Origin of the sequence: Desulfovibrio fairfieldensis (assembly GCF_001553605.1) — a bacterium.
Lineage (GTDB): Bacteria > Desulfobacterota > Desulfovibrionia > Desulfovibrionales > Desulfovibrionaceae > Desulfovibrio > Desulfovibrio fairfieldensis.
Genome location: NZ_CP014229.1, coordinates 2,261,963 through 2,319,633, shown reverse-complemented (window position 1 = coordinate 2,319,633; position 57,671 = coordinate 2,261,963). Strand labels below are relative to the sequence as shown.

The window sequence follows — 57,671 nt, the reverse complement described above, 5'->3', positions numbered from 1 at the left end:
CTTGCGGCGGATCGAACCCGCCGGGAAGCATCTCGCGGCAAGGATTTGCCTGCAACTCCTTGCGGGCGGTTCAGCTTTGAAAAAGTTGAATTGCTCCAGAGCAGATCAACATTGAAATGCTCTATAAAACCCTTGTGGAAAGGCGGGGAACCGCCTGCCGCAAGTGTTATGCTGTTGCGGGACCAGCCCGGAGGACAGTGCGGCACGGGAAAGACGGACGGATAGCTGCCGATTGCTCCGAAGGTTGCGCGTTATTTAATCCTTGCCCGCGCTGCCCGCGGGCAGCAAGGTATCTTTGGGAGGTACGCGATGAAGGCTCTGATCGAATATATTGCCAAGTCTCTGGTGGATCATCCCGAAGAAGTGCAGGTCAGCGAAGTGGAAGGCGAGCAGACGTCGGTGCTGGAGCTCAAGGTTTCCAAGGAAGACTTGGGCAAGGTCATCGGCAAGCAGGGGCGCACGGCCCGCGCCATGCGCACTATTTTGAGCGCGGCATCCACCAAGTCGAAGAAACGTACGGTTCTGGAAATTCTGGAGTAGCTTCGGCTTCCATGGCGGATATGCTGATTCATATGGGCACGCTGGCGCGGCCCCACGGTATTAAAGGGGAGATCTGCATCGACTGGCATGCGGACTCCCCCTTGCTTTTGGACGCGCCGCTCTGGCTTCAGGCCGGGGATGAGCCGCCCCGGCTCGTCCGTGCCCTGTCCTGCCGCCGGCACAAGGGCCGCCCTATGCTTCTTCTGGAAGGCGTGACGGACCGTACGGCGGCTGAAGCCCTGCGCGGACAGAAAATTCTGGTGTCGCGCGGCAGCCTGCCTCCGCCGGACGAGGATGAGGCCTATCTGGAAGATCTGCTGGGCTGCGAGGTGCTCTTGCCCGATGGCCGCCGTCTGGGACGCCTCGACCATGTGGAATATCCGGCGGACCAGGAAATCTGGGCTATCGTCACGGAACAAGACCAGGAAATTCTTTTTCCGGCCCAGCCCTGTTTTATTGTTGGTTTTGACCTGGACGCCCGCACCGTGACCATTGATCCGCCCGAAGGTTTGTTGGAAATTTACCTCGGAAGCGCCACGGAATGATTTTTTGCCCTCTTCGTTGCTGCCGGCCTTGCGGCATTCAAGATTTTTTGTTCGCTGGCAAGGAAGCAAGTGGTCCGGCGCGGGCGCATAGTATGCCTATGTAACCAAGCCGGACCGTGCGGCCTGACGCCGCCAGCGGCAAAAAGGGTTGAATGCCGTTATGCCTGAACTGCCCGAAGTGGAAACAGTAGCCCGCACCCTGCGCCCCCAGGTACAGGAGTGCCTGATTGAGGGGGCGGAAGTTCTGCGGTCCGGCAGCCTGCATCCCTTGAGCCTGCCCTTGGCCACTTTGGCGGGCCGTCGTATCGCGGACGTGGGCCGCAGGGGCAAACTGCTGCTGGTGCATCTGGCCCCGCCGGAGAGCGGGCGCACTCCGGAAGAGACCGCCCCGGATCTGCTGGCCGTGCATTTGCGTATGACAGGCCGTCTGATGGTGTACGCGCCGGGCACGCCGCCCGGTTCCCATACCCGTTGTGTCTTTGATCTGCGCACTCCGGACGGCGACCGGCGCCGCCTCTTTTTCGACGACACGCGGGCTTTCGGCCTGGTGCTGGCCGCCACGCCGGAGATTTTGCAGGCCTGGGATTTCTGGCGGGAGCTGGGACCCGAGCCGCTGGAGATCGGCGAGCGGGAGTTCGCGGCCCTGCTGCGAAGCCGGGGCGCGGCGCTCAAGGCTGTGTTGCTGGACCAGAAGGTCATTGCGGGCATCGGCAACATCTACGCCGACGAATCCCTCTTTCAGGCGGGCCTGGACCCGCGCCGCAAGGCTTCCAGCTTGAGCCCGGCTCAGAGCCGTTGCCTGCTGGCGGCCCTCAAGGACGTGCTGCGCCGCTCCATCGCCCAGTGCGGCAGCTCCATCCGTGATTACCGCGACGCCAACGGCGACGTGGGCGCATTTCAGAACAGTTTCGCGGTCTATGGCCGGGGCGGCGCGGCCTGCGTCCGTTGCGGCCGCCCGCTGCAAAAGATCCGCGTGGCGGGCCGCGCCACCGTCTGTTGTCCGCACTGCCAGAAGTAAATCCGGTCAGCCCCGCGCCAGATCACGGCCCAGCTCAAAAGCCTTTTGGCAGTCCAGAGGGAACTGTGTTTCCCTTTGGAGCGCCTTTTCCTGTTCGGAAAAGCATTCCACCATATACTTGCTGTAGTCGCTGAACTGATAGGTGTCGTTGATGTAGAGCACGGCGGGCCTGGAGAAACTTCGTTCAATAAAGAATTCCGTGCTCCCCAGCTTTTCCGGGTAGTGCTGCTCCAGCATAACCTCGCGCGTCACATTCATGGTGTAGATGCAGGCCGTGGCCGGTTTTTTGAGAGCCAGTGAGGAATAGTCGCGGTCATAGGCAATGCAGGGAAACAGCAGGCGTTCCAGAAAAGAGCGCATCATGCCGGTTATATTGTGAAAATAGACGGGGGAACCGAAAATGATCCCGTCCGCCTCACGGCATTTTTCCAGCACCGGCGTCAGGCCGTCGCGCACGGCGCAACGGCCATAGTGCTTCCCTCCCTTGCGTTTGCATTGAAAACAACTCACGCAACCCGTATAACTATAGTCGTAAAGGTGGATCATTTCCGTCCGGACGTTTTCTGCGGCCGCCGAAGCCGCGCCGTCCAGGGCGCTTTGCAGTATGGTGGCGGTATTCCATTTTTTTCTGGGGCTGCCGTTGACGGCGTAGATGCGCATGTCTTTCTCCTTACGCGTTGTGGTTGTGCGGGCTTCTGTGCCTGAATATCCTGAAGCGGACGGGAAAAAGCAAGTACGCAGTTTTTTCTTACTTGGTTGCAACTGCTGCTTGCCAACAGCAAGACGGCAGCAGAGGCGGAGGGATTGTATGGGGGAACCCGAAAACGTCGGTTACGACATAACGTTGCCCGCAGCCAATATTTATGAAGTGCGGTGCCCTATTCTGCGCGCCCTGGAAGTCATCGGCGGCAAGTGGAAATTGCCGTTGCTCTGGCATCTGGCCGATGGGGCCGTGCGTTTCAATGCCCTGCATCGCGAGGTGAGAGGCATCACCCATATGATGTTGAGCAAATGTCTCAAGGAACTGGAGGGGGACGGCCTGCTGCGCCGGAGCGAGTGCGGCGGTAAAGTCCGACATGTGGAGTATGCCTTGACCGAGCGGGGCAGGCGATTGCTTCCGGCCCTGCGGGAGTTGTACCGCTGGGGAGAAGAGCAATTGTCACAGGACGGCGGCGGGCGGACGGGAGATGCCGGGCAATCCTAAAGTATTTTGAGTGGTACATGCTTTAGGGCCTGTTAACGCTATGCCTTTTTGCCCTCCTGCCGCGTCAGATTTCACCTGCTTTTTCGGTCGAGTACCAGAAGAGTACACTCCCTCAAAGCAGGTTTATCTTCCTTGCAGGCGAACAAAAATTCTATAGTGTTAACAGACCCTAGAGCAAGTTCACTTTGAAATTGCTCTGGCGGCTGCATATGCAGACGCCCGCCACGAGCATCAGCCGTTGGCGGCGATGCCGTCTTACGGATGACGACAGCAGAGATAGGCGTAAGCGCAATTTATTGGCGCGGTTGCCTCGTCCGTTAGCGAGTCTTCGAGCTTTACGGGCGAGGACAGCAGAGCTAAGCGCCGGAGACCGACCCGAAGGGCGGCCCGCTGGGCCATGGCCGTAGGCACGCGAAGCGCGCCGTACGGACATCGAGAGCAGGGCGAGCGGCTTAAAAATTTTGAGAATGTCAATTCTCAAAGGTAATCTGTTCTAGACCTCAGGCTCAACCCCCAGGGCGGACGGCGCGTACGCGCATCGGCCCGGTCCACGGCCAGCTGACGCGGATCTGCCCGGATTCGCCGGTATGAAGCAGGGGAATGCCGTGCCGTGCCAGCCAGGCCCGCAGGCGCGAGCCCGGATAGTTGTAACGATTCTGAAAACCACAGGAAGCCAGCACCAGTTCCGGTTGCACGGCCTTGTAAAAGGCGGCCAGAAAACTGCGGTCCGAACCGTGGTGCGGGGCCAGCAGCACCTGGGCGCGCAGATCCCGGCCCGAGGCAAGCAGACGGCGCAGGCTGCGACGCTCGGCGTCGCCGGTGAACAGGGCCAGCCCTTGGCCGTGACGGGTCAGGCGCAGAATCAGGGATGCCTCGTTGCCGGTCCAGGCGGTGGCCTCCTTTTCGTCGGCGGCACGCGGCGGGTGCAGCACTTCCAGACGCAGGCCCAGAGCCGGATCGCCCACAATCAGCACATCTCCTTCCGCCAGAATGCGGCCCGCCAGGCTTTGCCGCAGTTCCCGCCACATGGGCCCGTGCTGCCCGGCGGCCTCGCGCCCGTTATGGAACAGGGCCGCCACCTGAAAATCTTCCAGCAGATAAAAAAGACCGCCCAGATGGTCCAGGTCCGGATGGCTGCTGACGACGGCGCTCAACCGGGGCGCGTCGTTGTATGCCAGCACCGGCCCCACCAGGGCTTTGCCGGGGTCAAAGCGGGGCGAGGCGCTGCCGCCGCCGTCCAGAAGCAGGCGCAGATGGCCCGGAGCGCGCAAGGCCAGGGCCTGCCCCTGGCCCACATCCAGCACGTCCAGCCGGGTGTCGCCGGAAAAGCGGCCTTCCAGGCGCAGCAATGGCCCCACGCAGAGCAGGGCCAGACCTGCCAGCAGCAGGCGGCGGGCCGCCTCTTTCCCTGAGGGTGATGCTTTGCCCCGTCCGGCCAGGCAGGCCAGAGCCGCCAGCAGGGCGGCAAAAGCGGGCAGGGCCGTCCAGTGCGGCCGCAGCAGGACGGGATTGTGCAGCAGGCCCAGGGCATTGAGGCCCGCCAGCCCGTCTGTCAGCCACTGGCAGGGCAGGGCGGCCAGATCCAGAACCAGCCGCGCGGTCCCGTCCAGGCCCGCGCCCGCCAGAAGCAGGCCCAGAGCCGCACCGGGCAGCACCACAAGACCGGCCACGGGCAGCCAGAGCACATTGAGCGGGAACCAGAAGCCCGCATTGCCGAACAGCAGGAGGTTCAGCGGCAGCAACGCTATCTGGATCAGCAGGGAAATCAGCAGAATGCGCGCAAGCCAGCGGCCGAGCCCGTGTATGGCCCGACGCCGGGGGGATTCGGCTTTATGCGCGGACGGCGGCAGTACGCGGCGCAGCCAGGGCAGGGCAAGGCCGATGACCGCCACGCACAGGGCCGAGAGCTGCAGGCCCGTGTCCAGTATGCTCAGCGGCGCGACCAGGCAGATACAGAGCAGGGCGGCGCAGAGCACGTCGAGGGTGGTGCGCGCCCGGCCCCGCGCCAGCCAGAAGGCCAGGATGAAAAGCATGCACACGGCCCGCAGCAGGGAGGCCGGAGCGTTGCCCAGCCAGAGATAGGCCAGGGCGGGCGGACAGGCCGCGGCCACGGCCAGGACCACGCGCGGCTGCCGGAGATACAGGGACGGACGAAGGCGGACGGCGGCCAGCACGCAGAGCAGGCCCAGCAGCCCGGCCACGGCCAGATGCTGGCCGGAAAGCGCCAGACTGTGCGCCAGGGTGGCGGCGGCGAAATTGTCCAGGGTGTTTTGCGTCAGATATCGGCGGTCCCCGAACAGCAGAGCCGGCAGGATGGCCTTGCCCTGCGGCAGTTCCGGGGTCGCGGCATCCGCCGTCAGGATTTTTGCCTGATGTTCCGTCTGTCCCTCAGGCAGGAGCGCGCTTAAAAACGCATGTCGCAGTTCCTCGCGCCAGCGGGCCGCCGGCGTGCCCCGGCCGGAGGCTTTTGGTTCGCCGCGTTCACCCCGGCTCCAGAGCCGCCAATATACGTTTCGCGCGGCCCACCATATTTCCCGGTCGGCGAGGCCCACGTCGGCAAAGCCATGCATGGGACGCGGGCGGCGGTTCAGACAGATTTCCTGTCCGGCCAGGGGGCGGAAAAGGGGGGCTTCCCAGGTCCAGGCCACAAGGCCCGGCAGAACAGCGGTGGTGGAACTTCCGGCGGGGTGGACCCGCTCCAGCAACAGGCGCAGACGTTGATCCGGCAGGTCCTGTACGTCCCGCACCCGGCCGCAGAACCGCGCCGGGGCTTTGTCCGCATCCGCCGCCAGCCGGACGGGAGCCGCGTCGGCTGCCGGGTCCGGCGGCGCAAGCTGCCAGCGGGCCACGGCCAGACCGCCCAGAACCAGAGTCACAGCCAGGGTCAGCCGGGCACCGCGCCAAAGGCGTTTGTCCGCCAGGGCCAGCAGCAGGGCGCAACACAGGGCGGGCAAGGGCCAGACCGCCGCCGCCACGCCCGCGATCCAGAAGCCGAGATAGACTTGCCAGAGCAGTGGCGCTTGCAGGGGCGGGTGGCGCATGGCGCTCCTCGGCCTTTCGCGGGTGGATTACGTCTTGTTGAAACAGCGGGCGTTGAGGGCTGAGCCTAGGCCAGTTCGCGGGCCAGATCCCGTTCCTCCGCACGCCGTTTGAGCGTATCACGATGGTCGTGCAACTTCTTGCCCCGGCCCAGGGCGATTTCCAGCTTGACCTTGCCGCGTTTGAGATAGACGCGCACCGGCACCACGGTCAGGCCCTTCTGGGCCACCAGGCCCGCCAGCTTGGCGATCTCACGGGCGTGCAGCAGCAGGCGGCGCGGCCGGTCCGGCTCCTGCGGGGCGTAGCCGGCGTTGGCGTAGGGGGCCACATGCAAAGAGAGCAGCCATGCTTCGCCGCGTTTGAATTCAACATAGCTGTCGATGAAGTTTACCTTACCGGCGCGGATGCTTTTGACTTCCGGGCCGGTCAGAGCGATGCCGGCCTCCAGAAACTCGGAAAGTTCGTAGAGATGACGGGCCTTTTTGTTGACGGCAATGGTGGAAGGCGGTGTTTTCTGGCTCATGGCTGACTGTGGCTCGAAAGGCTTGTGGTGTGGAAGGCCAGCTCCGGTCCCAGAGACTGGTGGAGCTTTTCACGCACCATACGCTTGGAGGCCATGACGTCGGTGCTCATCAGAACGCTGTGGGCCAGCTCCACGCAGGTTTCGGCATTGAGCTGGCGGATCATATGTTTCATACCCGGCACAAAACGCGGCGCTGCGGACACCGCATCCACGCCCATGCCCAGCAACAGGGCCAGGCCGCAGGGGTCCGAGGCCAGTTCACCGCAGACCGAAACGCCGATGCCCTCGCGGTGGGCCGCGTCTATGACCCGCTTGAGCGAGCGCACTACCGCCGGGTGCAGGGGCTCGTGCAGATAGCTCACATGGCGGTTGTTGCGGTCAATGGCCATCAGGTAGTGGATCAGATCGTTGGTGCCGATGCTGAAAAAATCGCATTCCCGGGCCAGGGCGTCGCAGACCAGCACCGCCGCCGGGGTTTCCACCATGATGCCCAGAGGCAGGTCCGGCGCGTGGGCCAGGTTCTGGGCCTGCAATTCCTGGCGCAGTTCCTGCAAAATGCGGCGCACGCCCTGCACTTCGGCCAGGCCGGAAATCATGGGCAGCAGCAAAGCCACGTTGCCTGTCACCCCGGCCCGCAGCAGGGCCCGCAACTGGGTGCGGAAAATGCCCTGATGCCGCAGGCAGAAGCGGATGCCCCGCAGGCCCAGAGCCGGATTGGGTTCCTTGAGGGCCGCCTGGGAACGCAACATCTTGTCCGCGCCCGCGTCCAGCGTGCGGAAGACCACCCGGCTCGGCGCGGCTTTGGCCGTCACGGCGGCGTATTCTTTGAACAATTCCTCTTCCGTGGGCAGATCGCCCCTGAGATAGGCGAATTCCGTGCGGTACAGGCCCACGCCGTCGGCTCCGCACTCGGCCAGGGAATCCAACTCTTCCGGACTTTCCAGGTTGGCCTGCACATCCACGCGCACGCCGTCGCACATCTCGGCGGGCCAGTGGGCCGTGAGCCGGGTATGGCTTTCCCAGGCCGTGTATTCGTCACGGCGGGCCGTGTAGAGGGCCAGATCCCCCTCGTCGGGACCAAAGAGCACGCAGCCGCCCAGGCCGTCCACAATAATCCTGTCGTCCTCATGCGCCGTGTCCAGCAGGCCGGTCACGCCGACCAGGGCCGGAATGTGCAGGCCGCGCGACAGGATGGCCGTGTGCGAGGTGGGCCCCCCCTCGGCGGTCAGAATGCCCAGCACGCCGTTCAGATCAAGTTCCATGACGTCGGCGGGCGAGAGATCCTCTGCGGCCAGCAGGCTGGGGCCGTTGCCGCCGCGCCGGGGCTTCGCGCCCGCCAGACATTCGCGCAGGCGCAGACCCACGGCCCGGATGTCCTGGGCGCGGTCGCGCAGATAGGGATCGTCCATGCCCCGGAACAGGGTGCAGAGCTCTTCCACCGTATGGTCCAGCGCCCAGGAGGCGCAGATCTGCTTGTGCTCGATGCGCGCCAGAGCGGCGTCCAGCAGCTTGGGGTCGCGGGCCAGTTCCATCTGGGCCGCGATGACGTCCCGGTATTCGGCCAGCTCCTCGGGCACGCCGCGCATGGTCGTTTCCAGAGCGGCGCGCACGCTGGCCGCGGCACTGCGCAGGGCTTCCTGCTCTGTTGCGATTTCGTCCGGGCCGATGCGGCGCTTGTCGCTCGGGCGCGTGTCATGCATGAAGCGGATGGAGCCGATGGCTATGCCCGGGGAAACCGGGGTGCCGAATAAAACCGCGCGGGCCATGTCATTCCTGCAGGGTGGTTAAAAAACGGGCCAGGCCGTGAAGCGCTTCACGGGCGTCGTCGCCTTTGGCCAGGAGGATCAGTTCCGCATTGGCCGGCGGCGCCAGAGAAAGGATGTCCAGCATGCTTTTGGCGTCAACCTCGCCCGTTTCGCCGATGAGCTGGATGTCGGCCGCGTAACGCTGGGCTTCCTGGGCCAGGCGGGCGGCGGGCCGGGCGTGCAGGCCGCCGCGCAGATTGAGCGTGAGCCGCAGGGCGAGCCCGCGCGGGGTTTCTTCGATGACGTCTTCCATGCGTATACCTTGGAGCAGGGGTGTTCTGAAATCGGGGATAATTTCAAAACATACGCTGCCCGCAATCTGCGGCGGATATGCGCTCCCGCCTTGCTTTGCGTCAGTTTTCGCTGCCGCCGGAGCTTTTCAACAGTGTTAAGACTGAAAAGCTCCTGTCTCCCGTCGTTTCGACGAAAAGGGGCGCAAGCCCGTTTTCTTTCGGGCGGGATCATCTTACATGCTGATGAGCCCCTCGTCCATGAGAATGAGCGCGCCCAGAACGAGCGCCCAGAGCAGGATGCGCGGCAGGCGCATCCGCCCCACCAGCCAGGCCGCGCCCAGTATGGCGGCCGTGCCCGATCCGTAATGCAGCCAGGGAAAGGGGGCCTTGTGGGGGAGTGGGAGTTGCCAGACCACCAGGGCCACCACGACCGCATTGAGCATTTTGAGACGGTCCACCCAGTTAATGAGGTTCAGGCGCTTGAGCCGCGCCAGTACGGACATGCCGTGGCGCAGTCCGGCGAAAAAGGCCAGAATCCGGAAGAGCAGCAACAACGCCAGAAACAGCGCTGCCAGGGCGGCAGTAAGCCCGATCTGACCGGCCAGCAGCAGGCAGACGCTGACCAGCGCCCAGAGCGGCAACAGGGTGCCGCTGAAAAAAGAATCCCCCAGGGCGGAGAGGGTGGTCGCCAGGGTTTCGCGCACCACGCCCACGGCGCCTTCCGGCAGGGAACCACGGGCGATCTGCTCTTCCAGGGCAAGCACGATGCCCACATAAAGCGGGACCATGAAGACGTGGGTATTGCTGTGCCCGCCGTAACGGGCAAAGGCGCGGGCCCTGGCCGAGCTTTCCGGATAGAGCCGGTTGAAAGCCGGAGCCAGCACAAAGGCAAGGCCGATCTGCTGCATGCCTCTGGCGGTGACGGCCGCGTTGATGCAGCAGGTACGCGCAAGGCAATTGAGGACAACACGTCGGGGAAGCATGGCATCCCTCAGCTTCAATGTTGGTCTGCTTCAGGGCCTTTTACCATTGAAATCGTCGCCGCCATGCGCAAGGCTTTTCATCGCCTGACGGATTTTTCAGTGCTTCCCCGGAGCAATTTCACTGTGAAATTGCTCTGGCGGACGGGATCAGGGCGTACAATTCCTTGCCGTTCCAGCCGCGCACGGCGCTCTGAACCCGGCGGGCCACGTCACGGGCCTTGCCGCCACGTGCCAGCTCCGCGCGCAGCAGGCTTTCCACTTCCTCGCGCGGCGTGCGTTCCGTCACTTCGGGCGGGCCGATGATAACCGTGATCTCGCCCAGCAGTTCATCAGGCAGATCCATACTATTTTCCAGACGATTGAGTATAAATTCCTCATGAGTTTTGGTCAATTCACGGCAGACGGCCAGATCTCGCGGGCCCAGGATGCGGGCCGCCGTAGCCAGGCTTTCCTTGAGGCGGTCCTTGCGTTCGAAAAAGATCAACGAGCCGGGCACCTGGGCGTAGGCCGTGAGCAGGGCTTCGCGCCCGGCCGTATCGCGGGGCAGAAAACCCAGAAAAGTGTGGGGCAGGGGCGCGATACCGGCCGCGGACAGGGCGGCGGCCGGGGCGGAGGGCCCCGGCACCGGGGAAACCGGCAGACCTTCCTTGCGGCAGGCCCGCACCAGGCGGTAGCCGGGGTCGGCCAGCAGGGGGGTGCCCGCGTCGGAAATCAGGGCCAGATCGCGGCCTTCGCGCAGCAGGCGCAGCACTTCTTCCTGGCGCTCGGCCTCGTTGTGGTCGTAAAAACTCAGGAAGCGGCGGCCCTGAATGCCGCAGAGACGGCAGAGCTGGGCCGCCCGGCGGGTATCCTCGGCCAGGATCAGGTCCGCGTTTTCCAGAATTTCGCGGGCCCTGGGCGACAGGTCACCAGGGTTGCCAAGAGGCGTGGCTACTATCCAGAGACGGGGTGAAGTCAAAGGCATGGCGGTAATGCTCCGCGCTGAAGGTGTCGCCGTGGCGCAACAGGCAGACCACGTCAAAGCGGCAGGGTGCTTGCCAGGCGTCGTGCGCCGCCAGCCAGGCCTGCGCCGCGCGCGTGAGGACACGCTGTTTGGCCGGGGTCACGGCCGCTGCCGGGCCGCCGCGCTCGTCCGACCGCCGGGTTTTGACCTCCACAAAGACCAGAACGCCGCTTTCGCGGCAGACCATATCCAACTCCAGGCGGCCCTGCCGCCAGTTGCGGTCCAGCAGCTCAAAGCCCGCGCGCCGCAAAAGCGCGACCGCAACCTTTTCGCCGTCCCGTCCCAGGCGGATGTGGTCCGGCGCGTCCTTGCCCGGCGCGGGAGGCGTTCTCGGGCCGGTTTGCCGGGAAAAAAGCCATTTCAGCACAAGCTGCCCTGCAGCGGAGCGGCGGCCTGGGGCAACACTCCCCGGAACGTCAGGCGGTGCTGCGGGCAGGGGCCCAGACGGCGTAAGGCCGCATAGTGGGCCTTTGTGCCGTAGCCCTTGTGCTCCTCCAGGCCGTAGCCGGGCCAGCGGCGGCCCAGATGCAGCATGAGCCGGTCACGAAAGGTTTTAGCCAGGATGGAGGCGGCGGAAATGACGTCTTCGCTCTTGTCCCCGCCCACAACGGCTTGCTGAAGCGGCGGCGGGGCAGTGTGCCCGGTGCGCCAGAACAGAGTCAGCACCGCGTCGGGCAGAACCTTGTTGCCGTCGATGAGCAGGCGGCCGGGCGTAAGGCGAAGCACGCCCACGGCCCGGCTCATGGCCTCGAAGGTGGCCTGCAGAATATTGATGCGCTCGATGCGCCGGGGCCAGACCACGCCCAGCCCCCAGGCCAGAGCGCATTCCCTGATGCGCGGGGCCAGGATATCGCGCGCTTTGGCGCTCAACGCCTTTGAATCCGTAAGGCCGGGCAGCTCGTAAACAACGGGAAGGATGACGGCGGCGGCCACCACCGGCCCGGCCAGACAGCCGCGTCCGGCTTCGTCGATACCGGCCACGGGTCCGGACCGGCGGCCGAAAGGAATGTCTTCCGGGCCAAACAGGCCAGCCTGCGCGGCGTCTCCTTTCACGGCTGCCTCAATTTCGATGGTTGCGGTAGGGGCCATAGACAAAAAACCACGCTTTAGCCGACAGAATGGACGAAAATCCATTCTGTCGGCTAAAGCGAGCGTTTACGCTGTCGCCATCAGCCCGTGCATCGGCACCGGGCTGATGCGACGCCGCCGACGGCAAAAAGGCGCGAATTCCGATCAGAAGCGGCCGCGCGGCTTGATACGGGCCGCCTTGCCCTTGAGGGCGCGCAGATAGTAGAGGCGGCTGCGGCGCACGCGGCCCTGGCTGACCAGTTCCACATGGTCGATGAAGGGCGAGTTGATCGGGAAGATGCGTTCCACGCCCACGCCGTCGGAAACCTTGCGCACCGTGAAGCTGGCGTTGGTGGTGCCGCGCTTGATGCGGATCACGTTGCCCTGGAAGATCTGGATGCGCTCTTTTTCGCCTTCCACAATGCGCAGGTGCACTTTGACCGTGTCGCCGGAGCGGAACGCGGGCATATCCATGCGCATGTTTTCCTGTTCGATTTTCCTGATGATGTCCATCGTGAACTCCTTGCAAACCCGCGGGCGGATTGTTGCGTCGTTGCGAAGCGGCCCGCTGTGTGCGGCCCGTGGTTTCAGCAGTAGTCGCCTAAAATTCTGTCGGCCAGGATGGCGGCCGCGCTGCGCACCGAAAGATGATTGTAACCCAAAAAACGCAGAGGCCTCAATTGGCCGTCGCAGCGTTCCAGCACTTCCGGGGCCAGCCCCTGGGCCGTACCCAGGCAGAGCAACACCGGCCCTTCCCGGCACCAATCGCGTACCCGGCCGGGCGTCAGCGGCACGGGCGCGCGCTTATGCACGGGCCAGACGGCGGAACTGGCCACCAGTCTGGGGGGCGCGCCGGCATGCTCGCGCAATTGCGCCACAGCCGCGTCCAGCGAAACCGCCGGGCGCACCAGCTCCAAGGCTCGCGCCCTGTCCGGATTGCCCCGGCCGCCGGGACCTCGGGTCCAGTGCCGCAAAATATCCTCAAGCACCCGCAACTGATCCTCCAGCGGCGTGACCGCATAGAAGGGCCCCATGGCATAGCTGCGGGAAATTCGGGCTATATCGTGAATGTCCAGGTTTGTCAAAGAGGAAGCGCCGGAATTTTTTTCTCCGAGCAGGACCGGATAGTGCATGAGGCAGAAGGAAAGGTTGCGGCCGGGCCTTTCGCGCGGCTGGTCGGCCAGGACTCGGGCGTCCTCGCGGTCCAGGGGGGCGTCGTCCAGCATATCCGGGCGCGCCGCCAGGGTGGCGGCCAGAGAGGCCGCGCGCCGCCAGGCCGCGATGCGGGCATGGTCCCCGCTGAGCAGCACCTCGGGCACGGGCAGGCCCTCCAGCGTCTCGGGCCGGGTATAATGCGGATATTCCAGCAGGCCGTGGGAAAAACTCTCTTCCTCGCCGGACTCTTCCTTGCCCATGAAACCCGGCATCAGCCGGGCCACGGATTCGACGACGGCCAGGGCCGCCGTTTCTCCTCCGTTGAGCACGGCTTCACCCACACTCACCGGTTCCAGGGGGAAAAGTTCCAGCAGGCGGGCGTCCAGTCCCTCATAGCGGCCGCAGACCAGGGTGAGATCTTCTTCCAGGGCCAGTTCGCGCGCCAGAGCCTGGTTGAACGGGCGGCCGCACGGCGTCATGAGCAGCATCCGGCCGGGGCGTTCGATGGAACGCAGGGCCCGGGCCACGGGTTCGCCCTGCATGACCATGCCCGGGCCGCCGCCATAGGGTCTGTCGTCCACATGGCGGTGCTTATCAGTGCTGAAGGCGCGCGGGTCGTGAAAGCTGAACGTCACCACGCCGGTTTCACGGGCGCGGCCCATGAGGGCGGTGCTCAGAGGCGAATCAAAAAATTCGGGAAAGAGCGAAACCAGATGAAAGCGCGGCATGGCGGGCAGAGTGCCGCAAAAGGGCGCGGCTGGCAAGGCATGTTGACCGGATTGAGGCGTGCCGTAATACCTTGTGATAGCACGATTGTATAAATCGTATGATTTACGTTATTATGTAATATTCTTTATTTTTAGTAAAAAATTATTTTATATAATAACATGATCCGATATTTCGAGTGGGTTGACAAATGTAATTCTTCATATCATATAATCAGACAAATTGTTCTGAGGTAAAAGAACTCTGGTCACCAATCATTACCTGTGAGAGTTGGATAAATGATAAGCGATAAAAGTGTCTACCTTCGTGAGCTGCTTTATGTTTCCTATAGAGAAATGCCTTTACAGGGTGTATTAAAAACTATTTTTGATTTTCTTTCTGTTCATATGCCTGTTTCCTATTTTGGCATTTATAACTTTTTTTCAGGCGTGATAACAAGAATTGCGATATATCCGCAATATGAAAACCAATTTCTATCACCTGAGACTTTTCAAATTCCGGATGAACTTCTGAAGGCGGCCTATCAGGACACTGACAACTACGGAACCTGGAAATGCTGCCGGAGCTGCCAAACGAAGGGAGAACGCCCCTATGCCAAAATAGCAAAGATGCTCCATCCCATGGGCGGGACAAATATTTATATGCCGCTCGATTTTTGGATTAATTGTACTCAATTCCGATTCATCAGCGTGCACTGTACGAGCGAATGCTCCTATTCGCAGGATCAGGTGGATCTTTGCGAAGAGATCAGGGAGCCGTTGAGCGCCGCATTGAGGGAAATCCTTGACCGGGAGAAGGAAGCGCGCCCCCGCATGCACGGCGCGTTCCCCAGGCGGGATGAAAGCCAGGGCCAGGCGCAGGCCTTTCACAGCCTGGACGAACATATCGCGCAGTATATCCGCCAGGTCATCCAGTACACCAACGGGCGTATCAGCGGCAAAAACGGCGCGGCGTCCATCCTGGGGCTGCCGTCCACCACACTGTGGTCCAAAATGCGCAAACTCAAGATCAACAGCGGCCGTTTGTGATCTGTCCGGCGGTCAGCCAGCGCAGGCTGACCGCCGGAACGGGATATTCGGCGTCCCGTGCCAGGCAGAGCCAGTGGCCGGGGCAGGCCAGAACCCGCCAACGCAGATTTTGGCCGCGGAAACGCAGCAGGCCCGCGCGTCCTCCGTGCCGGCCGCTGCAAATCAGGGCCGGGTCATGGCTGAGCCCCATTCCCATCGCCTTGAGCACGGCTTCTTTAACGGCCCAGCGTCGCAACGCGTCGCGGGCCGTTTTTTTTGTCTCCCCGTCCGTAAAGGCACGCGCCGCCGGGGGCGGGCTGTCCAGCGCTTCGGCGTCCAGCCCCAGGCCCGGATGGCATCCGGGCGCATCCCGCCGGGCATCCTGTTCACAGGGGCCGCCCGGCCCGCGCTCCAAAGCGCAGAAGGCGGCCCGGCCGCTGTGGCTGAAGCTCACACGCCAGCCGGAGAGCAGCGGGCGGCCCGCCATATCTCTTTCCAGGCACAAATTCGGACGTAACGCGCCCACGCTCTGAAGGCCGCGCAGCAGCAGCAGGCGCGCCAGCAGGCGGGAGGCGCGCGCGGCCAGCGCGGGGCCGTCCGGGGCAAAGCGCCGGATATGGGCCATCTGTTCCGGCGCAAGCCGGGGAACCAGCGCCGTTTCCCAACGCAGGCACAGGCCGCGCAGCCCGGCAGGGGGCAAGCCGGGCAAAGCCGCGCCCAGAATCAGAACCAAGGCCTTCGGCACACCTGGCGGGGGGACTTTCCAGGCTTGCCGCGTTTGGCGCGCTTGGCGTTGAACCGGCGGGATATCGCGGGGCTGTCCGTCCATTATTTATTTACCCCACGCGGGCAGCCAGTGCGCCAGCCAGGCGGGCGCGCCTTCCTTCCAGAACCAGAAGGCCAGGCAGGCGGCCAGCAGAACAAGAACCGTCAGGGCCGCCGCCCGCAGCCGCCCCCGATATTTTTTGCGCAGCAATTGCGCGTGCAGGCTGTAGGGATCGTCCAGAGAGCGATGCACGCCGGGCGGCAGCTGGCCCACGGCCGTGAGAGCCGCGCCCACGGCGATGTTGATGGGCGCGCCGTTGTTGACGGCCCAGCCCGAGGCGTCCAGCAGGGGGCCCAGGCTGCGGCGGCGCAGCTTGAACCAGGCCAGGAGCATGGACGGCCCGGAAATGCAGACAAAAAGGATCAGCAGAGCCACAGGCCACCACCTGCCCAGGGAGAAGACGGAATTGGCGATGTAGGCGAAGGCCGCGCTGACCACACTGATGCCCACGCTGAAGGCCGCGAAGATGCCCGCGCCCTTGGCGAAATCAAAGCTCGTCTTGGGCGGCGCGCCGGAGGCCGCGGCCGAGGCGTCGGCCTTGATGTCCTTGTCCAGCGCGGTGACGGCCTTGCTGGATGCCTTGCTCAAGGCGTCGTCCTTGGCGGCCACCAGTTTTTGCAACTGGTCGGCCACCAGATTGCCGAAACGTATGTACGGGGCCCACATGGCTTCGCGCAGGCTGATGGGATTGCGCACCAGGCGGAGCACGCTGGTGTCCCAGTCCCGTCCCGCATTGTCCACGAATACGCCGTGGCGGCCCTCAATAAGGGTGGCGGTGCCGCCCGCCGTCAAGGCGGCGGCGATGACGCCGGTCTTTTCCTCGCCGTTGCTGTTCGTGCGGCGGCATTGGCTGTAGACCAGGCAGAGGTGGCTTTGCGAGGCCAGGCGCACGTGGGTGTCCAGGTCCGTCACCGGCACGCAGAGAAAGCAGGCGCGGCTGTCCAGATAGAGCGTGCCCGCCAGGAAGATGGCCCGCCGCTCCGGGTCGTAAAAATCCGCGAAGGACACAAAATTCATCAGCAGGGTATAGAGATGGATGTGCAGCAGGGTCAGTTTTTCCAGGTCACGCACCGCGGCCATGCGCGGCGCGGCCAGATCCCGCCGCACATATCCGGCAAAGGACTGCTCCACCTTGCCGTCGAGCAGGGCGTCCAGCTCGGCGGCGGAGAGTTTGTCCAGGGCCTCTTCCGGAGCCGTGGGCAGAAAAGCGCGTTGCAGGGGATCGTCCTCCCCGGCCAAAGCCAGGGGCGGCAGGCCGGGAAAATCCACGCGTTTGGCGTCGTCCGGCGGTCGCTCATAACCGGGCTTCCGGGTCAGCAATTCGGCATAGGGCGCGAAGCGCTCCTGAATGGCGCGCCAGTTCTTTTCACTCAGACTTGCGGCCGGGACGTCCGAAGCGGATGCTCCGGCCGAATCGGCCTCATCCGACGCTGGAACCGGACAGCCGCCCTTGCCCTCGCCGGACGGGGTTGTGTGGATCAGCGGGGCCAGCAGTTGGCGGAAAGCGCTCAGATCGTCATCCCAGGCCGGATTGACGCCGTGCGTCAGGGGCAGGGGCTGGTCCGGAGCCACCCGGGCCAGGGGCAGACGGGTCAGAGCTTCCAGTGAAAACAGGGCCTGGCCGCCCTCGTCCGAGGGCGTGAGTTCATTCTCTTCGTTGAGAGCCGCCAGGGCCTGCGGGGCAAAGGCCGCCATGCGGCAGCGATTGAAATAATCGTCGATTTTGGGACCCAGGCGCTGCAGCAGGGTCCAGGCGGCGGACGTGTCATGGCCCAGGGGCAGGGCCGCCTGATGCACGCTTTGCCGCCAGTCGCGGGCCGCGCTCAGCCGGTCCAGAAAAACTCCGGCCAGGGCGGAATCCAGGCCGGGACGGCCCGAATCGTCTCGCTTGCCGCCCACTATCGAGAGACCCAGGCGAATGAAACGGGCGGTCTGTTCGTCATCCTTATCCACGGAAAACGGCGGCACGATGCCGTCGCCGTTGAAAGCGTAGTCCGTGACGGCGGCCAGGGCCGCTCCGGCCTGCTCCGGGGAAATTTCCCCGGCCTCGGTCCGGCCGCTCTTTTCCTGCACCAGGCGGGCGGCGGCCAGCAGTTCCGCGCCCTGGGGCGTGTCGTCGCGCAGATTGTCCAGAGGCAGGCCGATGCCGGGCTGTGTGAGCCGGGCCGGATGTTTGACCCGCTCGCAGACCCAGGCCACAGCCTCCAGAATGTCCGCCGAGCGGATACGGCCGTCCTGGTCCGTATCCAGCAGAGACAGGGTGCGGGCGTCGAATTCCAGGCCGTGCGTGGGGCAGCTCAGGGCCATCCAGAGTTTGGGGTCCAGTTGATCCAGTTGCCGCCATTCCTCATCCGTGCTCAGAAGCACCTGATCCAGGCCGCCCATGCGGCGGAAGGAAAAGGTGGGGCCGGTGGACGCGGCGGAAGTGTCAGTCGTGTTCATGTGCGCTCCATATATAAAAGGGGCGTCCGCAACGCCCCTTTCCTGTTTCCGTGGTATTCCCGTAACGCCGCGCGGGAAACGGTCCGGCGTGCCCGGCCGCGCAAGGCGGCCGCCGGAGGTCCCGTTTACGGCTCTTGAGGGCGAATGGTGGCAGGAAAAAGAAAGGGAGTCAACAAACGTGCCCCTCTTCCACTGTCCGCGCCTGCGGCCCATGTTGACTTCCGATTGAGTTATGGTACCTCCTATAGAGCATTTCAGTTTGAAACGCCGCGCGCTTCACGCATGATCCGCGTACGTGCGTTGAAATTGTGTTTTTACCGCCGCCACAGGATATCGCCTCAACCGGATCTCCTCCCATCTTGAGCCGTTTCCGGCTTCCGCTTCCCCCTGTGGCGGACACGCAATCCGCCATAATTCCCGTGATACGGAGTCTCTATGAAAAATCGCAATGTTTTTTTTGCCCTTGCCCTGGCAATATTGCTGCTCGTGTTCGGTGTCTGGCTGCTGACCTTTTTCCGTTCCACGCTGGTGACCAAACGGCTGGCCGCGGAAGACGCGGGAACCTCGAAACAGAGCTTTGCCGCGCCGTCGGGCCAGCCGTTTTTCAATCCGCCGCGCCCTGAGGACGCGCCGGAAAGCATCCGGGCGGAAGTGATGCTCGGCTACAAGATCATGACTGAAACGAAAAAGTACGCCGGGGAATACGTCAACAATGATTTGTCCTGTTCCAGCTGCCACTTTGACGGCGGCAGAAGTCTGAACACCATTTCGCTGGTGGGTGTGGGCGCCACGTATCCGCGCTTCCGCAACCGCCAGGACTATACCGTGGATCTGGCCATGCGCGTGCAGGACTGTTTTCAGCGCAGCATGAACGGCGTGGCACCGGCCCTTGACAGCCAGGTCATGCAGTCTCTCCTGGTCTATATGCAGTGGATATCCAAGGATATTCCAATTTATGCCAAGCTGCCCTGGGCTCTGCCGAGCGATCTGGGCAATCCCCACAAGCCCGACGCGGCCAACGGCGACAAGGTCTATGCCGACGTCTGCGCCCGCTGCCACGGCGACGACGGCCAGGGCACGCCCATCGCGCCGCCGCTCTGGGGCGACGGCTCTTACAACGCCGGGGCGGGCATGCACCGCGTCAGCACGTTCTCCGTCTTCGCCTGGCGCTTCATGCCCAAAAATGCGCCGTCCCTGACCCAGGAGCAGGCCCTTGACGTGGCCGCCTTCGTCAACGGGAAACCCCGGCCCGAATTCGTGTCCACCGGTCCCGACAAGATCAAGCGGATCATCCCTCTGCCGGAGGGAAAGTGAGCCATGATCTTTCCCATCCTGCATATTCCCGGCCTCGGCGACGGCATGACCATCGCCCTTGACGCCGTCCTGCATGTGTTCATCAGCCACGGTCTGGCTATCGGCCTGGCGAGCATGCTTGTCCTGTTCCAGACGCTGACCTGGCTGGGCAAAGGCGCGTTCTGGGCGCAGATCAGCCGCAGCCTGCTCGGCCCGGTCGTGGTCATCACCACCTCCATCGGCGCGGTCACCGGCGTGGGCATCTGGTTCATCACCGGCGCCCTGGCCCCGGAGGGCATCGGCTCGCTGATTCACCTCTTTTTCTGGCCCTGGTTCATTGAATGGGGCGCGTTCACCACGGAAGTGGTGCTTCTGCTGATCTATTACTATCTCTGGGACCGTCTGGCCCAGGACAAGCCGGGCGTTCTGGCGGCTCTGGGCTGGGGCTACGTGGCCGTGGCCGTGAGTTCGGCCTTCCTGATCTCGGGCATTCTCGGCTTTATGCTCACGCCCGACGGCTGGCCCTGGGGGCAGACCTTCCGCGAGGCCTATTTCAATCCCACCTTTATCCCGCAATTCCTGCTGCGCGTGGCTGGCGGCCTGAGCCTGGGCTCGCTGTGTCTGCTGGGCTGGACGGCCTGGCGCTATAAAGGCCCCCGTGAGGACCGCAACCGGGCCTTGCGCCTGGCGGGCGCGGTCTTTCTCGGCGCGGCCCTGGTCACGGCCGTGTGCGCCTTTGTCTATTTTTCCAGAGTGCCGCAGACCTATCTCACCCACTGGAAGTTCGCGGTGGCCACCTCCTATTTGTCCCAGTTGCCGTATCTGCTGCCCGCGTTCAACGGTCTGGCCGCGCTCTGCATTCTGGCCACGGCCCTGGCCGCGCTGTTCCGGCAGCGCCGCTTGTGCGGGCTGCTCTGCATCCCCACAGTTATTCTCTGCGTGGGCCTGGTGATGGAGTTCGAGCGCATCCGTGAATTCGTGCGCGGTCCCTATCTGCTGCCGGGCTATATGTACGCCAACCAGATTCCCATGGCTGAAAATCTGGCCCTGGACGACAAGCATGAAGGCCTGTTGCCCCGCATGCACTGGATCAACGACGACGCCGGTCTGTCCCCGGAAAACAGGGCCGGTCGGGCGCTGTTCGCGGCCAACTGCGGCGTCTGCCATACCGAGGACGGCATCAACGGCATCCGTGAGCGCCTTGCCGGGCGTACGCTGGAAGGCATCAACGCCATCACCGGCATCACCCAGAATCTGGCGCCGTTCATGACGCCGTTCACCGGCTCCGAGCAGGAACGTCTACTTCTGGCCAACTACCTGTACTCATTGGCCAACCAAGATTCGCGCCTTCACGGGCAGAGCCCCAAGGAGAAGTAGACATGACCCAATGGAACGATCTTTTTCTCAGAATGCCCCTGCCGGAATCATGGCAGAACGGGCTGCTTTTCGTCAGTTTCGGCCTGCATCTGTTGTTCGTGCTGCTCATGCTCGGCACGGCGCTGCTCGGCCTGTTGTTTTTCCTGCAAAAATGTCTGACCGGAGAGGGCGGCGCACAGCTCTGGAACAAGCAGATCGTGCACACCCACCTGGGCCTCAAGAGTCTGGCCGTGGTGCTGGGCGTGGCTCCCTTGCTCATCGTCCAGGTACGCTATTCCCACGCCTTTTTCACGGCCACGGGCCTGTTTTCCTATGCCTGGCTGGCCATAATCCCGCTGCTGATCGTCGCTTTCCTGCTGATCGACGCCTTCGGGCACAAGATTGAGGTCAATACCTGGCTGGCGTTCATCTGCGGCGTTCTGGGCGTGGGCGCGTTGCTCACGGTACCGGCCGTTTTCACCGGAGCCTTGGCGCTGATGGAGCGGCAGGCCCTCTGGCCCGCCTTCGCGGCCGAGGGCTTCAGCCCGGACGGCGCGTTCGCGGCGCACTGGCTGTTGCGCTATCTGCACATCCTGGGGGCGGCGCTGGTTTTCGGCGCGGCCTTTCACCTTTTCTTTTCCACCAGAAAACACCCGGAAAAAGCGCCCCGTCTGCGCAACTGGCTGTTCGGGGCCACCCTGGCCCAGGTGGTCATCGGCCTCCCCCTGGTTTTCTCCGTGGCCGCGGATCTGAACTGGTCCATCCTCTGGGCCGTGACCGTGGGAGCGGCCGCCGCCATGCTGGCGCTCTGGGCCCTGCGGCCCGCCGCCGCGCCGTTGACGGCCGTGGGGCCGCGCAGTCTGCTGGTTCTTCTGCCGATGATCTTTGTCGCCATGCTGGTGGCCCGGCAGTTTCTGCAAGACCGGGTTCTGGCGCCGGGCCATGCCCAGGCCGTGGCGGTGCGCGAGGCGCGCTCCAAAGCCTTGGCTCCCTTCCGGCAACAGGCTCTGGCGGCCTTTACGGTCAAGCTGGAGACGGTCTATGACAACGGCGAAACCATCTATGACGGCGCTTGCCAGCCCTGCCACGGCACGGCCGGACACGGGGACGGCCCCGTTGCCGGCCGCCTGCTGGTACCGGCCGCGGATCTCGCCGCCATCCGGGCGGACCGGGAGTATATCTACGGCATTCTGAAAGACGGGACGCCCGGCTCGGCCATGCCCTATTTCCGGCTGTACGACAAGGAAAAGCTGGACAAGGTGCTGGACACGCTTTCCACGCGTTTTTCCATGTTCGCGGCCGCGCCGAAACCCGCGCATGAGCCTGACCTGGAGGCCCAGACGGTCTGGGAGGAAACCTGTTCCGTATGCCACGGCACGGACGGCGCGCCCACTCCCTTCGGCCGCACGTTACGGCCCGAGCCGCCGGATCTGCGCCGCTTCTCCCTGACGCCCGAACGGGCGTTGACCATCATTACGGAGGGCTATCCGGGAACCGTCATGCAGCCTTATCGGGCCCTGCCCGAAGAGGTGCGCCGGGATCTCGTCGCCATCGGTAATTCATTCCGTATCGTTCCCGACAGTAAATAGAAAAACGCCATAGAGACGCTCGAATCGCGCCCCTTGCTCCGGCCGCACGCCGGACAGGGGGCGCGTTGCGTTACGCGTGCCGGAATGCCCGGCACGTTGCGGATGGCGGCGCGGGATGCGTATGTCAGAGCATTTCACGTGGTAAATGCCCAGGTGTGGAGAAAGCTCAGCATGTGTCGCCAGAATTGCGCAGGCGCTCGGTGAATTTTTCGGCGGGCATGGGCCGGGCAAAGACATAGCCCTGTACCATATCGCAGTTGGTGTCCTTGAGAAAGTTCACCTGCTCCAGGGTTTCCACGCCTTCGGCCACGGTAGCCATCTGCAGCTCACCGGCCATGTGCACGATGTTCTGGATCACGACCTTGTCGCGGCCGTTGGATTTGAGCGAGCGGAAGAAGACGCCGTCCAGTTTGAGCACGTCCACGGGCAGATCCTTGAGAATGTTGAGTGAGGAATACCCGGCCCCGAAATCGTCGATGGCGCAGGAAAAGCCCGCCTGGCGCAGTTCCTGGACGGCGGTACGCAGCAGCTCCACGTTCTCGATGAAGATGCTTTCCGTGAATTCCAGCTCCAGCAGGCCGTCGGGGATGTCGTACCGCTTCTTGATGCCGATGTAGGTTTCCACAAAGTCCAAGGTATAGAACTGTACCCGTGAAACGTTCACGGCCAGGGGGCAGGGGGCCACGCCCGCATCCAGCCATTGCCGCAGCAGGCGGCAGACGGCTGTGAACACGTATTGATCCAGCTGGATGATAAAACGGTTTTTTTCAAACAGGGGGATGAATTCGGCGGGCGGGAGAAAACCGTGGTCCGGGCTCTGCCAGCGCACCAGCGCCTCCCCTCCGGCCAGCTCCAGGCTGTCCAGGCGGTATTTGGGCTGGATGTGGATCTGGAATTCCCCGTCGCGCAGGGCCCGGCCCATGCGCATTTCCAGTTCCTTTTCACGCAGTATCCTGACGCGCATGCCGGAATCATAGAAGTTCCACGGCTGCGCGCCCTTGGCCTTGATGGCCTTCAGGGCAATATTGGCGCGGTCCAGCAGATCGTTGATGCCGGTGGCCGCGTCGCCGTCCTCCGCGCAGCAGATGCCCGTGCGCAGTTCTATATGGTAGCTCCCGGCCTGGGAACGCGCGTATCCATTGAGCGCCCGCAGCAGCGCGTCACAATAGGCCGTCAGGTCCTGCTTTTTGTCGTAGGGAAGCAGAACCACGAAATGATCCCCGTTCACCCGCGCCGTAAGCGCGCCGGGGCGGGCCAGCTCGCCCAGGAGGAGAGCAAGGCGTTGCAGCAGCGCATCTCCGATATTGTAGCCCAGCACCTCGTTGACGACCTGGAAGTTCAGGATGTCAAGGGTCAGCACGGCGTAGTGCGGCGCGTCGGGGGCCTGCAACAGCGCGTCGCCGTCGATTTTGAATTTGGTGAAGTTCCGGATGCCGGTGAGCGTGTCCGTAAAGGCCAGGGCCCGGATTTCCCGCTGATAGCCGCGCTTGAGGCGGCGGTAGATGAAAAAGACCGCGAGCAATCCGGCGAAAAGCAGTCCGCAGAGCAACAGCGTCCTCAGGATGATGGCATTGGCCTCTTTCATTATCACCGCATTGGGGATGATCGAGACAAGGTACCAGCCTTCCATATCCGGCATAGGGACGTAGCAGAAGACGTTTTCGCCATCGGCGTCGTTGAACACGGCCACGCCGGTTTTGCCGTTCTTCAGGGAGTCGCGGAAGGCCTCAATGACCTCTGGGCGGTTGCCGTTTCCGTTGATAATGTCGAAGAGACTGGTAAAGGTTTTGTTGCTGGCCGGATGCAGCGACCGCATGATGATTTCGCCGCCGGGCAGGGTCACATAGGCGAAGCCCGTGTTGTTGTAGAATGAAAGCGCGTACGCCGCGTACAGGCTTTCCACGTTGTAGCCCTTGAACAGGTGGGCTTCGCGTCCGTCGGGGAACTTCACCGGCGTATAGATGGTGAGCGTGCGCCGCCCGGAGCCCCGGTTGCGGTATGGGGGAAGCATGCCGCCTTGTTTGTTCAGGCCCTGGACAAGCTTCCTTTCCTCGGGGGTGAGGGTGACGGCCAGCCCGGTATCCGTATAGCCCGTGCCGTCCTTGAAGATCAGGGCCGCGAGGCTGCCGGTGCCGGAGAGGTGGGTTTGCAGTTTGCCGATGATCCGCTGCTCGTCGGAGGACATGCCCTGTTCCAGATCCTGGGCCAGCATGCGCAGCAGCTCCAGATCCTTGACGGCGTTGCGCTGCAGGGCGTTGGCGGCCCGCGCGGTGCTTTCCATGACGTGTTTGACGGCGTTGTCCCACAGGGATTGCTGGACGAAGCTCATGAAGTTCAGCGACGCGGCGCAGAACAGCGTGAAAAGCAGCGCCAGGGCGACGGCGATAAAGATGTTCTGCTTTTTGGGGCTGATCACTCGGCACGCTCACGGTGGAGAGTCCGCATGGTTTCGGCCGTCGCCTCCCCGGCGTTGCCGCCGGACAGAAATACGTCCAGGCCAGCCTCCAGGCCGTTCTGGAGCGGCCATGCCAGGCGGATGTCTGATCTGAAGATGACATTTCCTTCGCGCAGACTGTCCGTCAGCGGCCTGACCGCCGCGTCAGCCGGGGGAGGAGCGTCGCGCAAAGGGCTGAGAAGGCCCTGCGCGTCGGCGTAGCGCCGGATGTTCTCGGGGCTGGTCAGATACTCCACCAATTGAACGGCCTGCGGACGATGCGGGCTTGACGCGCTGACGGCAAGCGGCGTGTCCAGACTCAGCACCGTCACGGGCGCGCTCTCTCCCAGCGGCAGGGGAAAGACCTTGAACCGGAACCCGAGCCGCGCTTGGGCGAGCCCCGGTGAAAGCCAGGTGCCGCCGATCATGAAGGGCCGCCCGCCGCTGCAAAACAGCCCGTTGAAACGGACAGAGCCGATTCCTCTGACGTCCTCCATGCAGATATAGCCCTTGTCCCGCAGCAGGGCCAGAAGGGCGAAGCCTTTGCCCACGGCCTGCTCCAGCCGATCCGGGGAGGCATTGAGCGCGGCGAGAAAGGCGGCGGCGTTTTCCCGTATGGGGCCGCCGGGCGGCGTCAGGCTCACGGCGGTCAGAACGGTTTTCAGAGCTTCCCTGTCGGCGCTGATGGGGGTAATGCCCTGGGCGCGGAAGGTTTCGCAGGCCGCCAGAAAGGCCTTGCCGTTCCGGGGCGTGCTCACGCCGTATCGGGCCAGGAGGTCCAGATTGGCGAACAGGCCGCGAGCGCCCAGGCTGGTTGTGGCGATATAGGGGCGGCCGCCCATTTGCATTTGCCCAAGCACTTCGGGGCGATAGGCCGTGAGCGCGGGCAGGCCGGACAGGTCCGCAAGCCGTCCCCGGCGTTGATAGGACCGCAGGCAGTCCGGCGGCAGCATGAAGACGTCGTCCGCCCTGTCGTCTTTTTTGAGGCGTTGATTGAGCAGCCGGGAATAGGCGTTGAGCGCTATGCCTTCATAGCTGACGAGCATGTCATTGTGCGCCGCGCTGTAGCCGTTCAGAATCTGTTCGATGCAGCTCTGATTTTCAGCGTCGTATTGAATTCCCAGAAAGGTGATCAGCGTTTTCCGCGGCAGGGCATCGTCATACTCCATATTTCTGTTGCCCACGTGAAACAGGAAGCCGGACAGGAAAAAAGTGTTCAGCGCGATAAGCAGCACAAGCGCGAGCCTGCGCGGGCCGGGCTTGTCATTGCCTGAAAGAAGGCCGCGTCCGCGCATTATTTTTTTCTCCGAAAGGCATTGCGGCCCGTATGCGTTGTGCCATGAATCATGATTTTTCAGAGTTACGAAAAAATAAGTAACGATTTTTCATAACTTTTACGATAAAGTGGACAAATTCCGATATGATGAAGATCAGCCTTGCTTTTACGATAAAATGGACAAATTCCGATATATGAGGATCAGCCTTTATTATCTCTAACGGGCGTCTGATGCAAGCACCCGTTCGGAACCAAGCCATGCGGCGGAGCATGTCGTTCCGTCCGTGGCGGCCGTTTTTCTCCGGCGGGCGTGCGCACGGCGGCGCGCGTCGGCATGATGCCGGTTCCGGCCGCCTTGCCATAACCCATCGGCTGGCTTATCAAAAAGAATAATTTTTATTTCGTACTGGTGGGAGGTGGGTATGGCGGAACGGACGCTTACGCCGCTGGACGGGTATTTTCCCATCCCGGCCGCGTATTTCGGCATGGTACTGGGCATCATCGGCATGGGTTCGGCTTGGCGTTTCGCCGCGCAGCACTGGGCGTTGCCCGCGGTTGTGGGCGAATGCCTGATGGCGCTGGGGGTGGCCGTCTGGCTGGTTCTGACCTGCGTGTTCATCTATAAATGGCTGTTCCGCCGGGCGGCGGCGCTGGCCGAGGTGCGCGACGCCATTCAATGCTGTTTCATCAGCCTGTTTCCCGGCACCACCATGCTGGTGGGCGTGGCCGTGGCTCCGTATGCCCGCCCGCTGGCCTTCTGGCTGATCGTGCTGGGCACGGTGGGCCAACTGGCCTTTGCCGCCTACCGCAGCGCCGGGTTGTGGCGGGGACAGCATACGCCCGAGGCGACCACGCCGGGCGTGTATCTGCCCACGGTGGCCAGCAACCTGATCAGCGCCATTGCCTTGGGCAGCCTGGGTTACGGCCATTGGGGCTTTCTCTTTCTGGGCGCGGGCATTTTTTCCTGGCTCAGCCTGGAACCGGTAATTCTCGCGCGTCTGCGCACCATGGGCGAACTGCCCAGGCCGGTGCGTCCGACCATCGGCATCCAGCTCGCGCCGCCCCTGGTGGCCTGTACGGCCTATCTGTCGGTCAACGGCGGAGTGGCGGACATTTTTGCCCAGGTGCTCTTCGGCTATGGCCTCCTGCAACTGATCTTTCTGGCCCGGCTGCTGGTCTGGACCTTTGAGCAGCCCTTTTCCCCCTCCTTCTGGAGCTTCTCCTTCGGCATTTCCGCCTTGTCCGCATCCGCGTTGCGTTTTCTGGCGCACGATCCGACCAGCCCCATTTCGCTGCTGAGCTGGCCGATCTTTATTTTTTCCAATCTGGTTATCGGGCTTTTGATCATCGGCACCCTGATCCGTATCGTCCAGGGCAGGTTTCTGCTGCCCCGGCCTCGTTCGGCCGGTTCCGCAGCCTGATTCCAGTGGGCGTCAGGATATGCTCCATGCAAAAAAGCCGCATGATTGATATGCCCCCATCAGAGTAGACAACGACAAAAAGGCCACATAGGCTCATCGTTGTAACCTGATGGGGGCAGACCAGATCGCGGCCTTTTTGCATAGAAGTTTGGCTAATGAGGGCGTGAGCCTTACCAGCCCCGTTCCTGCATGCGCTCTGCATCCGGAATGGAGGAAATCTCGATGCCCACCATGGGTTCGCCCAGGTCGCGGGAGATTTCGGCCAGTACGGCGTAATCCTTGTAGTTGGTCACGGCCTGCACGATGGCCTTGGCGCGCTTGGCCGGGTCGCCGGACTTGAAGATGCCCGAGCCCACGAACACGCCGTCGCAGCCCAGGTGCATCATCAGGGCCGCGTCGGCCGGGGTGGCGATGCCGCCGGCCGCGAAGTTGACCACGGGCAGGCGGCCTTCCTTGCGCACGATCAGGCAGATTTCCAGGGGCGCGCCGCATTCCTTGGCGAAGTTGGGCACCTCGGCGTCGGGCAGGGCGCAGAGCATGCGGATTTCGTCCATGACCTGGCGGCAGTGGCGCACGGCTTCCACCACGTTGCCGGTGCCGGGCTCGCCCTTGGTGCGGATCATGGCCGCGCCTTCGGCGATGCGGCGCAGGGCTTCGCCCAGGTTGCGGCAGCCGCAGACAAAGGGCACGGTAAAGTCGCGCTTGTCGATATGGTAACGGTCGTCGGCGGGAGTCAGCACTTCACTTTCGTCAATGTAGTCCACGCCCAGGGCTTCCAGAATGCGGGCTTCCACAAAGTGGCCGATGCGCGCCTTGGCCATGACCGGAATGCTGGCCACTTCCATGATCTTTTTGACGATAGTGGGGTCGGCCATGCGGGCCACGCCGCCGGCGGCGCGGATGTCGGCCGGCACGCGTTCCAGGGCCATGACGGCGCAGGCGCCCGCTTCCTCGGCGATTTTCGCCTGTTCCGGGGTGGTGACGTCCATGATGACGCCGCCCTTGAGCATTTCGGCAAGGCCGGTCTTGAGGCGGATGGTGCCCTGTTCCATAGCTGTACTCCTTCTATGTCGGGAAATCGCTGTCTTCTTTCTTTGTGCTGTCTTTTCGGAATATATGAAAGCCGTCCGGCATTTTTCATATCAAGCGGCTTTACTCTCCAGGTTCAGGCCGTAAAGCATGCGGAGCATAGGCCTGGACAAGACAACGGGCCAGAACGCGTGTGGGATCTACAAGAGGGATGCCCTCAAATTTTTTTCCTGCAAGTGCCAGAGGCAGCTCGGTGCAGCCCAGCAAAATCAGATCAACCTGACGCTCCGCCATACGGCGCGCCTGCGCCGTGACGTCATTCCATGCTTTTTCCGTGACGTGGCTGGAAAAAGCCTTCAGGCCATAGGCCGGATCGCTGATGGCGCGCTGGAGCTTCTCCCGTCCGGCTGCGTCGGGATAGAGTACATCCAGACCGGCTTGGCCGAGATATTGATCAAAAACACGGGATGCATGCGCCCCTTGTGTGCACAGCACTCCGACGCGTCGAACTTGTGGAAAGTTTCGGGCGATATACTCTGCCGTAGCCGTGATCATGTTGACAAAGCATCCCGTGAAGCCGGAATCTTTGAGGCGCTCCAGAGCCGCGTCAAGTATGGATGCGCTATGCGCCGTATTGCAGGGCATACCGATAACTGTGGCTCCGGCCCCGGCGAGCCGGACCATGATCCCGCCCATGGCGTGGCCGGGATTGTCGGGGCTGTCGTCCAGTAGAAACTCCACACGCGGCGGGATTTCCGCAGGGAAGGAATACAAGATGACCGGCAGGTGATCCTGATCCTTTGTTGCAGCGCAACAGTCAAAAATTTTGTGGACAAGGTCCAGCCCGGCATAGGGCCCGAGTCCGCCGAGAACGCCGATAGAAGATGGAGAAACGGACATAATTGTCTCCGGAAGCAGGCGGCGGAGCCATGCCCGCCGCCCCATGTGCCCTTGTCATTTACGAAAAGTATCCAGATAGGCGAACAGAGCGGGGGAACCGCCGGTGTGCAGGAAGAGCAGATTGGTGCCTTCCGGGAAATGTCCTTTTCGGACGAGATCTATGAGGCCCGCCATAGCCTTGCCCGAGTATACGGGATCAAGCAGGATGGCTTCAGTGCCGGCCAGCAGCTTGACGGCCTCGACCATGCTCCCGGTGGGCAGGGAGTAGCCGGGACCCACATAGTCGTCAAAGGCCACAACCTTGTCGGCGGGCAGGCTGACCGGCGCGCCGATATACTTCAGAGTTTCCTGGGCCAGCTTATGCACGGCGGCTTCCTGTACGTCTTTGGGACGGTTTACGCCGATGCCTGTCACCGGAATGCAGGCGTTGTTGGCATACATACCGGCGATAATGCCTGCATGCGTGCCCGCGCTGCCGCTGGGAACGATCATGTGGTCGATGGAGAGCTTCATCTCGAAGAGCTGGCGCAGGATTTCCTCCGCGCAGTTCACATAGCCCAGCGCGCCGATCTTGTTGGATGCGCCTCCGGGAATGACGTAGGGCTTTTTGCCTTGGGCCTTCAGGGTTTCGGCCACCTTGCCCATTTCGCAGATCATGTCGCTGCCGCCGGGCACAACAGTGATACTCTTAACGCCCAGAAGCTGGAAAAGGAAGTTGTTGCCCGAGGCTTCGGGCTTGTAACTACCCTTGACGCGTTCTTCAAGCACCAAGTGACAGTCGAGTCCTTCCTTCACTGCCCAAGCCAAGGTCAGACGGCAGTGGTTGGACTGCACGGCGCCGCAAGTGATGATGGCGTTCGCGCCTTGGGCTAGAGCGTCGGCCATGCAGAAATCGAGCTTGCGGGTTTTGTTGCCGCCGGCTGTGCCGGGAAGCATGTCGTCGCGTTTGATGTAAATGTTGACTTTGCCGTCCAGCGCCTTGGAAAAATTGGGCAGGGGCTCAATGGGAGTGGGGGTGGTCACATAGCCACGGCGGGGAAACTTGGCGAGATTCATGGCATCATCCTTTGGTGTAATGCGTTGTGAAAAAGCGGAGCCGGCGGTTAGCGCAGGCCCATTTCCTCTATGACGCCGACGAGAATGTCGGCGATGTCATCACAGTCTTTTGTGGAGAATGTCAGGGGCAGCCGCATGTCGCACATGGTGGCAAGAACCTTGCGAGTCCGGGGCAGATCGAGAGTGGCGAGATGGGGAAAATACTGCCAACTGTCATAAGAGCTGGTGAAACCCTCAGGCTCCTTGTTACCGAACCATTTGACGGATACGCCCCGTTCTCCGGTCCCGGCGATGAAAGCTTCGATTTCCTTGTAGCCGGCCTTGGGCAGATTCCACTGTATGGAGCTGCCCACATAGTATTCCCGCGGGTCGCGGGCGGGGCAAACCACACCGGGAATGGACTTCAGACGGGCTTCCATATGGTCGTACAGCCTGTTCCAGCGGCGACACTGTTCATCGAGAAGTTTGAGTTGGGGCAGAAGCAGGGCCGCGCGAAGATTATCCATGCGCGAGCTGAAGTTGGGCGTGATTTTCTTGATCTTCTCGAAGACATCGGGGCCGGGGCGGGAAGTGTGGGCGGAATACAGCATGTATGATCCCGAGTACATGATGGCCCGGGCGATGACGTCGTCATCGCTGGTGATCAGCAGGCCGCCTTCACCGGAGTTCATGTGCTTGTAGGTCTGGGTGCTGTAGCAGGCCGCATGGCCGAAGGTGCCGCTTTTTTTGCCGTTCCAGGAGCCGCCCATGGTATGAGCGCAGTCTTCCAGCATGATTAAGTTGTGTTTGCGCACCACCTCCATGACCTTGTCCATGTCGGCCATGTGCCCGCGCATGTGCGACAGCAGGAAGAAACGGGCCCCCGTGCGGGCGGCCTTGGCGTCAAGGTCGTCGATATCTATGGTGTAGTTATCGGTGATCTCCACCAGTTCAATGCTGCCTCCGGCGTTTTCGATGGCGCCGGGTACCGGAGCCAGGGTGTAGGCATTGCACAGTACGGTATCCCCCTTTTTCACGCCGAGACTTTTGAGAGCGATATACAGCGCGCTGCCGCATGAGGCGCAGGCAAGACAGTATCTCGAGCCCATATATGCGGCGAATGCCTCTTCCAGCTCCGCCGCATGGCCCTTTTCTCCGGGCATGATGTTATAGCGGTGCAGCCGGCCGGTCTTGAGCACGCCGAGAGCAAGATCAATCCCTTCCTGGGGAATGGGTTCCTGAAGGGTAAAGTCTTTGGTGAACGTCTTCATATGCCATACCTCTGTTTTTGAGGGAGTGGGGAGCAAGGACTTCCCACGACAACGTCAGAACTTGGGATGCTCGTAAACCTGGAAGTCCCATTTCCGGCCGGGATAGAACTTGCGCAGACGCCAGTCGCAGGCGCGCGCATGGCCTTCCATGCCTTCTACCCGCGACAGGCGGGAGGCGGCGCCGCCGATGACCTCGTTGGCCTGTTTGCTGATGTTCTGGTAGGTGCAGATCTTCAGGAATTTGTGCACATTCAGGCCGCCGCTGTAATAGCCGGCCTTTTTGGTGGGCAGGATGTGGTTGGTGCCGGAGCATTTGTCGCCATGCGGCACGGTGCTGCCCTCGCCTAAAAACAGCGAGCCGAAACTGCGCAACCGATCGCGCCACCAGTCCAGGTCTTTGGCGATGACCTGCACGTGTTCAGGAGCATAGGCGTCGCAGGTCCGGGCCAGTTCCTCGCGGTTCGCACTGCAGATGATTTCGCCGTAATCGTTCCAGGCTGTCAGAGGCACGTCGGGGTTGGGCATGTCCTCGCAAAGCCTGGGAATCAGTTCAAGAACCTTTTTCCCCAGTTCCTCACTGACGGTAAAGAGCCAGACCGGAGAATTGTAGCCGTGTTCGGCCTGAGAAACGAGGTCGATGGCCACGGTCATGGGGTCGGCGGTCTCATCAGCAATGACGGCGGACTCCGTGGGACCGGCAAATACATCGATGCCGCACAGGCCGGAACCGCTCAGCAGGGCCTTGGCTTCAGCCACATAGGCATTGCCGGGCCCCACAAGAATATTGGCGGGTTTGCCGGTGTACAGGCCGTAGGCCATCGTGGCAATGGCCTGGACGCCCCCCATTTCAAGAATGATGTCGGCTCCGGCGATGTGCATGGCGTAGCAGGTGGCCGGATCGATATGGTCGCCCCTGGGCGGTGTGGCCGCCACGATGAAGGGTACACCCGCGGCCTTGGCCGTGGCCACGCTCATGATGCCTGAGCAGGCATGGGCGAAGCGGCCGCCGGGCACATAGCAGCCGGCCACATCCATGGGAATAACGCGCTGGCCTAAAATGACGCCCGGCGTCACTTCGGTCTCAAACTCTTTCAGGCTGTCCCGTTGTGCTTTGGCAAAGCCGGCGACCTGCTTGTGGGCGAATTCCAGATCGCGTTTCACACTTTCTGGTACGGAAGCAATAAGCTTTTGGCGTTTTGCGTCGCTCAAGATGAATTCCTGGTCCCAGTTGTCGAACTTTCTGGCCAAAGCGCGCACGGCGTCTTCGCGCCCCGAACGGATTTCCTCCAGCATCTGCTCCACGACAGCGCGGGCCTCCTTGCTGGAACCTTCCACAGATTTGGCGGCTTGTTTCAGGTAGTGCATGACATATCTCCTCTGTAGTATTTTATAATATATTTTATAAAATAGTTTATGAAATATTTCCAGGCCCAATTAATCACTGACCTTGAAAAGCAATGGACGTGTATTGTTGCCCAGTAGCATGAACTGAAGATCCCGGATGGGGATGGCGTTCAGCTCGGCGGCACGCTTTTTGTAAAGTATGAAGCCCAGTACACACCAGACTGCCAGCAGCATCCAGGATTCCCGGCTGATAACCGCCGGCGAGCCTGGTATGGCGAGCAAAAGGAAACTGGCCATGGAGATGAGGGAGCCCAGAATCGTCACTGATTTGGCGAAGGGAAGGTTAACCTGTTCGGGATATTGGCTGACGAATCTGTACGCCGCGAAACAAGTAAAGAAGTAGCTCAGCGCGGCGCTCAAGGCGCAGGTATCGGTCAGCCAGACCAGAACCTGCCGACCGAACCACGGGGCCAGGAGGGAGAAACCCAGCACGAAGGAAATGGCATTGACTGGTGTTTGATGCTTGGGGGAAATTTTTTCAAACCAGGAAGGAATAAATTTGCCGCGTCCCATGCTGAACAGAATGCGTGTGGTTGCAATGAAATAGCCGTTCATTCCGCTGAAAATGCCCGCGAGCACAGGAACCGCCAGAATGAGTCCCCCGATTTTGCCGAAGGCCATGTTGGCCACAGCGCCGGTGAGCCACGGGTATTCTGCTGCCAGCAGTTCCGGATAGGGTCTGATGATGGATACCGCGAACAGAACAAGGGAATACAGCGCGCAACCGCAAAGGATGGATATGAGCATCAACCGTGTGGATTTGTCGTGATCAAAATTGAATTCCTCGGCGGTCTGCGGAATGGTGTCAAAGCCCTGATAGAGAAAGGGGGCAAGGGCCACCACTGTAATTATGCTGATAAAGCCGGAGTGCATTTCATTGAAGTAGGGCTCAAGGTTGTGGATGGAGGCCGTCTCGTTGATGCCGGATCCTGCAGCCAGCGCCACAACGCCGATGGACAGAGATACGGAAAGCGTGAGCTGCAGATTGTTGGCGCAGGAGTTTCCGCGATAATTCATGAAGGCGAAGAAAAGGATAACCAGCGAGATGAGGATCACTTCGCCGGTATAGATGTCCCACCCGGCGACGGAGTAGAGGTATCCGACTTCAAATGCGCCCGGCAGGAGAAAGCGCGTGAGTAGAAGAATCGCCGTTGCGTTGAGCGCGATGACGCAGCTGTAGCTCAGCGCCAGCCCCCAGCCGCAGATGACGGCCGCCACCCGTCCCAGGCTGACGAAGGCATAGGCGAAAGCCCCGCCGGCCACGGGATAGGCTTTGATCATAACGCCGTAGCACAGGGCGACGATACATAACGCGACGGCCCCGACGCCCAGGCCGATGAGGCTGGCGACGGGGCCGGAAAGAGGCAGAAAGCGCGTGCCGGGCAGTATGAAGCAACCCCAGCCGATGATCGCACCTACGGCCAGGGCCCATGCCTGCATGGGGACAACGGATTTTTCCAATTCATTGCGTTGCGGGCCGTCATGATGTTTCTGATGCATACAACCTCCAGAAAGCGCGAGTTGAAGATTACGAGGTAGTCAATTCCGGTCTCCTTTTTGTCTCCTCTTAAAATAAGGGGAGGGCGTTGAGGCAACCCTAGGTTAGTGTTTTGCGGGTGTCAATATTTTATGAAATATTTCATAAAATATTTCATAAAATAATATGGTCACATTGACCCCACCGCCCATGAAGTTTATATGGGCATCATGAAAAATAGGGCAGAACCCGAAGGCATTGCGACAAAATCTCTTGTTGCCTACAAGATGATCCGTGACATGATTCTGAGCGGCGCGGCTCTTCCGGGAACGCGGCTTATACTTGTGGAACTCGAGCGGAAGCTGGGAGTCGGGCGCGGGCCTATACGTGACGCGCTGCTTCTGCTGGGGCAGTCCGGTCTCGTGCAGATTGTCCCGTACAAGGGTGCTGTCGTTATGTTGCCGCCGTCCTATCGGGAAATGGAACTGATTTACACGCAACGCTGCCAGCTTGAGCTGGTTCTGGCTGCGGAGGCCATGGCACAGGCAACTCTTGAAGATGTGTCCGCCCTGGAGGAGATGGCGGACAAAATGACAGCTTCCGGCACGGAGGAGCAGTATTTCTTCCATATGGACAGAAATTTCCACCGCCGGCTTTATGAACTTTCACGTATGCCGCACCTGGTGTCTATCGTGGAACACCTCATGGATTTCGTACAGGCTTTCCTGACGTTACGCGCTTATTCCGCCGTGCACAGGGAGCTGTTCAACAAACAGCATGCCATGATCATTGATGCCTTACGCCGTAAAGATGAAACGGATCTGCTTTCCACACTCGAGAACAACATCATGGTCGGCCTGGACCTCGTGCGTGAGGAACTGGCCCGTTTTTCACACTAAATAAATGCCGGGTTGGGCTGAACGCTCTCTATATCTATAGAGGATCTTTGCCCTGGAGAAGTGTTCGGCGGACAACGGCCCGTGATTCGCCGCTTGATGAGCTGATCTGTTTTTTTAATAAAATTGTACGTGTTGCCCGCTGTTCTTGAGACTTGAGAAGCGCGCGCGCCGGGTGTACACAGCAAAGATTACGCGCACGATCCGGCGCGCCGCACTCCGGCGCGGGATTCCGGCCCTTCGGCGCGGCGCATCCCAAGTCAAGGATATATCCATGCACGATCACAGCGAGTATCTGAACCGCATCCTGTTGAGCCGCGTCTACGACGTGGCGGTGGAAACGCCCCTGGACGAGGCCGTGAGCCTGTCGCGGCGGCTGGGCAACAAAGTGCTGCTCAAACGCGAGGACTTGCAGCCGGTCTTTTCCTTCAAGCTGCGCGGCGCATACAACAAGATGGCCCGCCTTTCGCCCGAGGAACTGCGGCGCGGCGTCATCGCCGCCTCGGCGGGCAATCACGCCCAGGGCGTGGCCCTGTCCGCCCAGCGCCTGGGCTGCGAAGCCACCATCGTCATGCCCGTGACCACCCCGGCCATCAAGATTTCGGCCGTGCGGCGCCTGGGCGGGCAGGTAGTGCTTTCCGGCGAGTCCTTCAGCGACGCCTGGCGGCACACCCAGGATCTGATCGGCCAGAGCGGCGCGGTGTTCATTCCTCCCTTCGAGGACCCGGACGTGATCGCCGGGCAGGGCACCATCGGCATGGAAATTCTGCGCCAGCATCCGGGCGAGATCCACGCGGTCTTCGTGCCCATCGGCGGCGGCGGCATGGCCGCCGGAGTGGCCGCCTACATCAAGCACCTGCGCCCGGAAATCCGGGTCATCGGCGTGGAGCCCGTGGATTCCGACGCCATGCGCCGCTCGATCATGGCCGGGTATCCCGTGGAGCTCAGCGATGTGGGCCTGTTTGCCGACGGCGTGGCCGTGAAGCTGGTGGGCGAGGAGACCTTCGCTCTCTGCCGCGATCTGCTGGACGACATTATCACTGTGGATACCGACGCCATCTGCGGGGCCATCAAGGACATTTTTGAAGACACCCGCGTGGTGGCCGAGCCCGCCGGGGCCCTGTCCTTGGCCGGTCTGCGGGCCTATGCCGCCAACGGCGGGGTCAAGGACGCCACTTTGGTCGCCATCGTCAGCGGCGCGAACATGAATTTCGACCGCCTCGGCCATGTGGTGGACCGCTCTGAAATCGGCGCGGAACGCGAAGCTCTGCTGGCCGTGACCATTCCGGAACAGATGGGCAGCTTCCGGCGGCTCTGCACGGCCATCGGCAAGCGCAGCATCACCGAGCTGTGCACCCGTTTCGCGGACCCGGAAAGGGCGCGGGTGCTGGTGGGCATCAAGATTCAGGGCAAGGGCGACGTGGCCGAGGTGCTGGCCGATCTGCGCGAGCAGGGCTTTACGGTCATTGATCTCAGCGACAATGAGCTTGCCAAGCTGCACCTGCGGCATATGGTGGGCGGCAATGCCCCGCAGGTCGCCAATGAGCGCCTGCTGCGCTTCGCCTTCCCCGAGCGGCCCGGCGCTTTGCTGGACCTTATTGACGCCATGCGCGTGGAATTCAACATCACCCTGTTCCAGTACCGCTATCACGGGGCCGACTTCGGCCGGGTGCTGATGGGCTTTGACGTGCCCGATGAGCAGCGGGAGGCTTTTGAGGACTTTTTGGCGCGGGTGGAGCGCATGGGCTACCCGCATGTGGATGAGTCGGACAATCCGGCCTACAAGATGTTTTTGGGCTGGCACGACGCCTAAAGGGGGGCGTCGTTCCCGGCGATGATGTTGCCCTCCGGGCATTACGGTTTTCGCTTCGTTCTCGTTTGGGCCGCCTATCGCTGCTGTCTTCATCCGTAAGGCGGCCTTGCCGCCAACGGCTGAAGCCTCCCTCCGCGCCGCGCAATGCCATCCGCTGATGGTGGTTGAGAAGGAGATGTTCAGCCGTTGAACGTTGACACGCGGCGATTTCGGGGCGCAGCGAGCTACGCGAGCAAGACCCGTGGGACGCCGCGTCAATGCGCTACGGCGTACAGCAGAGGCAGGGGGTTGTAGGGGGCCTGGGGACAGCCGTCCCCGGCCCCCTGCCGCGCGCTTTAGCCGTAGGCGAGCTTGCGAGCCATACGGATAAAGACAGCAGCGATAGGCGGCCCAAACGCCGGGAGGCGTAAAACTTCCGTGCCCGGAGGGCAAAATAAAACAACAGACTGAGAACAGAATGCCCGTGTGTCCCAGGTCATCTTCTTGACCTGGATCAGAGAATATGATTGGTTGACGGTAGGTGCTTCACAACACCTTCTCACGACGGTTACCATCCCGACAGAATGGCTTTTTTTGCGCCCTCTTGGGGGCGGTGCAGGCTATCTCTTGCCGGGTGTTGCGGTTATGTCCAGGCCGAAAGGCTAAAGGCCGCAAGCCGCTCGTGGGCGGTTGTGAACACCCGGCATTGCCATTCACAGGCAAGGCCAACCGCAAAACCCACGAGGTGCCTTATGTCCCATCATTTCCCGAGCGCCGCTCCACAGCCCCAATCGTCAACGCCCCCCTCTCAAAGCCCTTCCGAACTGGCGGAACGGATCGAACAGTTCCGGAACGCCGCCCGTGCCTTGCTCGCCGTATATGAACCGGCGGGACAAGGCGGCTGCGCGCCTGCCGCGCGCCCGAGCCCGGACTCGCCCGGCGAAACCCGCTGCTATTATTTTTCACCGGGAGCGGTGCAGCATGAGCGCAAGCTGCTGGAACACTATCACGCGGAAGACTTTCGCGGCCTTCTGGCCCAAACCTATATGCTGCTGGCGGGCGTGGTCAAAATAATGAAAAGCACGCACCATGACGTGCGCGTGAAAGGAGACGCCATCGCCAGCCTGGGATGCCTTCTTGAGCAGACGTGCAGCCTGGTGCTGCGAATGCGGAACGTCTACGACAGGGTGGAAAGGGTACGCCCGTAATGTTTCAAACAGCCCACGGTCGTTTTCGGTCGCGGGCTGTCCCTATCTTCCCAGCAGGGCCTTGGCTTCGGGCGTCACGCCGCTGAGTCCGGCCACAACCTTGTCCGCGCCGATCCGCTCGGGGTCCTGGGAGATGATGATCAGAATCCGCTCCGGCGTGGTATTGACCATAGTGACGGCCTGTCCTTTGACGGTCTGGTTGCGGGGCACGCCGGTGAAGGTCCAGAACCGGCCTTCCTTGCGCGGCTCGGAGGCGTCGCCCTGCAATTCGGTCATCTTGCGGGCGAAGTCCTCGGCCGTGGCCTTGGGCGTGTTGGGCAGCAGATAGATGCTGATCTGGGCCAGAAAGCGCTCCTGCTCCTGGTCCTGTTTGCCCAGCACCAGCATGTATTCGTCCTGGCTGCCGCTGCTGAAGGCCGTGCGCTCCTGGCCGTCCCAGCCTTCCGGCAGGTCCGCGCTGAACTGGGCGAAAACGCGGTTTTCGGCCTGGGCCGCGCCCGCGCAGCAGAGCAGAAGGAAAAGTGTAAGAAGACAGCGCGCCATATGGTCCCTCCGTGGCAGCAATGGGGAAAAAACGGGGCAGGCCCTGGACTTCAGGATAAACGCTGAGAGGCCGGGGGGCAAGTCCGGCGGTTAGAGGCTGTCGTCACGAGCGCCTATTCGGCCCACTGGGCGATGGCCGCGAAAATGAGGCGGTCCACCTGGTTTTTGTGGGCGTCCAGGCGGCCTTCCTTGCGTTCCTTGGCCAGGGCCAGGTGCACGGCCAGCAGATTGTCCCTGGCTTCCTGCCGGACCTCGTTCTCCCTGCCGAGACTCAGGCGGCAGACCCAGTCCAGGCTGGGGCTGCGCCCGGCCAGCGCCGTAACGTCCTCAAACAGGATCACTTGCCAGAAGGTTTCCCAGTTGATGAACATTTGCCGCAGAAATGCCCGCTGGCGGTCCTGGTCCAGGGGGCTCCAGCGGGCCAGGCAATGGGCCGCGAGCGCCTTGCGCAACGGCGGGTCCTCCGGGTCGGCGTGTTTGAGCAGCCAGGCCCGCAGGGGGCCGGGGGCTTCCAGGCGCGCGGCATAGAGCATGGCCGTGGCGCTGACGCCGGGATCCGGATCCGCGAAAAGGGGCAACAGGGACCGGGCCAGTTTGCGGCCGCTTACCGGCGCGGACGGCGGCAGGGAGGCCCGGTGCAGGGTGCGCGCGCCGCGCCATTTGGCGTCGGCCGCCATTTTGAGCTCCGGCGTGCCGTCGCGGGCCAGGCCGCGCAGGAGGCTGAGCGTCGGGCTGTCCTCGGAGCGGTAGAGGGAATTTTCCAAGGTGAGCAGGCGGGCCAGATCGCGCGGGTCGTCCGGGAAGGCGCGCACAAACTCCCATGCAGCGTCCGGAACGGCGGCCTCGCCGTTCCAGCCCACAACGGCGGCCAGCTTGAGCAGGCGGATGTCCGGCCCATCGTCGGGCCGCAGGCTGTCCAGCGCGGCCCGACCTTTTTCGGGCCAGGCCATGTTTCTTGCCAGCAGCAGCGCGCCCACGCTGACAATCGGGTCAGGAGAGCGGGCCAGTTCCAGAAAATCCCGGCAGGGCCAGGCGTTGACGGCCGCATAGATGCTGTCCGCAGCCCGGATGTGCCGCACGGGGTCCACGGCGCGCAGGCGTTGGCGAGCGGCCTGGCGCAGGGCGCGGTTGTCGGCCTGGGCCAGGCCCAGCAGCCAGTCCAGGGGGGCGTCGCCGGTCAGGCGCAGAACGGCGGCAAAGGTCGCCGGGTCTGTGGGAAAGGCGGCGATAACGGCCCGCTGGGCCTCGCTGTCGTCCGGTCGGCTTCGGGCCGGGGCCAGAACGGCCAGCAGCCGGGCCGCCGCCGTCATTTCCGCCAGGGCCGCGTCGGCCCCCACATTGCGTTCTCCCACGGCTGCCGCGCCCCGTGCCGCCGGAAGGCCGATCAGGCAGCAGAACAGCCCCCAGAGAATTCCGCAGGCCAGGCAGAGAATCGGGGCGCGGCACAGGCCGCGCCTTCCTCGCTGTTCCGGAAAGCGGGACATTGCTATCCGTGGCCCGCCAGCCGCAGGATATGGGGCAGGCTTTCCTTGAGCGCCAGCAGAATGAGCCCCAGGCCGATGAGCCAGGCCCGGCGCAGCGGTCTGGGCATGGCCAGCAGCGCGCCCCAGCAGGCGATGGCCGCCGTGAGCGGAATCAGGGCGTAGATCTGGGGCATAAGCCGGTCCGGCACCGCGCCGCGCAGCAGGTAGCCCAGGGCCAGGCCCCAGCGGTCCAGGCAGAAGGGGATATAGCCGATTGTGGCCCAGAGGGCGCACCAGCGCGCGGCCCGCTCAAGTTCTTCCTCGCCGAAACCGGCGGCGGCCGCGTCCCGCCGCGCGCGCAGCAGAAAGAGCAGGGCCAGGGCCCCGGCCGGGGCAAAGGCTATGAAATAGTTGTGCAGGGCGTCGGCAAGGATAACGGATGCCGCCTGGCCGAGATCCATGCCCGACGGCAGGGCGGCAAAGGGCCAGTAACGGCTGATCCAGGTGGCGAAGAAACACAGGGTGGCCAGCCCGCAGAGCCACAGGCGGCCCTTGACGTCGCCCGCCGTGTAGCGGTCCTCTTCCGGCCTGCTGCGGACCGGGGGCAGGGGCGCGCGGGCGCAGGCGCGGCTGAGCAGCCCGGCCCAGAGCATGCCGGTCAGCCAGAGCAGCAGCGTGAGGCTGTAGGGCAGCATGACTGGAGTCCAGGGCGAGAGCGCGCCCGGCGTGTAGCCCGTGTCGCGCAGGGTGTACAGCAGGCTGAGCAGGCCGCCGAGCATGACCGGCAGGCCCAGCCAGGACAGGCCGAAACCCAGGCGGCCCAGCAGGCCCGCGCCGTAAGCGCAGAAGCGGGCCCGGCCGCGCCGTCCGATCAGCAACGTCAGCGCCGTAATCAGAGGCAGGGCCGCCGCGGCGTTCACGCCGATGAGCAGCAGGCCGCTGCACCATTGCCAGATGATGAGCCAGGATGGGAGAATGTGCATGGGCGTTTTGTACCCCGTGACGGGGCGGTCCGCAAGCACGGGCTTGCTCCCGGACGAGGCTTTATCTATACTCCTCTCCCCGTATTTGTATGGATGCGCCGCGACGCGCCGTGGGGATGACGCATGCCTTTGTACACTGTTTTTCTGCTGGCCGTGGCCCTGTCCATGGATGCTTTTGCCGTGGCCGTGGCCACGGGCTGCGCCGTGCGCGCGCCGCGCCTCAGTCATTACGCCCGGCTGGCCGCCTGTTTCGGCGTATTTCAGTTTCTGATGCCCGTGCTGGGCTGGGCCCTGGGCCTGTCCGTACGCGACTATATGGAGGCCTGGGACCACTGGATCGCATTCGGCCTGTTGGCCTGGGTGGGCGGCAATATGCTCCGTTCCGGCCTGGCGGCGCTGAAACAGCGGGAAACCTCCTGCCCCGCCACGGACCCTACCGCCGGGCGCAATCTGCTGATTCTGGGCGTTGCCACCAGCATCGACGCCCTGGCCGTGGGCCTGTCCTTCGCCCTGCTGCAAACGCCCATCTGGGGGCCCGCGGCGCTCATCGGCGTGGTATGTGCCCTGATCACGGCCTGCGGCGTCTATCTGGGCAAAACCCTGGCCCGGCTCTGCGCCCTGAACGGCTGGGCCGAACTGCTCGGCGGTTTGACCCTGCTGGCCGTGGCCTGCAATATTTTACGTGAACATCACGTCTTTGACTGAACGATCCTACGCTGACCTGCAACCATAAGGAGAACGCATATGGCTACCATCAGCGCCACGTATCTGGGAGATCTGCGTGTGGAATGCACGCATGATCAAAGCGGCACGAAAATCATCACCGACGCTCCGGTGGACAATCACGGCAAGGGCGAGGCCTTTTCGCCCACGGACCTCTGCGCCACGGCGCTGGGCACCTGCGCCATGACCATCATCGGCCTGTACTGCCAGAATCACGGCGTGGACGTGACCGGCGCGAAAATGGAAATCACCAAGACCATGGTTACGGAACCGCGCCGCATCGGCAGGGTGGAAGTGGTTTTCATCATGCCTGACCGGCCCTACAGCCAGAAGGAAAAAACCGTTATAGAACGCGCCGCGCAAACCTGCCCCGTGCATCTGAGCCTGCATCCGGACGTGGATCAGATCTTCAGTTTTATCTGGCGGCAGTAGGCGGGATTTTCTTTGATTTTCCCACGGCGACCCGGCCTCCGGATGAGGCCGGGTCGCGCGCCCGGAGTGAAAAGCGGGCCTTCCCCGTGGCGATTGTCGGATAAGAATGCCGTTAACCCGCCGCAGGCAATGTGGTTCATGCCCGTTTACGAGAAGGCTGGTGACTATGACGTCTTTGCGCGGCGCGCATTCCGGCACGGAGGAACTGCTCCGCCTTTTTCCCTGTCCTCTGGTAATTCTGGACATGGAACAGCGCGTGCTTTTCGCCGGTCCGGAACTGCCGCCGCCTTTCAGCGCGGACCGTTTTCCCGTGGGCGGCTTCTTCGGCGCGGCTCTGAACGGCCCGCAGCGGAAGAGTTTCCAGGCCGCCTGGGAAACGGCCCTGACAGGAAGGGCGGCTGAAACCCTGCTGGCGATGGGCGGCGGCGCGAAAGAGCGCTTCTTTTTTCTGCGCCTGGTCATGCGCCGCATGGCCGGAGAGCTCTGCTGCTGGCTGATGCTGCACGATGTCACTTCCTTCCGCGCCCATGCCTCCGAATCCCTCAGCGAGCGCCTCAGGCAGTGCCTGGATGCCGCTCCCATAGCCTACAGCCTCTGGGACGCCCACATGCGCGTCGTGGACTGCAATGAGGCGGCCGTCCGTTTATTCGGCCTGCCGGACAAACAAAATTTTCTGAAACGCTTTTTTGAGCTTTCGCCGGAGCGCCAGTGTGACGGAAGTCCTTCCGAGGCGACGATTTTGCAGAAACTGCGGCAGGCTTTCATGGAGGGACATGCCAAATTCCCGTGGACCCACTGCACCATCACGGGCGATCCCATGCCCGTGGAAGTCTCGCTGGAGCGGCTGGAAATCCGGGGCGAGTGCTATGTTGCCGGTTATGTCTATGAACTGCGCGAAATCCGGCGGCTGGAAGAGGCCCTGCGCAAACGCAACGAGGACCTGCGGCACAGCAACAGCCTGTTGCGGGTGGTCAACAAGGCCGCCGAGATGCTGCTGGTGGGCGAGGGCAACGGGGACATCGGCGGAACGGCCTACCGGATGCTGGCGGCTCTGGGCACGGCGGCCAGGGTGGACAGGGCCTATGTCTGGGCCAACCGGGTCGGCGAGGACGGGCGCCTCTACTGCGACAAGCTCCATGAATGGTCCGGCGGCGCGGGGCCCCGGCAGCAAGAGGAACTGCTCAAAAACGTCTCCTATGACGACGTGTTGCCCACCTGGCAGCGCGCTTTCAGCGAAGGCCGCGCCGTAACGGGCCTGGTGCGCCGGATGTCCCCGAAAGAGCGGGAAATCCTGGAACCGCAGGGCGTTCTTTCCCTGCTGGTGACGCCCATTTTGCTGGACGGCGGCGTCTGGGGCTTTATCGGCTTTGACGACTGCCATTGGGAACGGCAGTGGAACGGCGCGGAAGAGGAAGCCCTGCGCGCGTCGGGCATTCTGCTGGGCGCGAGCATCCGGCGGCGCGAGCTCAACCGGGCGTTGCGCCTGGCCAAGGATGAGGCGGAAGCGGGCACCAGAGCCAAAAGCGATTTCCTGGCCCGCATGAGCCATGAAATCCGCACGCCCATGAACGCCGTTCTGGGCATGTGCCATCTGCTGCTGAACACCGGTCTGTCGGAGCAGCAGCGCGACTATCTGGGCAAAACCCGGCAGGCGGCCCACAATCTGTTGGACGTCATCAACGATATTCTGGATTTTTCCAAAATTGAATCCGGCAAATTCGATGTTGAAACGGCGCCTTTTTCGCTTGCGGACATGCTGGACGGCATCCGGGACGTGGGCGGCGTGCGCGCTGCGGAAAAAGGCATTCGCCTGTCGGTCGCGGCGTCGCCGGATATGCCCGGAGAACTGGTGGGCGATGCGCTGCGGGTGAGCCAGGTGCTGATCAACCTGGTCAGCAATGCCGTGAAGTTCACGGAGCGGGGAGAAGTGGCGGTATCGGTATCTCCGCGACACCGCCGGGAAGACAGCCTGCTGGCGCTGTTTGAGGTGCGCGATACGGGCATCGGCATGAGCCGGGAGGAAGTGGCGCGTATTTTCCGACCCTTTACGCAGACCGATACCTCCATCACCAGGCGCTACGGCGGCACGGGCCTGGGCCTGGTGATCTGCAAGGAACTGGTGGAAATGATGGGCGGCAAGATCAGCGTGAGCAGCGAACCGGGCCGTGGCAGCATTTTTTGTTTTGAGCTGCCCTTTAAACTGCCTGACGCCGCTATTCCGGCTGCGGTCTGGCCGGACGGGGAGACCGCGCCCGCCGTCCAGCTGGCGGGCCGCCGCGTGTTGGTGGTAGAAGATAATGAAATCAATCAGGAAGTGGCCACGGCCATTCTGGCCGAGGCGGGCCTGGAGGTGGGCATTGCCGCCAACGGCGCGGACGCCGTGCGGGAGGCCGCCGCGAACCGCTATGACCTGATTCTCATGGACGTTCAGATGCCGCTGATGGACGGCCTGGAGGCCACCCGACGCATCCGCGCCCTGCCGGGCGTGCCTGCTGATCTGCCGATCATCGCCATGACGGCCCACGCCATGCGCGGGGACTGGGAAAAAAGTCTGGCCGCCGGTATGAACGACCATCTGACCAAGCCCATTGATCCACTCCGCCTGTTCACGGCACTGGAACGCTGGCTTAAGGCGTGAACCGTCTTCCGGAGCCGTCCGCCCCTCATCCCGACTTTCTGGCCTCCCGCAGCAGGGCTGCCAGATCGCCCGTCATTCGTACGAGGTATTCCTTTTCGCGGGTGTTGAGACCGGCCAGGGCGTCTTCGAGCGCGCGCGTCAGGGCATGGTCGTCCGCGCCCGACGCGCGGAAAAGATCCGCCACGGAGCAGCGCAGGGTGGCGGCCACATCCGGCAGCCGCTCCAGTTTGGGGGCGATGTCGCCACGCTCCATACGCGAAAGCGACTGCTGGCCCACGCCGATTTTTTCCGCCAGACATTCCTGAGTCAGTCCCAGCTTTTTGCGCCGTTCCTGAATGTTGGTTCCGACCAGTTTGGCTAATTTTCGAGTCGCCTGGGACACCTGAACCTCCTGCGTATCCTTTTTACGCATACTTTCAGTTGGAGGCGCGAAAAAAAATGCACTAAAACACGTATTGACTATATCTAAAAACTGTATTAGCCAAAAAGACGGCACAAAAGGCGTATTGTCGGCGTGGCGGCTTCTTCGCCCGTCCGGCTCCGACAGCAGCCTCCGTGCCGAGCCGGGAGGCCGTCAGGCCGCCCGCGCTTGGCGGTGAACAATCAACAACTGTTGTCATTGTGCTGAAAAAGAGCTTTCCCGCGCAGGATTTCCGCCTGCCTCCCGTACCGGGCTATGACAAGATTCCCCCCAGGCTTCCGCTGGAGAAGGTCTATTTTGCGGCCTCACGGGTTTTCAACGCCCTGCGCGCCTTTTGCGGCGACATGCTGCGGGAATTCAACACGGCGCGGCAGCCGCCTCTGGAGCGGGCCCGCGCCCTGCTTGACGAGACTGCCGCTGTTTTGAGCCTGAATTACAATGCCCTGCTCGGGGTCATGATGGGCGACCTTGACGGGGAATACAGGCCCGCCCACTGCGCGCGCACCTCCATTCTTGCTCTTCTGGCCGGGCTCCAGCTCGGTCTGTCGCCGGAACGGGCGCGGAATCTCGGCCTGTCCGCCATGTTCTGCGATGTGGGCATGGCCCTGCTCCCGGATATTCCCGGCTGCCCGCATCCTTTGACCCTCCCGGCGGAAGGCGGCGTCGACGCCTTGCGGCAGCACCCGGTGCTGGGTCTCGGCTGCATGGCCCACAACGTCCGGTGCCGGGAAATATTGCGGGGCATTGCGGAGCACCATGAACGTGTTGACGGCACGGGCTATCCCGTGGGCCTGCGCGGGGAGCGGATCAGCCTGGCGGGGAAAATCCTCGCCGTGGCGGACAGCTACGACGCCCTGATCTGTGTTCATCCGCACAGTGCGCCCTTGCCGCCGCATCTGGCTCTGGCGCGTCTGCGCGACCTGGGCGGCGCCGCTTTTGACCGGGACGTGCTGGAGCATGTTATCCGCTGCCTGGGCGCGTACCCTGTGGGCAGCGTGGTGGAAACGGCCGACGGCCGACGCGCCGTGGTGGTCGGAAACAGCCCGGATACCCCCCTGCAGCCCGTGGTCAGGCCGTTGCGTTCTTTCTCTGAGAACGCCGCCGGGCCGGGTGCCTTTTGCGCCCAAAAGGCTGGGCGTATTACAACTGTTTTTTCCTTGAGCGGCCAATGGGGCGGACCTGGGGAATTTAATGCTTGAAGTGCTCGTTTCCGGCGAGCAAAACCCGCCCACTCGCATTTCGCGGCAAGGAGTTGCAGGCAAACCCTTGCCGAGTAGTTCACGCATGAAATGCGTCAACTGCTCTAAGCGATTTTGCGCATCGGCCCGCCGCTGTAAGTCCTTTGCCGTCCCCGCCCGGTCGGCTGCGTTTCGCCGCCAAAACGCGCGCAATCCACGTACGCCGCTATACGCCGGAGCGAGCGCGCCTTTTGCCGTAATTTTGGCCCATTCCCTCTGATAGCCGGGCAGGGATGTGATCGACCGTTGTCCATATGCTCTTTCAATAGATATCTGTGCACGCAATTATTATGAATAAGTGAATGATATATTGATTTATTTATGCAAAAAATATGAATAAATATATACACATGTCTCTGTATATAAAGTAATAGTATGGTACGCATCTACATTTTTACATACATAGTTGTCAATTAAAAAAATAAGTCACCATGCTATAAAATATATATTCATTTTTTTATGCCTGCAATTGCTTCGAACAGGCGATGATTTTTGATGATTTTTGAATGATTTTACTGGAATAAAGTTTTTTAATTATAAATTGATATAACTATATATATGATTATTTATAGTTGTCCGTTTTACTTTATAATTATAATTCTACTGTACGTCTTGATATTGGGGCAGAATATATTTTATTTTTATGCAGTATTTATTCAACGCGAAAGATTTATAATTTCCCCGGGATGTGGCGCCCGATTAAACTGTGAAGGGCGACGTTTGCATTCTTTCTAGAAAAAAAATTCTTTTGCCCTAAACCTTTTCTAGAGAAAAAATTTTTCTACTTGTGGACTTTTTTATTCCGCTTGTGCTAAAGCTAAATCCAACACTTGCCGTATAAGTGTTCAGGCCGCCATAAAGACAGTGGCGGCAGCATGGCATGCCGTTGCCGGTGCGGGATTGACGGACCCCGCCTGTTCCGGCGGTAATGTGGGCCATCGTGGCTGACATGCCATCAGCGGGAAAACGCCGCAACGGGGTGGTTTTCCCTTATTTTGGAGTGAACCGTGAAACTGTTATCCTTCTCCCTTTCTGTTTTGGCACTGCTGCTTCCCGCGGCAGTCGCGGCGGCGGAAGCCGCCTACCCCCCTCCGCCTCCCCCCGGTCAACCCATTACCGTCGAAGATACGGTGTACGGCGTTTTACGCACGCATCGCAGCCTGCGCGGCATGCTGGAAAACCGCCAGGTGCTGGAGCATGAGGTGGACCGGGCCAAAGCCGGTTTCGGTCCGCGCGTGGACGTCACCGGCCGGGCCGGCGGCAGCATTTTGAGCGATTCCACCACCAGAGGCCAAAATCTGGACGAACAGATGTGGGGCCTGGCCGGTGTCAGCGCGAAGCTTGTGCAGCCCATCTGGGACGGCTTCGCAACCCGTTCGCGAGTGCGCAGCGCGCAATCCACTTTGGATTCGGTCAAGGAGCGGGTGTTTGATACCGCCACCTCCCTTTCCCTGGACGGCATCATTGCCCATATTGACCTGCTGCGCCGCCGCACTATCTATGCTCTGTCCGAGAAAAACGTGGCCCAGCACAAGGCCATTCTGGGGCAGGCCGAGGACCGCGCCAATCTGGGCGCGGATACGGCGGCCGACGTGAGTCAGGCGCAGTCGCGCCTTTCCCGCGCCTTGTCGAGCCTTTCCGAAGCCAAGGCCTCCCTGCTGGTGGCCGAGGAAACCTATACCCGGCTGACCGGCATGCAGGCCTACGGCAAGCTTATGCCGGTGACCATGCCGCCCGAGATCTTCAAGGGCCCTGAACCGGTTTTTGATCTGGCCGAGAAGAACAACCCCAAGCTGGCGGCCTACATGCAGGACATCCGGGCCGCCCGGGGCGAACGGGAACTGGCGGATTCCGCCTTTTATCCCACTTTCAACCTGGAGGCCGGGCCGGACTATACAGACCGGGGCGGCTCCAGTGACCGCTGGATTTACAGCTTCGACGTGCTGGGCACCGTGCGTTGGAACATTTTCAACAGCGGGGCCGACCTGGCCGAACGGAAGGCCGCTTCGGCGCGCATCCGCCAGTCGCGGCAGGTGATGTACAATTACATTGACGACCTCAAACTGGATATCGAGAGCACCTGGACCAACTATCAGGCCGCCCAGGAGCAGTACAAGCACTACTCCAAGGCCATCGAATACAATAAATATACCCGTACCGCCTATCTGGAGCAGTTCCAGATCGGCAAGCGCAGCCTGCTGGACGTGCTGGACACGGAAAGCGAGCTGTACAATTCATCCACTCAGGCGGAAACTGCGCGCGGCAATATCCTGGTGGGCGCATACAGACTGTGCGCGCTCACCGGCAATCTGCTGCCGCAGATGTCCATAAACACCGGGCCGCTGGGGCAAAAACCTCCGGAGGACCGCGAGGATCCGCGCGAGGCATTCGCGCCCGGTTGGTTTAAGTAAGAGGGGATTCAGCCCGGTGCGCCAGCGCCGGGCTGAATCCGATTTTGGCCTTCCCGCGTACGCATATGGCGGCGTACGCCAGGGAGGGAGCTTGTGCTGCCTTCCCCCTTGGGATAGGTTCCAAGCGGTTGATTTGCCTCCGGCGTTCAGGCCGTCGGAGTTTATTGACGGAATCAGCATTGCCCCGCGCGGACGGAGTTCGCTTCCGGGCAGGGGCAATGGGGCGGCAACAACACCGCTCCGCAAAAGCCCGCGGGCTTTTGCCCCACAGCAACGGAAAAATCATGGATAAGCCCAGTACGACACACATCGGGCGGATATCTTCCGCCGTTCCCGGCAATCTTGAAGAACAGGCCCCCTCTGGAGCGACCCGATCCGATCCGGCGGCGCGGTCCGTCTCCGGTCAGGCCGCTTCTCCCGATACGCATGATGCGCATGGCGCGCCGCGTGAGGACGGGCAGCCCGCCGCGCCGCATGCCGCCACGCTCACGGGGTCCGTCGCCTCAGCCCTGAGGGCGCGTTCCGCCGTGGCGGGCATGGCCGCCCCAGCTTCCGGGGAGGAAGCCAAAGTCCCTCCGGCCGCAAGCGACAAGGCTGCCGCTTCCCACTCCGGCGAGACCGGCGCGCCGTCCGCCCCTGATGCCGCTGCCCCTGATGCTCCCGACGCCCGCGACGCGGCGCAGGCCCCGGCCAAGGGCAAGGCCATGGGGCCGTTGCGCCCCTCGGATGTGGATTTCATGCCCGGCCTGCTGCGCAGCCTGTCCGTGCTTTTGCGCCTGCGGGGCAAGGCGGTTTCGCCGCAATTTCTGATGGCCGGGCTCACCGGCAGCAGGGTGACGCCGCAGGCCTGCCTGCGAGCGGCGCGCAAGGCGGGGCTTTCGGGCCGCATTGCCTTCCGCCCCGTGCTGGAAGATATCCCCACCCTGGTGCTGCCCTGCATTCTTCTGCTTACCAAAGACCGCTCCTGCGTGCTCACGGCTTTGCGGGGGGACACGGCGGAAGTGATCTTTCCCGAAATCAGCGACAGCGCGCAAAGCGTGCCCCTGGCCGCCCTCAAGGAGGAATATTCCGGGTATGCCCTCTTTGCCGCCGTGCAGGCCGCGCCCGACGAGCGCGCGGAAAAGCTGACCCTGTCCAAGGGCAAGCGCTGGTTCTGGGACGTGTTGCGCTACTACGCGCCCATTTACCGCCATGTGGCCCTGGCAAGCGTGGTCATCAACCTCATCGCCGTGGCCAGCCCGCTCTTTGTCATGAACGTCTACGACCGCGTGGTGCCCAACAACGCCACGGAGACGCTCTGGGTGCTGGCCGTGGGCATTCTGATCATCTACCTGTTCAACTTCCTGCTCTCCTCCCTGCGCACCCATTTTGTGGACGTGGCCGGGCGCAACGCGGACATTGTGCTCTCCAGCAGCCTGGTGGACAAAGTGCTTTCCATGCGCCTGGACGCCAAACCGGAATCCACCGGGGCCATGGTCAACAACTTGCGTGAATTCGAGCAGTTGCGCGAATTTTTCAGCTCGTCCAGCTTGCTGGCCTGCATTGACCTGCCGTTTCTGGTGATCTTTCTGCTGCTGATCGGCTTTATCGGCGGCCCGCTGGTCTTCCTGCCCATCGCGGCCATTCCTATCCTGATAGGCGTGGGCCTGCTTCTGCAACACCGCTCCCGCCGGTGCGCCGAAGCCAGCTACAAGCAGAACATGCAGAAAAACGCCCTGCTGGTGGAAATTGTGGGCGGCCTGGAAACCCTCAAGTCCTGCATGGCGGAAAGCCGCATGCAGCGGCTCTGGGAGTCGGTGGTGGGCCTTTCGGCCAAATCCACCAGCGAGGCCCGCAAATACAATAACCTGGCCATCACGGCCTCCATGCTCATCACCCAGATCGTGACCGTGGCCATGATCGTCTGGGGCGTGTACCGGATCACCGACGGCCTGATGACCATGGGCGCGCTCATCGGCTGCAACATTCTGGTGGGCCGGACCATGGCCCCGTTGCTCCAGATGGCTTCGCTGCTCACCCGCATGCAGAATTCGCACGTGACCCTCAAGGCTCTGGACATGCTCATGGAGCTGCCGTCGGAAAACCAGGCCGAGCGGACCTGCATGGATTTCGGCATGCTGCGGCCTTCCTTCACCATGGAGAACGTCTCCTTCGCCTATCCCCGTTCCGAGCGGCTGGCTCTGGACCGCGTGTCCCTGCACATCGAGCCGGGCGAACGGGTGGGCATCATCGGGCCCATGGGCTCGGGCAAGAGCACGCTGTCCAAGCTGCTGATCGGCCTGTACCAGCCCAAGGAAGGGGCCGTGAAATTCGGGGATGTGGACATCCGCCAGATTCCCAGCTCGGACCTGCGGGGCAGGGTGGGCGTGCTGCCGCAGGACGTGGTGCTTTTTTACGGCAGCGTGCGGGACAATATCGCCTTGGGCGATCCTTCCATCAACGACCACCTGATTCTGCGCGCCGCGGCCCTGGCCGGGGTGACGGACTTTTTACGCAACAATCCCGCCGGCTTCGCGGCCCAGGTGGGCGAGCAGGGCAAGGCGCTTTCCGGCGGGCAGCGGCAGTCCGTGGCCCTGGCCCGTGCCCTGGTGCGCGATCCGGAAGTGCTGATTCTGGACGAGCCCACCAGCAATATGGACACGGATTCCGAACTGATGCTCCAGAAGCGCCTGCAAACCGTCATGGACGGGCGCACCGTGGTGCTGGTCACCCATCGCTTGTCCATGCTGCGCATTGTGGAACGCCTTATCGTTATGGAAAACGGCCAGATCAAGATGGACGGTCCGCGCGACATGGTGCTCCAGCGCCTGCGCGAGCGCTCCCGGCAAAGCATGAACGCCGCCGGCAACGGTGAACGGCCCGCGCGTACGCGACCGGTGGAGAACTGAGATGCAGCTGAGTTCCGGTAAAAAGAATGCTCCGGCGGCCGTGGAGGAAGAACGCCGTCCTCGGGCGGAAGCGGGCTCCGGCGGGGAAATGCCCGCCATGCCCGGCGCGGCCCACGCGGCTGACGCCGCTACGCCCTTTGCCGCCATGCTGGACGAACGCGCCGCGCGCGCCACGGATCTTGCCGCCTGGAAAGGGGAAAAATCCCCGGCTGCGGAGCCCGCCCCGACGGCATGGGCTCCGCAGCCGGGCGGTTCCGTGCCGGAACCACCGCTGGAAGTTCCTGAAGGCGGAATTCCGCAAAAATTGACGGATGTTATGCCGCTGATGCCCGGCGCGGCGGAGAAGAGTGCTTCATCCCCCCCGGCCCCGCAGGGCCCTGAGGCCGGAACCGGCCTTCCGCTCATGCCTGAACCCATGCTGCCGCCCGAGGATGAGCTTGCGGCCCTGGCTCTGGCCGGGGCCAAGGATACAACGGCAAAGGGCGGCGGCGCGCTGTCCTTTCTGCGCGCCCTGTTTGTGGGTAACGAGCATGAGCAAAGGCCGGACCATAGTCTGATCCAGTCCATCCGCGAGGCCATGCTTCACAAGGGCAAAAACGGCGAGACCGGCGGGGAGGGCGGAACTGATGCGCCCGCCGGGCCCGGAACGCCCGGGGCCGGTTCCGGTCCGAATGCGGACCCCAATGCCGGTTTGTTCGCGGCCATGGACGCGCCCCTGCACGGGCTTACCCCCGACGACATCCAGTTTGCCGGCGAAGTGGACGCCGCTCTGGCCCGGCGGCCGCGTTTCGGCGTGCGTGCCCTTTCGGTCACCGTGGCCGTGATGTTCGCCTGCCTGCTGGTCTGGGCGGCCTTTGCCAAGATCGACGAGGTGACCCATGCCGAGGGCCAGGTGGTGGGCTCGCAACGCACCCAGACCATCCAGAACCTGGAAGGCGGCATTCTGCGCGCCGTGCTGGTGCGCGAAGGGCAGATCGTGGACAAGGGCGACGTGCTGGCCCAGCTGGACAACGAACTGGCCGAATCCTCCTACCGCGACGCCGTGAACAAGGCCATGGAAAACAGCCTGGCTATTGCCCGCCTGGAAGCGGAACTCAAGAATCAGCGACCCGCCTTTCCCGAAAATCTTCAGGACTGGGCCGCCAAACTCATCGGCCACAAGGTGGACGAGAACACGTTGGCCCGCGCCCGGCAGATCATCCGCGACCAGGAAAACGCCTGGCAGTCGCGCCAGAACCAGCTCAATGCCGAAATCGAGGTGCTCAAGTCCCAGTATGAGCAGCGGCAGCACGATGTGGAAGAGCAAATCGCCCGCAAGACCCAGCTGGACCGCAGTCTGGCCCTGTCCATCGAGCAGCGCGACACGGCCTATGCCCTGGTGCAGCGCAACAACTTTTCGCGCATGGAATATCTGGGCCTGCAACAGAAAGTCGTGGAACTCCAGGGGCAGATCGACATGCTGGCGGCCAGCATTCCCAAGGCCCAGGCCGCTGCCGAGGAATCGAAGCAGCGCATCGCCTCGCGCAGGGCGGAGCAGAACGCGGCCATCACCGAGGAAATCAACAAGCGCCGCCTGGAGCTGAACTCCCTGCGCGAAACGCTGGCCGCGGGCAGCGACCGCGTGACCCGCACGGAACTGCGTACCCCGGTGCGCGGCACGGTGAAGCAGATTTACATCAATACCGTGGGCGGCGTGGTCAAGCCCGGCGAACCCATCATGGACATTGTGCCTCTGGACGACACCCTGCTGGTGGAAGCCAAGGTCAGTCCCAAGGACGTGGCCTTTCTGCGGCCCGGCCAGGAGGTGATGGTCAAGGTTTCGGCCTATGATTTTTCCATTTACGGCGGCCTGGAGGGCAAGCTGGAGTCTATCAGCGCCGACACCATCGAGGACAAGAAGGGCAACTATCATTACCTGGTCAAGGTGCGCACGCAAAAGACGGCCATCACCTACCACAATGAAGTGCTGCCCATTATTCCCGGCATGATCGTGACCGCGGACATTCTGATCGGAAAGAAGACGGTGCTCGACTATTTGCTCAAGCCCATTCTGAAAGCCAAGCAGAACGCCCTGCGAGAGCGTTGAGTCGTTACGTAAGGAAAACATCATGGCACAGGATTCCTCAACTCAAAGCTCGCGCCGCAAACGGCGCACCGCGCTGATCATGCTGGCGCTGCTGGCGCTGGTAGCGGTTGCCGCGGCCGTGGCCTCGCACTGGATTCTGCAGACTTCCCAAAAACGGCTGCTGCGGGACATGGAACAGGACATGAGCACCCAGGCGGGCAACAAGGTGGCTTTGCTCACGGTCTGGTCCGGCACGCTCAAGGGCCAGGTGGAAGCCTTTGCCGGCCTGGACCTGTTGCGCCTGTTCGCGGCCGAGGCGGACGCCTCCAAGATCCCGGCGGAAAAACTGCTGGAACTGGCCCAGCGGCCGGAGCATGACGTGCCCCCGCCGCCGGAAATTCTGCCTGAAACGCCCTCGGATATTTCTGTGGACCAGGCAGAAGCGGGCGGCTACGCGGGCGATCCCGATCCCCTGGACAGCCTGGCCCCGCGTCTGCCCATGATGCTCAGGCAGTTAAAGGAATTTATCGAGAAGAACAGCCTTTGGGGCGCGTATCTGCTGAACGCGAATCTTGAAGCATATCTGGCTCCATCCGATGCGCCGCGGTTCAGCGAGGACCAGCGCTCCTTTCTGGCAACCGTGCTGCAGACCCGGCGACCCGTCATGCTGCCCGTGCGCCGCCAGGAGGGCGAGCTGGTCATGGACATGGCCTTTCCGGTCTTCGCGCCCCTCTATGTGGACGCCTCCGGGGAACGGGTGGTTTCCATCCTGGTGGCCACCTACAATGTGCTGCCCGTGGCCAGGGCCATTACCCGCACCGGCGACGACGGCATATTCAGCTCCGGCATCCTTCAGACCCACCGGCAGGACGTGCAGCTCATCAATCCCGCCGCGCGCTCCGGCACGCTGAATCTGCCCGGCTGGCGGCTGGACGGCGGCCGCCTGCCGCTGAGCCTGCGTGACGCGCCCACGGCCAGGGGCGGGGAAGTGCGGGCTTACACCCTGGCGCTGCCCGTGCCGGGCATGCCCTGGCTGGTCATGCAGGGCGTGGACGCGGCTCAGGCCGAGGCCCAGTACGCTGCCTTCCGCAAAAACGTGCTGATCGCCGCCGGACTGGTGACGGCCCTGGCCGGAATCGTCCTGGTGGCCCTGTGGTGGTGGCTGGTAGGCCGCCAGGAACGCGCCGTGGCGGACCAGATGCGCCGCCTCTATCTGGTGGTCAACCAGCAGAAACAGATCATGGACGGGGTGAATTCCGCGCTGTCGGCGGGCATTGTGCTCAACGACCTGAGCGGCGTGATCTACTATGTCAACCAGAGTTACGCCCGGATGACGGGCTTGAGCGTGGAGCAACTGCGCGGCCTGCCTCACAGCCGGTTGCCGTCGGATCTGGCCCGCAGCCTGGTGACGCATACCCTGGCCGTGAACCAGACGGAAGGCATGGCCAGCTTCACAGAAGCTCTGCCCGTGGAAGGGCGGACGCGCCACTTCCTGACGGCCTGCTCTCCCTTCCGGGACGACAAGGGCCGGATGTCGGGCGTGGTTTCGGTGTACAGCGACATCACCGAACTGGTGCTGGCCCAGCAACGCGCCCAGCATATGATCACCCAGACCGTGGCGGTCTTTGTGCGGGCTATCGAAGCCGTGGACCCCTATCTCTGCGGCCAGTCAACCTTCACGGCCCAGCTTTCCGTGACCCTGGCCTACTGCCTGGGCCTCAACGACGCCGAAACCCTGGCGACCCTGCGCACGGCGGCCAGCTTGTCCCAGATCGGCATGATCCAGCTGCCCAGGGAACTGCTGACCAAGACCGGCGCGCTTTCCGCCGAGGAACGGGCCCGGTTGCAGCGGCATGTGGAATACGCCCGGCGCGCCCTTACCGGCATTGATTTCGGCCTGCCCGTGCTGGAGGCCATCAGCCAGATGTATGAACGCCTGGACGGCTCGGGCTATCCGGAGGGGCTCAAGGGCGACCAGATCTGCCTCAACGCCCGCATCCTGGCCGTGGCCAATACCTTCTGCGCCCTCGTGCGGCCGCGTTCTTACCGCATGGCCCACGGCATGGAGCGGGCCATGGCGATTCTCAACGAGACGCCCCGCAAATATGATCCGCAGGTGGTGCGTGCCCTGCAGGGCTTTTTGCAGACCGGCCAGGGCCGGGAATTTTTTCAGAAGCTGCGCGATGAAAAGGGCGGCGAAGAGGACGAGGCCCGGAGCAGCGGGAGAGAAGAGAGCGCTCAGCATGGGGCGGGCGGCATTCCGACATAAGGCGGCCATATGCGTATTCTATTTTTACACGGCTCCTTTCCCGGCCCGTTCCGGCTGCTGGCCCACAGCTTCGGCGCCGGGCAGGAAAACACGGTGCTCTTTCTGTCCGAAACCGGCCAGAAGGGGGGGCTGCCAGGCGTGCGCCGTTTGCGCCTGGCCCCGCCGCTCAGCCACGCCAGCGACGATCCAGCCGAGCGCGAGGCCGTGCTCCGTTTCCGGCGCGGGGCCAGGGCGGGCAATGCCATGCTGGGTCTGCGCAAAGACGGCTTTGCGCCCGATCTGGTCTGCGCTTCCTCTTCCGCGGGCGGCAGCCTTTACGTGCGGGATATTTTCCCCGAGGCCTTCTATCTGGTGCAGGCGGACTGGTTTTACAACCAGGGGGAGAGCCATTGCTTCTTCAACCGGGGACGGCCCCGCCCCCCGGCGGATTTCGCCCCGGCCAGGGTGCGCAACCTCTGGGAATACAATGCCCTGGGCGACGCGGATCTGGCGGTGATCTCCTCGGAATGGCAACGTGGCCAGTATCCCGAGTTTCTGGCGCAACGCCTCCGGGTACTGCACAGCGGCGTGGACACGGCCTTTTTTTCGCCCGCGCCCGTGGCGGGCTTTGCGGGCGGCGGCCTTGACCTTGCCGACGCGGACGAACTGATAAGTTTTTCCGGCCCGCTGCACGACACGGCACGTGGTTTCGCGCAGTTTGTGCGTTGTCTGCCGCGCCTGCTGGAATTGCGTCCCGCCTGCCATGTGCTGGTGGCCTGGCCCGCGCCGGAGAGCCACGGCGGCCGTTCCGGCGAGGAAGCCCGGCGGCGCGAGGCGGAAGCCCTGTGCCGGTGCCGCGAGGATCTGCCGCTTCCGCCCGAGGCCCGCGCCCGTGTGCATCTGCTGGGGCCGTGCCCGCTGAATGAGTACCGCCGGATGTTGCGGGCCTCCACGGTGCATGTCTATCTGACGGCCCCGTATGCGCTGTCCACCGGCATTCTGGAGGCCATGGCCTGCGGCGGCCTGGTGGTGGGATCGGACACCGCGCCCGTGCGCGAAGTGCTTCGCCACGGGGTCAACGGTTTTCTCTGCGATTTCTGGGATGCGCGGGCCATGGCCG

At 62.7% G+C, this 57,671-nt stretch carries 46 protein-coding genes (1 of these 46 cut by a window edge); 21 read left to right on the top strand and 25 right to left on the bottom strand.

The annotated features are described in order from the left end of the window. The first annotated feature begins 309 nt into the window (after positions 1–309). The 3 genes from AXF13_RS09820 to mutM all read left to right on the top strand — a co-directional run bounded on the left by AXF13_RS09820 (position 310) and on the right by mutM (position 2,103). Positions 310–540, top strand: a complete 231-nt coding sequence (locus tag AXF13_RS09820) for a KH domain-containing protein (protein WP_009302016.1) — start codon at positions 310–312, stop codon at positions 538–540. An 11-nt stretch (positions 541–551) separates the two neighbouring features. Further along, positions 552–1,085: a ribosome maturation factor RimM gene (rimM, locus tag AXF13_RS09815; RefSeq protein WP_062252968.1), complete on the top strand. Its 534-nt coding sequence runs from the start codon at positions 552–554 to the stop codon at positions 1,083–1,085. A gap of 160 nt (positions 1,086–1,245) precedes the next feature. Further along, positions 1,246–2,103 (top strand): bifunctional DNA-formamidopyrimidine glycosylase/DNA-(apurinic or apyrimidinic site) lyase, encoded by an 858-nt coding sequence (gene mutM, locus AXF13_RS09810; protein ID WP_062252967.1) that lies wholly within the window; start codon positions 1,246–1,248, stop codon positions 2,101–2,103. A gap of 6 nt (positions 2,104–2,109) precedes the next feature. Here the strand turns inward: mutM and AXF13_RS09805 are convergent, their stop codons facing one another. Then, positions 2,110–2,763, bottom strand: coding sequence for a flavodoxin family protein (locus AXF13_RS09805; RefSeq protein ID WP_062252965.1), 654 nt, complete (start codon positions 2,761–2,763; stop codon positions 2,110–2,112). A 148-nt stretch (positions 2,764–2,911) separates the two neighbouring features. Between AXF13_RS09805 and AXF13_RS09800 the strand changes: the two genes are divergently transcribed. Further along, positions 2,912–3,307, top strand: a complete 396-nt coding sequence (locus AXF13_RS09800) for a winged helix-turn-helix transcriptional regulator (RefSeq protein ID WP_062252963.1) — start codon at positions 2,912–2,914, stop codon at positions 3,305–3,307. Positions 3,308–3,813: 506 nt separating this feature from the next. Here AXF13_RS09800 and AXF13_RS09795 read toward each other — a convergent pair. The 10 genes from AXF13_RS09795 to trmD form a co-directional block, all read right to left on the bottom strand. Further along, positions 3,814–6,348 carry a ComEC/Rec2 family competence protein gene (locus AXF13_RS09795; RefSeq protein WP_062252961.1) on the bottom strand — a complete coding sequence of 845 codons (2,535 nt, stop codon included), beginning with the start codon at positions 6,346–6,348 and terminating at the stop codon, positions 3,814–3,816. A gap of 65 nt (positions 6,349–6,413) precedes the next feature. Next, positions 6,414–6,869, bottom strand: a complete 456-nt coding sequence (smpB, locus tag AXF13_RS09790) for an SsrA-binding protein SmpB (RefSeq protein WP_009302090.1) — start codon at positions 6,867–6,869, stop codon at positions 6,414–6,416. Then, a complete protein-coding gene (ptsP, locus tag AXF13_RS09785; RefSeq protein WP_009302091.1) occupies positions 6,866–8,635 on the bottom strand; it encodes a phosphoenolpyruvate--protein phosphotransferase in 1,770 nt (589 codons plus the stop codon). The genes smpB and ptsP overlap by 4 nt, the downstream gene beginning before the upstream one ends. A gap of 1 nt (position 8,636) precedes the next feature. After that, on the bottom strand, positions 8,637–8,927 hold the full coding sequence (locus AXF13_RS09780; protein WP_008685685.1) for an HPr family phosphocarrier protein: 291 nt from the start codon (positions 8,925–8,927) through the stop codon (positions 8,637–8,639). 213 nt (positions 8,928–9,140) lie between these two features. Continuing rightward, positions 9,141–9,890, bottom strand: a complete 750-nt coding sequence (locus tag AXF13_RS09775; protein WP_009302092.1) for a PTS system mannose/fructose/sorbose family transporter subunit IID — start codon at positions 9,888–9,890, stop codon at positions 9,141–9,143. 118 nt (positions 9,891–10,008) lie between these two features. Further along, on the bottom strand, positions 10,009–10,854 hold the full coding sequence (gene rsmI / locus AXF13_RS09770) for a 16S rRNA (cytidine(1402)-2'-O)-methyltransferase (protein WP_008685682.1): 846 nt from the start codon (positions 10,852–10,854) through the stop codon (positions 10,009–10,011). Beyond that, on the bottom strand, positions 10,796–11,260 hold the full coding sequence (locus AXF13_RS09765) for a YraN family protein (RefSeq protein WP_062252960.1): 465 nt from the start codon (positions 11,258–11,260) through the stop codon (positions 10,796–10,798). The genes rsmI and AXF13_RS09765 overlap by 59 nt, the downstream gene beginning before the upstream one ends. Further along, positions 11,254–11,946: a ribonuclease HII gene (locus AXF13_RS09760; protein ID WP_083522174.1), complete on the bottom strand. Its 693-nt coding sequence runs from the start codon at positions 11,944–11,946 to the stop codon at positions 11,254–11,256. Before AXF13_RS09760 ends, AXF13_RS09765 begins: the two co-directional genes overlap by 7 nt. Before the next feature lie 180 nt (positions 11,947–12,126). Next, positions 12,127–12,474 (bottom strand): 50S ribosomal protein L19, encoded by a 348-nt coding sequence (gene rplS, locus AXF13_RS09755; RefSeq protein WP_008685677.1) that lies wholly within the window; start codon positions 12,472–12,474, stop codon positions 12,127–12,129. A gap of 74 nt (positions 12,475–12,548) precedes the next feature. Continuing rightward, the gene (gene trmD / locus AXF13_RS09750) at positions 12,549–13,844 is read right to left on the bottom strand and encodes a tRNA (guanosine(37)-N1)-methyltransferase TrmD (protein ID WP_062254828.1); all 1,296 of its coding nucleotides are present in this window, start codon (positions 13,842–13,844) and stop codon (positions 12,549–12,551) included. A 276-nt stretch (positions 13,845–14,120) separates the two neighbouring features. On the opposite strand from trmD, the gene AXF13_RS09745 reads away from it, so the two are divergent. Then, a complete protein-coding gene (locus AXF13_RS09745) occupies positions 14,121–14,870 on the top strand; it encodes a Fis family transcriptional regulator (RefSeq protein WP_062252958.1) in 750 nt (249 codons plus the stop codon). On the opposite strand, the gene AXF13_RS09740 is transcribed toward AXF13_RS09745, so the two are convergent. Together AXF13_RS09740 and AXF13_RS09735 are read right to left on the bottom strand one after the other, a co-directional pair. Beyond that, positions 14,851–15,582: a 4'-phosphopantetheinyl transferase superfamily protein gene (locus tag AXF13_RS09740; RefSeq protein WP_062252956.1), complete on the bottom strand. Its 732-nt coding sequence runs from the start codon at positions 15,580–15,582 to the stop codon at positions 14,851–14,853. The genes AXF13_RS09745 and AXF13_RS09740 overlap by 20 nt on opposite strands. A 99-nt stretch (positions 15,583–15,681) precedes the next feature. Further along, a complete protein-coding gene (locus AXF13_RS09735; RefSeq protein WP_062252954.1) occupies positions 15,682–18,117 on the bottom strand; it encodes a hypothetical protein in 2,436 nt (811 codons plus the stop codon). A 435-nt stretch (positions 18,118–18,552) separates the two neighbouring features. Between AXF13_RS09735 and AXF13_RS09730 the strand changes: the two genes are divergently transcribed. From AXF13_RS09730 to AXF13_RS09720, 3 genes are read left to right on the top strand one after another with little or no spacing between them, the layout of a single operon-like run. Next, a complete protein-coding gene (locus AXF13_RS09730; RefSeq protein WP_062252953.1) occupies positions 18,553–19,431 on the top strand; it encodes a c-type cytochrome in 879 nt (292 codons plus the stop codon). Positions 19,432–19,434: 3 nt separating this feature from the next. Beyond that, positions 19,435–20,787, top strand: a complete 1,353-nt coding sequence (locus AXF13_RS09725) for a cytochrome ubiquinol oxidase subunit I (RefSeq protein WP_062252951.1) — start codon at positions 19,435–19,437, stop codon at positions 20,785–20,787. Positions 20,788–20,789: 2 nt separating this feature from the next. Beyond that, positions 20,790–22,355: a c-type cytochrome gene (locus AXF13_RS09720; RefSeq protein WP_062252949.1), complete on the top strand. Its 1,566-nt coding sequence runs from the start codon at positions 20,790–20,792 to the stop codon at positions 22,353–22,355. A gap of 166 nt (positions 22,356–22,521) precedes the next feature. Here the strand turns inward: AXF13_RS09720 and AXF13_RS09715 are convergent, their stop codons facing one another. Continuing rightward, positions 22,522–24,771: a bifunctional diguanylate cyclase/phosphodiesterase gene (locus AXF13_RS09715; RefSeq protein WP_062252947.1), complete on the bottom strand. Its 2,250-nt coding sequence runs from the start codon at positions 24,769–24,771 to the stop codon at positions 22,522–22,524. Beyond that, positions 24,768–26,084, bottom strand: a complete 1,317-nt coding sequence (locus tag AXF13_RS09710) for an ABC transporter substrate-binding protein (RefSeq protein ID WP_062252946.1) — start codon at positions 26,082–26,084, stop codon at positions 24,768–24,770. The genes AXF13_RS09715 and AXF13_RS09710 overlap by 4 nt, the downstream gene beginning before the upstream one ends. 403 nt (positions 26,085–26,487) lie before the next feature. On the opposite strand from AXF13_RS09710, the gene tehA reads away from it, so the two are divergent. Next, positions 26,488–27,486: a dicarboxylate transporter/tellurite-resistance protein TehA gene (gene tehA, locus AXF13_RS09705; protein ID WP_062252944.1), complete on the top strand. Its 999-nt coding sequence runs from the start codon at positions 26,488–26,490 to the stop codon at positions 27,484–27,486. A gap of 170 nt (positions 27,487–27,656) precedes the next feature. Here tehA and pdxS read toward each other — a convergent pair whose 3' ends face one another. The 6 genes from pdxS to AXF13_RS09675 form a co-directional block, all read right to left on the bottom strand. After that, positions 27,657–28,538, bottom strand: a complete 882-nt coding sequence (pdxS, locus tag AXF13_RS09700) for a pyridoxal 5'-phosphate synthase lyase subunit PdxS (protein WP_008685302.1) — start codon at positions 28,536–28,538, stop codon at positions 27,657–27,659. Positions 28,539–28,638: 100 nt separating this feature from the next. After that, entirely contained in the window at positions 28,639–29,415 is a 777-nt protein-coding gene (locus tag AXF13_RS09695; protein ID WP_062252942.1) for an aspartate/glutamate racemase family protein, read from the bottom strand. Between the two features lie 54 nt (positions 29,416–29,469). Further along, the gene (cuyA, locus tag AXF13_RS09690) at positions 29,470–30,471 is read right to left on the bottom strand and encodes a D-cysteate sulfo-lyase (protein ID WP_062252940.1); all 1,002 of its coding nucleotides are present in this window, start codon (positions 30,469–30,471) and stop codon (positions 29,470–29,472) included. Positions 30,472–30,518: 47 nt separating this feature from the next. Then, a complete protein-coding gene (locus AXF13_RS09685) occupies positions 30,519–31,721 on the bottom strand; it encodes a DegT/DnrJ/EryC1/StrS family aminotransferase (RefSeq protein ID WP_062252938.1) in 1,203 nt (400 codons plus the stop codon). A gap of 54 nt (positions 31,722–31,775) precedes the next feature. After that, positions 31,776–33,086 (bottom strand): histidinol dehydrogenase, encoded by a 1,311-nt coding sequence (hisD, locus tag AXF13_RS09680; protein WP_062252936.1) that lies wholly within the window; start codon positions 33,084–33,086, stop codon positions 31,776–31,778. Positions 33,087–33,155: 69 nt separating this feature from the next. Beyond that, on the bottom strand, positions 33,156–34,625 hold the full coding sequence (locus AXF13_RS09675; protein ID WP_062252934.1) for an APC family permease: 1,470 nt from the start codon (positions 34,623–34,625) through the stop codon (positions 33,156–33,158). Between the two features lie 198 nt (positions 34,626–34,823). Between AXF13_RS09675 and AXF13_RS09670 the strand changes: the two genes are divergently transcribed. The 3 genes from AXF13_RS09670 to AXF13_RS16100 all read left to right on the top strand — a co-directional run bounded on the left by AXF13_RS09670 (position 34,824) and on the right by AXF13_RS16100 (position 38,498). Beyond that, on the top strand, positions 34,824–35,501 hold the full coding sequence (locus AXF13_RS09670; protein WP_062252932.1) for a GntR family transcriptional regulator: 678 nt from the start codon (positions 34,824–34,826) through the stop codon (positions 35,499–35,501). A 271-nt stretch (positions 35,502–35,772) separates the two neighbouring features. After that, entirely contained in the window at positions 35,773–37,311 is a 1,539-nt protein-coding gene (gene ilvA, locus AXF13_RS09665; RefSeq protein WP_062252929.1) for a threonine ammonia-lyase, biosynthetic, read from the top strand. A gap of 731 nt (positions 37,312–38,042) precedes the next feature. Next, the gene (locus AXF13_RS16100) at positions 38,043–38,498 is read left to right on the top strand and encodes an ATPase (RefSeq protein ID WP_083522061.1); all 456 of its coding nucleotides are present in this window, start codon (positions 38,043–38,045) and stop codon (positions 38,496–38,498) included. Positions 38,499–38,540: 42 nt separating this feature from the next. Here AXF13_RS16100 and AXF13_RS09655 read toward each other — a convergent pair whose 3' ends face one another. The 3 genes from AXF13_RS09655 to AXF13_RS09645 all read right to left on the bottom strand — a co-directional run bounded on the left by AXF13_RS09655 (position 38,541) and on the right by AXF13_RS09645 (position 41,526). Continuing rightward, positions 38,541–39,041 carry a hypothetical protein gene (locus AXF13_RS09655; protein ID WP_062252927.1) on the bottom strand — a complete coding sequence of 167 codons (501 nt, stop codon included), beginning with the start codon at positions 39,039–39,041 and terminating at the stop codon, positions 38,541–38,543. Positions 39,042–39,154: 113 nt separating this feature from the next. Continuing rightward, positions 39,155–40,525 (bottom strand): hypothetical protein, encoded by a 1,371-nt coding sequence (locus AXF13_RS09650; RefSeq protein ID WP_062252925.1) that lies wholly within the window; start codon positions 40,523–40,525, stop codon positions 39,155–39,157. Positions 40,526–40,527: 2 nt separating this feature from the next. Further along, the gene (locus tag AXF13_RS09645; RefSeq protein WP_223299901.1) at positions 40,528–41,526 is read right to left on the bottom strand and encodes a spidroin-2; all 999 of its coding nucleotides are present in this window, start codon (positions 41,524–41,526) and stop codon (positions 40,528–40,530) included. An 84-nt stretch (positions 41,527–41,610) separates the two neighbouring features. On the opposite strand from AXF13_RS09645, the gene AXF13_RS09640 reads away from it, so the two are divergent. From AXF13_RS09640 to AXF13_RS09630, 3 genes are all read left to right on the top strand, one after another. Next, entirely contained in the window at positions 41,611–42,192 is a 582-nt protein-coding gene (locus AXF13_RS09640) for a manganese efflux pump MntP (RefSeq protein ID WP_062252923.1), read from the top strand. A 39-nt stretch (positions 42,193–42,231) separates the two neighbouring features. Further along, positions 42,232–42,642: an OsmC family protein gene (locus tag AXF13_RS09635; RefSeq protein WP_062252921.1), complete on the top strand. Its 411-nt coding sequence runs from the start codon at positions 42,232–42,234 to the stop codon at positions 42,640–42,642. A gap of 166 nt (positions 42,643–42,808) precedes the next feature. Then, positions 42,809–45,280, top strand: coding sequence for an ATP-binding protein (locus tag AXF13_RS09630; RefSeq protein ID WP_062252919.1), 2,472 nt, complete (start codon positions 42,809–42,811; stop codon positions 45,278–45,280). A 25-nt stretch (positions 45,281–45,305) separates the two neighbouring features. On the opposite strand, the gene AXF13_RS09625 is transcribed toward AXF13_RS09630, so the two are convergent. Further along, complete coding sequence (locus tag AXF13_RS09625) at positions 45,306–45,662, bottom strand: helix-turn-helix domain-containing protein (protein WP_062252917.1); 357 nt, start codon at positions 45,660–45,662, stop codon at positions 45,306–45,308. 173 nt (positions 45,663–45,835) lie between these two features. Between AXF13_RS09625 and AXF13_RS09620 the strand changes: the two genes are divergently transcribed. The 6 genes from AXF13_RS09620 to AXF13_RS09595 all read left to right on the top strand — a co-directional run. Then, the gene (locus tag AXF13_RS09620; RefSeq protein WP_223299899.1) at positions 45,836–46,900 is read left to right on the top strand and encodes an HD-GYP domain-containing protein; all 1,065 of its coding nucleotides are present in this window, start codon (positions 45,836–45,838) and stop codon (positions 46,898–46,900) included. A 1,046-nt stretch (positions 46,901–47,946) separates the two neighbouring features. Further along, a complete protein-coding gene (locus AXF13_RS09615) occupies positions 47,947–49,350 on the top strand; it encodes a TolC family outer membrane protein (RefSeq protein ID WP_062252912.1) in 1,404 nt (467 codons plus the stop codon). A gap of 284 nt (positions 49,351–49,634) precedes the next feature. Continuing rightward, positions 49,635–52,238 carry a type I secretion system permease/ATPase gene (locus AXF13_RS09610; RefSeq protein ID WP_062254822.1) on the top strand — a complete coding sequence of 868 codons (2,604 nt, stop codon included), beginning with the start codon at positions 49,635–49,637 and terminating at the stop codon, positions 52,236–52,238. 1 nt (position 52,239) lies between these two features. After that, the gene (locus AXF13_RS09605) at positions 52,240–54,324 is read left to right on the top strand and encodes an HlyD family type I secretion periplasmic adaptor subunit (protein WP_150116148.1); all 2,085 of its coding nucleotides are present in this window, start codon (positions 52,240–52,242) and stop codon (positions 54,322–54,324) included. A gap of 22 nt (positions 54,325–54,346) precedes the next feature. After that, complete coding sequence (locus AXF13_RS09600; protein WP_062252910.1) at positions 54,347–56,572, top strand: HD domain-containing phosphohydrolase; 2,226 nt, start codon at positions 54,347–54,349, stop codon at positions 56,570–56,572. Positions 56,573–56,581: 9 nt separating this feature from the next. Continuing rightward, positions 56,582–57,671: the 5' portion of a glycosyltransferase gene (locus tag AXF13_RS09595; protein WP_062252908.1), read on the top strand. The gene runs 158 nt beyond the window's last position; 1,090 of the gene's 1,248 nt are visible here — the first part of the coding sequence; the start codon lies at positions 56,582–56,584; its stop codon lies off the right edge, out of view.

Bases quoted from the DNA above. Each gene is read 5' to 3' on its own strand.
- AXF13_RS09820 (WP_009302016.1), top strand. From the start codon at position 310: ATGAAGGCTCTGATCGAATATATTGCCAAGTCTCTGGTGGATCATCCC.
- rimM (WP_062252968.1), top strand. From the start codon at position 552: ATGGCGGATATGCTGATTCATATGGGCACGCTGGCGCGGCCCCACGGT.
- mutM (WP_062252967.1), top strand. From the start codon at position 1,246: ATGCCTGAACTGCCCGAAGTGGAAACAGTAGCCCGCACCCTGCGCCCC.
- AXF13_RS09805 (WP_062252965.1), bottom strand. From the start codon at position 2,763: ATGCGCATCTACGCCGTCAACGGCAGCCCCAGAAAAAAATGGAATACC.
- AXF13_RS09800 (WP_062252963.1), top strand. From the start codon at position 2,912: ATGGGGGAACCCGAAAACGTCGGTTACGACATAACGTTGCCCGCAGCC.
- AXF13_RS09795 (WP_062252961.1), bottom strand. From the start codon at position 6,348: ATGCGCCACCCGCCCCTGCAAGCGCCACTGCTCTGGCAAGTCTATCTC.
- smpB (WP_009302090.1), bottom strand. From the start codon at position 6,869: ATGAGCCAGAAAACACCGCCTTCCACCATTGCCGTCAACAAAAAGGCC.
- ptsP (WP_009302091.1), bottom strand. From the start codon at position 8,635: ATGGCCCGCGCGGTTTTATTCGGCACCCCGGTTTCCCCGGGCATAGCC.
- AXF13_RS09780 (WP_008685685.1), bottom strand. From the start codon at position 8,927: ATGGAAGACGTCATCGAAGAAACCCCGCGCGGGCTCGCCCTGCGGCTC.
- AXF13_RS09775 (WP_009302092.1), bottom strand. From the start codon at position 9,890: ATGCTTCCCCGACGTGTTGTCCTCAATTGCCTTGCGCGTACCTGCTGC.
- rsmI (WP_008685682.1), bottom strand. From the start codon at position 10,854: ATGCCTTTGACTTCACCCCGTCTCTGGATAGTAGCCACGCCTCTTGGC.
- rplS (WP_008685677.1), bottom strand. From the start codon at position 12,474: ATGGACATCATCAGGAAAATCGAACAGGAAAACATGCGCATGGATATG.
- trmD (WP_062254828.1), bottom strand. From the start codon at position 13,844: ATGCCGCGCTTTCATCTGGTTTCGCTCTTTCCCGAATTTTTTGATTCG.
- AXF13_RS09745 (WP_062252958.1), top strand. From the start codon at position 14,121: ATGATAAGCGATAAAAGTGTCTACCTTCGTGAGCTGCTTTATGTTTCC.
- AXF13_RS09735 (WP_062252954.1), bottom strand. From the start codon at position 18,117: ATGAACACGACTGACACTTCCGCCGCGTCCACCGGCCCCACCTTTTCC.
- AXF13_RS09730 (WP_062252953.1), top strand. From the start codon at position 18,553: ATGAAAAATCGCAATGTTTTTTTTGCCCTTGCCCTGGCAATATTGCTG.
- AXF13_RS09725 (WP_062252951.1), top strand. From the start codon at position 19,435: ATGATCTTTCCCATCCTGCATATTCCCGGCCTCGGCGACGGCATGACC.
- AXF13_RS09720 (WP_062252949.1), top strand. From the start codon at position 20,790: ATGACCCAATGGAACGATCTTTTTCTCAGAATGCCCCTGCCGGAATCA.
- AXF13_RS09710 (WP_062252946.1), bottom strand. From the start codon at position 26,084: ATGCGCGGACGCGGCCTTCTTTCAGGCAATGACAAGCCCGGCCCGCGC.
- tehA (WP_062252944.1), top strand. From the start codon at position 26,488: ATGGCGGAACGGACGCTTACGCCGCTGGACGGGTATTTTCCCATCCCG.
- pdxS (WP_008685302.1), bottom strand. From the start codon at position 28,538: ATGGAACAGGGCACCATCCGCCTCAAGACCGGCCTTGCCGAAATGCTC.
- AXF13_RS09695 (WP_062252942.1), bottom strand. From the start codon at position 29,415: ATGTCCGTTTCTCCATCTTCTATCGGCGTTCTCGGCGGACTCGGGCCC.
- cuyA (WP_062252940.1), bottom strand. From the start codon at position 30,471: ATGAATCTCGCCAAGTTTCCCCGCCGTGGCTATGTGACCACCCCCACT.
- AXF13_RS09685 (WP_062252938.1), bottom strand. From the start codon at position 31,721: ATGAAGACGTTCACCAAAGACTTTACCCTTCAGGAACCCATTCCCCAG.
- hisD (WP_062252936.1), bottom strand. From the start codon at position 33,086: ATGCACTACCTGAAACAAGCCGCCAAATCTGTGGAAGGTTCCAGCAAG.
- AXF13_RS09675 (WP_062252934.1), bottom strand. From the start codon at position 34,625: ATGCATCAGAAACATCATGACGGCCCGCAACGCAATGAATTGGAAAAA.
- AXF13_RS09670 (WP_062252932.1), top strand. From the start codon at position 34,824: ATGGGCATCATGAAAAATAGGGCAGAACCCGAAGGCATTGCGACAAAA.
- ilvA (WP_062252929.1), top strand. From the start codon at position 35,773: ATGCACGATCACAGCGAGTATCTGAACCGCATCCTGTTGAGCCGCGTC.
- AXF13_RS16100 (WP_083522061.1), top strand. From the start codon at position 38,043: ATGTCCCATCATTTCCCGAGCGCCGCTCCACAGCCCCAATCGTCAACG.
- AXF13_RS09655 (WP_062252927.1), bottom strand. From the start codon at position 39,041: ATGGCGCGCTGTCTTCTTACACTTTTCCTTCTGCTCTGCTGCGCGGGC.
- AXF13_RS09650 (WP_062252925.1), bottom strand. From the start codon at position 40,525: ATGTCCCGCTTTCCGGAACAGCGAGGAAGGCGCGGCCTGTGCCGCGCC.
- AXF13_RS09640 (WP_062252923.1), top strand. From the start codon at position 41,611: ATGCCTTTGTACACTGTTTTTCTGCTGGCCGTGGCCCTGTCCATGGAT.
- AXF13_RS09635 (WP_062252921.1), top strand. From the start codon at position 42,232: ATGGCTACCATCAGCGCCACGTATCTGGGAGATCTGCGTGTGGAATGC.
- AXF13_RS09630 (WP_062252919.1), top strand. From the start codon at position 42,809: ATGACGTCTTTGCGCGGCGCGCATTCCGGCACGGAGGAACTGCTCCGC.
- AXF13_RS09610 (WP_062254822.1), top strand. From the start codon at position 49,635: ATGGATAAGCCCAGTACGACACACATCGGGCGGATATCTTCCGCCGTT.
- AXF13_RS09605 (WP_150116148.1), top strand. From the start codon at position 52,240: ATGCAGCTGAGTTCCGGTAAAAAGAATGCTCCGGCGGCCGTGGAGGAA.
- AXF13_RS09600 (WP_062252910.1), top strand. From the start codon at position 54,347: ATGGCACAGGATTCCTCAACTCAAAGCTCGCGCCGCAAACGGCGCACC.